Below are 57,671 nucleotides of genomic sequence, written 5' to 3' on the forward strand. Positions count from 1 at the left end.
AATCCTTATTGCCCCCGCCACCGCAACCCCGCGGGTGTTTCACCACATGTTCTTCGTTGCTTCCTGCCACTTCGTGTTTTTCTTGGTGTTGGGGGGGGGCCGCGGGGGGGGGGGGGCCCCGCGACTTCGGACCTAGTGCGCGTTCGGCTCCGCGGCGATCGCCGCCTCCAGGGTGGCGTAGACGGCGAGCAGCTTGTCCAGCCCGGTCAATTCGATCGGTCGAGCCACCTCATGGGAGGCGACCACGCGCAGCTGATAGGGCGCGGCCTTGGACACGACCAGCAACGCGCTGAGACCGGCCGAGCCGAGGAAGCCGACCTGGGTCATATCGACCACCAGTGTCCTGCCGCCCTGCTGTGCCTTCTCCAGCGCCGCTTGCAACTGGGGCGCCGAGGCCATGTCAACTTCACCGCGTACGGAAAGGATTTCGAAGTCGTCTTGTGCTCGTGTCTGCACGTCGAGGTCTCGGAAGCCGCCTTCTACACTCACCGAAGGTCTCCTCGGTTGCGATTCGCCACTTTTCTACCTCTTGCCTCTAGCTTCGCCGGGTCGGCGAATGTGCGAGCGATTCTTGCCCAAGCAACCTACCCCATCAGCTCGGGCCGCAAACCGTTGCGCCGCATCGGGGTACCCTGGCTCGGACGTATCCGCAGGGCTGCGGCGAGAGGGTTTTGTCACGCCCGGACGCGGCATATCCGGATACCGCAGGGGTACTGCCAATGGCGCGGGTGTTCTCGCGGATTCGTTGGACGTCGAGATGGAGAGGGAGGCATCAGGTGACGACGCACCCATCTCGGCAGCACAGCGCCGTGAAACCGTTCGAGATCGATTTCTCGGCAGAGGCCGCGCGGTTGGCTGAAGTACGCCACGCGCTGCAGGCCTGGCTGACCGAGGTGCCGGTCGACCCGGACCAGGCATACGACATAGTGCTCGCCGTCGGCGAGGCGTGTACCAACGCCGTCGAGCACGGTCACCGTGGCGGCGGCGGCACGATACGCGTCACTGCGGCGCTGACCGAGACCCACGTCCACACCGTCGTGATCGACGAGGGACGCTGGTCGACCCCTGACCCCGACGCCGATCAGTCACGTGGGCGTGGGATGGGCATCATGCGCGCTCTCAGCAGTGAATTCGAGGTCAGCACATCGTCGGCGGGCACCGTGGTGGACATGCGGTTCGCTCGGGCGTGAGACGGCCCCGACCTCCTCGGTCGCGCTGAGCTCGCACTGCGTTCGTGACGTAATGCAGCAGCGCTCATTCGCGCAGGGTCTGGCTCGGTGGCTGACCGTAGCGTTGGCGGTAGGCCGTGGCGAAGCGGCCCGGATTGGTGAAGCCCCATCGGTAGGCGATGGTCGAGACCGTCTGACCGTCACCGGGCAGCGCGGCGCCGAGTTGCTCGTGCGCCGCGGCAAGGCGCAGTCGCTGCAGGTACTCGAGCGGTGTCGTGTTCAGGTGACGGCGAAAGGCGAGCTGCAGGGCGCGCGGCGTGACAAAGGTCGCCGCTGCGACGTCGCTGATCGCGATCCTGTCACCCAGATGCGACTCCAGATACGCGATGGCGCGGCGCACGGTGTGGGGGTGAGCGTCATGACGATCGGTGGCGCTGGGCTCGTGCTCGGCGGTCGTCGGCATGGTGGCCAGCACGGTCGCGGCGAGATAATCCGAGGCGGTCGTGACGGTGAGCGGGCTGCTCGCCGCGTCGGGGTCCGCGGCGATCTGCTGCAGATGAATGATCACCCGCCGCAGCCGCTGTCCGGCGGCGACAGTGACAGGTCGGTGCCCGTCCACGCGCACTCGGTTCCCGCCCGCGGCAGTGGCCATACGGTTCAAGATCGCGGGGTCGAACATGGTGATGTCGTAGCGGCTGGTTCGGATGACCCCCGAGTAGGGCAGGTCGTGGGGGGTGAGCAGACCTGTCTGCCCGGGGGTGAAGGTGTCGGTGCCGCTGTCGTGATAGTTCTCCTCGATCCGGCCACTGTGCACGGTGACCAGGCAGACCCGGCCGAGCGGGTCGGCGTCGTAGGTCATGTCGAAACCCATCTCGAGCTGGTCGAAGTTGATCGAACCGAGCATCTCGCGACGGATCCGGGCGCGTACCTGGTGCGGGCCGTGGTTGCCGATCTGCACCCGGGTGTAGGCGTTGTTGAGGAACTCCTCGGTCGCGGCGAGGTCGTCGCTCTCGAAATTCAGACCTTGCACGACGCTCCCTCCGTGGACACGCGATGAAGGGCACGGCGGCGAAGGCGGGGCGCCGGACGACCGCGCCCGTATGGATACCGGCTCCATTTTACCGGCTCGGCGACAGGCGACGCACCCGCTGTCTCGCCCTCGGCGCACCGCGTGTCGTCTCTGCGGCGCCCGGGCGCGGAGACGAAATGCGAAGGCCGATCACCGTGAATCAGGACCGATAGCGAACAACTGGATGCCAGGGCGGCGACGGGGCAAGGCAGTTGCCGGGGCGCGTGCTGGAATGGGGTTGTCAGCCCGATCTTGAGCACACAGGACAGTTGGCAGCGCACTGCTCTCCGGTGCTGAAGAATTGAGTCCGTTGAACAATCGTCCCGACGAAACCCGCTCGCCCGCGGCCGGCGACCCGGCTGCCGATCCCTGCCGCCGCTTGGGTGCCGAAGCGGAATCCGCAGGACAGGTCATCGTGCTGCATGCTCGTGGGGAGATCGACGCCTACACCCTGCCGCGCTGGCGAGGCCTGCTCGAGTCGGCTGTCCCAGCGTCCGCCGGCGACGGTCATCTCGTCGTCGATCTGGCCGAGGTCACGTTCCTGTCGGTACGTGCCATCATGGTCCTCGCCGACCTGGCGCAGCATTTGGACCGCCGCGGCATCGGGACGCATCTCGCCGGCGGGCGGGCCGCCACGACCATCGCGCGCGTGATCGACCTCGCCGGGATGACCGAGTGGATTTCGATCCACCGGGACCTCGCCACGGCTCTGACCGCTACGACCGGTCCGCGCTCCGACGCCTGACGTAGGCGGGGTGCTGGCCGTTGGAGCTATCGAATGCATCAAATGGAATTGATGGGTTCGGTGTATCCTTGGCTTATGACGTCGGCTCGTCACACTGTTCCATCGTTTGTTCTCCTAGCCGCTCATCCGCTGCGGTGGCGACTGCTGACCGAGCTGTCCGACGGCGACTATCGCGTGCGCGAACTGGTCGCCCGTGTGGGCGAGCCACAGAATCTGGTCTCCTATCACCTGCGACTGTTGCGTGATGGTGGCCTCGTCACTACCACGCGCAGCAGCCACGATGGTCGCGACACCTACTACCACCTGGATCTCGACAGCGCCGCGCAACTGCTCACCACCGCAGGCGCGGCACTGCATCCAGCGCTTCACATGGCAGCCACACCACTACGATTCGCGCCCTCGGTGCGGCCGACGGTGCTGTTCGTGTGTACCGGGAACAGCGCCCGCTCCGTGATCGCCGAGTCCCTGTTGCGACTCCGTGCCGGTGGCGGAATCGATGTGTTCAGCGCCGGTACCCGTCCGAAGTCGGCCATGCATGCCAATACGGTTCGGGTACTGCGTGCGGAATTCGGCATCGACCTCATCGACCGACGTCCTCGCCGTCTCGACACACTCACCGGCCGTCGCTTCGACGCGGTGATCACCTTGTGCGACAAGGCTCGTGAGAGCTGCCCCGACTTCGGCGACGACCCCCGGTGGACCCACTGGAGCATTCCCGATCCGGCGGCCTCGAGCGGTAGCGACGACGACAGCTACCCGAATTTCCTGGCCACCGCTGCCGAGATCGACACCCGCATCCGCTATTTGCTGCCGACCCTCACCGACCTCGGTCCCACGAAAAGGAGCGCATGATGCCAACATCCACCGAATACGCCAGCGTCCGTTACCTCGTCGCGGACGTGCAGGCAGCCGTCGACTTCTACACCGATCGTCTCGGCTTCACCCTGCACACCAGCGCTGCCCCCGCCTTTGCCGACGTGGTCCGCGGCCCGCTGCGACTGTTGCTGTCCGGTCCAGCAAGCTCCGGCGCTCGCGCCACCCCCGTCGAATGCGCTGGGCCGGGCGCGAACCGCATCCACTTGATCGTCGCCGACCTCGACGCCGAGATCGGACGCCTTCGCGCGTCAGAGACCGAATTCCGCAGCGGTGTCGTCAGCGGTCCGGGCGGCCGCCAGATCCTGCTCGCCGACCCGAGCGGCAATCTGATCGAACTGTTCCAGCCCGCTGCTTGATTCGGCGATGTCGACCCGCCGATCGGCGAGCTGTCGGAGGCGCGTGAGAAACGGCGACGCCGGCTACCTGGGCTGTTTCCGCAGCACCTCGGTCATTTGCTCGCCGATCGCCGGTGTCAACCTGCCCGTCAGCTCGAACCCGAGCTGGTTGGCGACGTCTCGGGCGTACAGGTCGATCGAGGCTTCCACGAGGTCCGCGTAGACACCCACCGCACGGCGGATCCGACGGCGTGACACCAGCAATGCCCACACTCCCGGCACGAGCGCCGGCCACCAGTACACACCGACTGCCAGGTAGGCCAAGCCCCACACCGGGGTGCGGGCGGCGGAGCCACATCGTTCCTGGACCGCTGTCACCTCGGTGCGCGCCGCGTCGGGCAGCACCAGCCACAATCGCGGCCACGTCGTGGTCAGGTCGAGACCGGTGCCGCGGCTGACGCGCTCGTCAACGCTCCGCAGCCGATCGCCTGCCCACGTGGGGCAGGCCGGTTCGATCTCGGAGATCGCGTTGCGTCGCAGTACAGCTCGCTGCGCGGTGCTCTTCGCCCGGCGGTCCGATCGGTCGGCCAGCACCGCCTTGACCGCGGCGTCCGCCTTGACCGTGGCACGCCGCCAACGGCGGTGACGCAGTGCGGCGAACGGTCTGCCGGCACCGGTGCCCGTGGCAGCCCACGCGGCGATCACGATGCCGCCGAGCGCGGTGACCACCAACCCCACCACCGCGGTCGCGGCGAGGAACGCCGCGGCGGCCCACACCAGCGCGGGACCGGTCGACACCGTCGTCACCCGGGTCCACAACAGCTTGAAGTCGAGTGCGTGCGAGGGCCCGAGCGCGACCGCCACGACCACAACGGCCACGAACACCGCGGCAGGCAGCGCGAGCGCGGCAGCCCAGCGAGTAGCGAGGTTCTTGCCGAGCTCGGTGAGGAACGCGTTCACAGCTCGATCCTGCGCAACGGCTGCCCGGTGAGTTCGCACCGCGGGCCTTCGTCGATCCCCGCCCTGGTGCACGCACTCGTCGGGCACACCCATGCCGTGACCGCGATGTCGCGCGGTCCCTTCCACGGCTCGAAGCCGCGGTGCGCCCGCGTCAGGTTGTCGATGCCGTGCTGGGCGAAGGCACTGTCGAGCAGGTCGAGGTCTGCTTCTGACACCTCGCCCTGCCGGGCCGCCGTGACGATTCTGGCCAGTACGTCCGCGACGCCGTAGCGGGAAGCGCGTTCGGCCAGCGCCGCTCCGGCCTGCTCGCAGAGAACCTCGACTCGGGGACCGCTCGTTGGTGTCATGCCGAATTCGAACCTCCTGCTTGGTGATTCGGATCACGCTACCGTGGACCGAACGGGATCGGGGGCCGCGCGTGTACGACGACATTCGGTCGGTGGTCGAGAACTTCGCCGACACCGGTGACATCGGTGCGCTGCTGGCCGCGGGCCTACCGCCACCGCAGCAGTGCCCCGCGAATCTGTTGCCGCACCTGGCCCGAGCGCATTGGCACCGGTTCCAGGCGCAGAGCGGGTTCGCCGGTCTGGTCGACCGGGAGATCGCGGCCGCCATCGCGGGTACGTCAGGGGATCTCGCCGTCGCGAGCGTCATCGCCATGCCGCAATACCGGGCGCTGAACGAGGCACGCGAGCACTTCCAGGTCTACCAGGACCGTGACTCGCTGGTGCTGTTCGCGAACGCCTGCACGACGGTGATGAACGCACTGGACGACGAGCGGATGAAGGCCGCGCTCACCGCCGATCACGCCACATTGCTGCTCCTGCTCGACGAGCACGACGGTACCGACACCTACCGCGAGACCGTCGTCAGAGGGCTGAACTGGACGATCGCGCACACACCTCGCGACGATCCGCAACGCGCCCGCAGGCTGGTCGATCGCGCCCGAGCACAGGACAATGCGGGCCTGTCGCCGGGCAAGATCGTCGCCGACTACCGGGCCGCGGCCCAACTGGCGTTGCGGGAACATCCGGTGTGGCGCGACGTCGTGCTCGAGCTCGCCCAGTACGAGTTCGATCTCTACACCGACGGTGGAGCGCCCATCCACCTGGCCGGTGCGCTGGTCGCATGTCGTGATCTCGCCGACGCGTTGGAGCGCGACTACGGCGACACAGCGAGGGTGCCCGCGCTCGAGCAGCTCGAGCAAGAAACGAGCAGGGAGATCGGTTCCGACATCGCGCGATTTCTGATGACCTGCCATCGCGATCCGCGCGCTCTGCGGGCGCAGTACGACCTGGTCGAGAGCCTGCGGCGGCAGCCGGTCTCCGGTGATGTGCTGGTGCGGCGACGTGACCAGGCGTGGGTGCTGGCCGTCGGGCTGCCGCTGGATCACGCCGAGCGGCCGGCCGCGCTGCTGGATCTCTACTACGCGCACAACGACCTCTGGGATATCGGCGGCGACACCGAGGCGATCACGCTCGCCTACGACGCGGTGACCGAAGCGCTGCTCACCACCGCACCGGACCACGCACTGCGAGCGCGGCTGCTGAGGGCACTCGCCCACTGCGCGAGCACCGTCGCGATGGCGACCGGCTCGCGCGACGAAGCGAAGCTGGCGGTCGACGCCGCCCGCGCCGCGCTGAACTTGCCGGCCGCCGACGACGATCAGCGAGCCCTTCGGCTCTCCGCACTGGCGTCCGCGCTGATCACGCAATGCCGAGTCGGCTCCAGCCCCGCGGCGGGTCGCGAGGCTGTCACCGTCGCGGAGCAGGCCCTCGCGCTGACCCCACCGGGCGACCCGAACCTCTCCCTGCGCTGGTCGACCCTGTCCAGGGCGGCCGAGGAGGTCGCCGAGGCCGGTGATCACGCCATGTTCACCACAGCTGTCGACGCGGCGGCGTCGGCGGTGTCCACCATGGCGACAGACGATGTGCGCCGGGTCGGCATGCTCTACAACTACGCCGGTGCCGTACAGGCCCGGGCGGTCAGCACCGATGCCACGCATGCGGAACCGTTCCACGAGGCCGAACGCGCCTACCGGGCCGCGCTCGCGCTCGTGGGTCCCGATCACCCTGACGTGCCGCGCATCGAAAGCACCATCGCCGACGTGTTGTATCACCGGTACCGGCAGTGCGGTGATCTCGGCGCGCTGGAGGACTCGCTCGCGCTCGCGGAGAAAGCCGTCGGTCAGACCCCTGGAGACCACCATTGGTGGCCGTTGCGTGCGTTCGCACTCGCGCGCTCGGCCCGTGCGCTCGCCAGCTTCGGCGGGCCGGGGGCCGACCGGTTGCGCGAGCTCGCGATCACCTACTACCGGGCAGTTTCCGGCCACCCCGCCACCAGCACGCAGCATCGGATGATCTGCGAACAGGCCCACGCCGCGATGTTCGCCGAGGCGAACCCGGCAACATGGCTGGACGCGCAGGAACGGGTGATCACCGCCATCCCCGCCACGGTCAGCCGAGCGTTGTCCTGGGTTCACCGGGTGGAGGCGGCCCGGCAGCTGCACGGCCTCGCCGACCGGGTGGTCGACGCCGGTGTGCGGTCGGGTCAGCTCGACCGAGCCCTGGAACTGGTCGAACGGTGCCGCGGCGTGCTGTTCGGCGACGCGTGGGGTATCCGCCGCGGCTGGGCACGTCTCGGCGAGACGCAACCCTCGCTGGCCGAGGAGCTCAGCGAGGTCGAGCGCGAACTGGCTGAGGCCGACGGATACGCCGACCTGACGTTTCATATCGAAGTGGAGTTCAACGGCCGGATCTCCTCCCGGGACTGGGACCCGCGACCACAGGCCGTCGAACAGATCCGGCAGCTCGCGATGCGGCGGGACCGGCTGCTCGCGCAAGCGCGGACGGTGCCGGGGTTCGAGGATCTGCTGGTGCCGCCGAATCTCGAAGTCCTGCGCACGCGCACGGCCGGGCACACCGTGGTGATCGTCAGCGCCCAGGGCAGCGCGCTCGTGGTTCCCGCCGACTATCGGGAGCCTGTCGAGGCTGTGTCGCTGCGGCAGATCACCGAGACCACCGCCCGCGCCCAGGTCCGGCGGTTGCGAGCAGCGCTCGCCGAGGTGAAGGACCCGGCGTCCTCGTTCGACCGGCGTGAGCAGGCCCAGCTGGAGGTGCACGCTGTGCTGGAATGGCTGTGGACCACCACGGCGCGGCCGGTACTGGACCGGGTCACGGCGCAGCGGCTGTGGTGGTGCCCGATCGGAATCATGGCCCAGTTGCCATTGCACGCGGCGGGCAGACATCGCGAGGATGCGGGGCAGACTGTGTTCGACCGGGCCGTCTGCTCCTACACACCGTCGCTGACCGCGCTCGCCGACACGTTGAGCACACCCCGGCCGCGCCATGCCCGCCATACCGCGCTCATCGTCGGTGTCGGCGAGCGCAACGGCGTATCGGTGCTGCCGAGCGCCCGCGCCGAGGCCGAGGCGGTGGCCGGACTGCTGCCCGGGTCCACTGTGCTGATCGACGCCGCCGCCGACTTCGATGCCATCAAGCGGGGGCTGCACGAGCACGCGATCGCCCATTTCGCCTGCCACGGCCGGGCGGTCAGCTCGGCGAAGCATCCCGACCAGGGGGGACTGGTGCTCAGCGACGGGATGTTCGTGCCCTCGTTCGTGCACGACCTGCGCACCACGCGGGCACAGCTGGCGTTCCTGTCCGCCTGCGACACCGCGGGCCCCGACTCGGCTCTGCTCGACGAGCCGCTGAACTTGGCGTCGGCGTTCCACCTCGCGGGCTTCCGCGGGGTCATCGGCACGCTGTGGCACACCGCCGACAGCTCCCAAACCGCCGAGGCGGTCTACACGGCGCTCACCGCGCACGGCACCCGGGCGCCCGACACGGCCGGGGCCGCGACCGCGCTCACCGAAACGTTGCGCAGCATGCGCAACGCCTATCCGGCCGTGCCGACCAGGTGGGCCGCACACGTCCACGTCGGTGACTGACCTACCCGCAGTTGGTGCAACACCTCGATTTCGGCTCGTGTCCCGGCTACGCGCATCCTCGTCGTTGACTCCTGGCCGCGGCCGGTGCGGCCCGAGTTGGGTAAGTCACTGTGGCACAACACTATTCGATCAAGTATCCGAAGGCACGCACGGGCGTGGGACGTCGAAGGTGCCTCTGGAACGGGGCCCCGGTCCGGTCATGGCCGGGAAACTGGGCAGAAACCCACAAGATCGGAGATCGACGCCGTGGAGTCTCACGAAGCGCCGAATGTCCTGTGCGGCAACGTGATCGACGCCGTAGAATCGTCGGCAGAGCGACGTCGCTCCCTTCGACGACCGATCGCCGGACAATGGCGTTTTCGTGAACGGTCCGAGTGCAGGTGTTTGCCGACCGTACCCACATCGTCCCGGTCCCGTCGACGTGACCATTCACGGATCGTGACGTCCGAATCTCACTGTTTCAGCGCAATATCAGATCTACGGGCCACGACGCTACGTCTCTGGCGTTGCGGCAGACAGTAGCTGTGGCAGGACGCCGACGACTCCGCCTGAATCGTGCCAGCCCCCAGCGAACCATCAGCGGCACTCACCGCCCTATGGCCGCACCAAAGGAGTTCAGCGTTATGGACAATCCCGCGCTACCCCAAGTCCGCCGTCACGACGCTCGTCCGGCAGGTAACCCGCAGCACCAGGGCGAACCGGTCGCGCTGATGCTCAGACATCCGAGTGTGACTCAGCCGGTTGCCGAGTACCAGGGCTCCGCAACGCACGAACTCCTTACGCTGGTCAACGCGCGCCTGTACGAAATCCTCATCAGCGGTAAAGGTTTCGACGACATCGGCAGGCACGTCCTCGCCACTCCTGGCAAGCGTGTGCGCGCACGTCTGGTTCTCGCGAGCGCAGGCCTGCTTGCCCCCGTCGGGTCCGAACCCAGTCGCGCCGCCCTCGATCTGGCCTGCGCGATGGAGATGCTGCACGAGTCCTCGCTGGTGCACGACGATATCTGTGACGGATCGTTGCTACGCCGCGGCGCGACGTCGGTACCCGCCGCGTTCGGCGTGCGCATCGCGGCCAGAGCGGGGTTCCACATGGCAGGTGCCGCGGTGCAGGTGATCGCTGAGGTGCTTGCCGATAACCCGAGAATGTCCGCGTGCCTGGGGGAGGTGCCCGGTGTGACGTATTCCGACGGGCTGTCGGATCTGTCCTTCGGTCAGCTCATCGAAATGCTGCCGCCCGCGGTCGATGCGACCGCGCTGCGCCGTCATTACCGACTCGTCGCCGGCGCCAAGACCGGCACCTTGTTCCGATTGTCGTGCTCCTACGGCGGCACCGCCGGCGGTGCCGATCACGATCGCCTACGGGCGCTGATGACATACGCCGATGAGCTCGCACTCGCGTTCCAGATCATGGACGACGTCCGTGATGTCGAAGGCGGTCCCGAGCTGGGCAAGGACGCAGGGGGTGACCTGGAACGACGGGTTCCGACCTGGCCGGTGATCGAATGGCTCGACATGCGCGCCGGCGCGCGGGAGATGTGGCTATCCGCGGACACTCCGAGCACGATCCTGCAAAGCGACCTGATCGACAGCGGGGCCACCGCAGCCGCGCGGGCGGTTGCCCTCGACGCCACACAGAAGGCGAGCGCAGCACTGAACATCTTCCCGCCATCGCCTGCTCGCGACGACCTCCGTGCACTGCTACAGGAAGTGATCACCCGATGAGGCAGAACAGAATCGGATCGCTCGCCCATGGATTTCGACACCTGCGACGCGCACCGGACATGGCCGCGCTACGGGCCGCCTCCTCACCTGAGGAGCTGGCCCGGCTGGCACTGATCCCAGCCGGTCGTAACCTCGGTATCGCGGTGAGCTTTTTGCCCACCCGCCTGCAGGCAGAGGCCACCGCCGCCCTGCTGGCCTGCCGAGTTCTGGACGCCTTCGAGGATCTCAGCGATCGCGCGATCGCGAGCTGTTCCGTCCTTGACGCCGCGGACTACCTCACCGGCAACATCGACACCAAGCCCGCCGCACTGCCTTCGGTCAGCACAGAAGCCCGCGACAGCGAAGCGGTCGACCGGCTCCTGGCCGAGCGTATCGGCGACATCCGCGCTCTGCTCGTCGCGCTCTCGCCGGCCGGGCGCAAGCGTGTGGGCGCGGTGGTCATCGATGTCGCAGCGGTGATGGCCCGCAATATCGACTCACCGCTGTCGCGGGTCGCCTACAGCGAAGGTGTGCTCGGCCGGGTCACCTACTACGCGTGTGAACTCGCCTCCGAAGCCGTTGTGCCCGAGGCGGATCTGCGCGAACTGGCCGGCTGTCTCGCCATCATCGCTCAGTCCGCCAACGACCTGCGCGACAACGAGCTGGAGATCTACGGCGTCGCCGACCGCGACGAACTGAAGCGGAAGGTCATGCTCCAGCTCCTCGTGCCGGCACTGGGCGGCTTCGCCCTCCTGGCCAGGCTCGGTCCCGCCACCCCGAGTTTCGGTGCGCGGGTGGCGATGGCGCACATAACCATCACCACGACGGCTTTCCTGTGCGGGGCCGTCGACGCGCCCCCGCCCTTTCGGCGCAAGGTCGGCGCCGCGCTCCTTGCGGCGTCCTCGTCGAGGCACTGGACCACGATGCTGGATCGGGTGCGGCGAAGTGTCGACGTGGCGGTCCACCGAATGCTGGACGTCTCACCGGAGTTCGCCGACGCGACGAACAAGGCGACCGAGGCGCTCGTTGTGGGCGACCCGCTGTCGATGCCGACCTCGCTGGTGCCGCTGATCGTCGACACCACCTTCGCCATGGTGCAGACCCTGCCCGAAGGTGCGCTGACCGGCGAGCTCACCGACGCCGAGGTGCGCACCATGTTGATCGCCGACCACCTGGCTTTCAGCGCGATGGAACGGGTGCCACCACACGACCCCGAAGCGCTACAGGCCCTCGCTACACAACTCCAACTCGGCGCGCTCGATACCAGCGTGGGCGGGCACAACAGGTAGACCAGCGCACCCGCCACGCGCGCGCCGGATCGGGTAGGACCGCACGGAGGGAGTGATTCACCGGCGTCGCTGGATCACTCTCTACGGCAGTGCTTTTCGCTATACAGCCAGGGTATCGGGCAGGTACTCGAGCAGCGCGACACGGCGGGGGAGCGGCTCCGGTCGGAAACGACTGACGTTGCCGGCCGCGCGGCGCGGTCGAACTACTGATCAGACGCTGACGGGCACCTGGCCAGGATATCGTCGCGCCACTGTGTCGAATCGCGTACGTACCACGCGGCGCTGTCATCGTCGAAGCTCACGCGGACCAGCGGGCGACCGATCGACTTGCCGGCGTGGGACTGCACGAGATCCACGGCGGTGATCGATGCGAGCGCAACCTCGAGTGCGTCCTCCGATCCCGCTCGGCGAAACCACAGTCGCGTTTCGGTCAGCACGAGCGCGCCGTTGCCGCGCACCTGCCTGCCGCCCTTCGAGGCGCTGCCGAAGTAGTTGGCGACGGGGTCACTGCGCACGATTTCCCCAGGCGCAAAGTTCGCCGCGATGGCCGCCTCGGCTGTCCGGCGGATTGCGCGCAGGATGAATCCGGTGATGAGTGCGATGGCCGCGAGCGCTACGACCACGATGACGATGATCGCGAAGACGATCGAGCCGACAGCCATGGGCGCAGTGTAATACTCGACGGCACTCGTGTCGGGAAGAGCGATATTCGGCAATCAGCTTGCCGTAGCCGCACGTTAGTACATTCCTGTCGGTGCGGGGTCGGGCTCCGACTTCAACGTCTTCGCGAAGGCTCGGTTGAAATCAGGTCGACCTGGCACATAGGGCGGGATCGGTGTGTATCCGGCCGAGGCGTAGAGGCGCATAGCGGCCCGGTTGTACGAGCCGGTCTCCAGGATGATCCGGGCGACGCCGTGCTCGAACGCGAACTGTTCTAGACCAGAGAGGACGAGTCGGGCCACCCCGCGTGCGCGATGGTTCGGCACCACGAACATCTTCCGGATCTCGGCTGCCCGCTCGACAAGCGATGACGTGCGGAGTCCGCCGCAGGCGACCGGCTCGCCTGCGATATAGGCGACGATGAACAACCCTCGATGGGGTTCGTACTGCGCTGGTCGATCGAGATTCGGGGGATCGTCGAAGCCGACTATCGACCGACGTTCTTTGGCGTACTCCGTCATCAGCTGGACGGAATCCGGATGGTCGAACCGACTTGGGATGAGCGTTGTAGTTCCAGCGGTCTCGGAGACTTGCCGAGCGCGCTTCACGGGTGCAGTAAAGGAATTGGGCGGCGATGCCCCGGTACCGGGCTCAGGGTGCGACGGCATATCGATGTTTATCCCACATTCGAAGTCGTCGCCCGAAGTGATTGGACTTGGTCGGTCTGCCGAACGCAGGTCGTGGCTACGGCACGTCCCAGCTGGCACGGTCCTCGACCGGGCTTCCGAGGCCGACGAGCACCAACCTGGACAAGACGCTCGTGGCGACCCCGCGTTCTGCCGTGCGGCCAGACCTATCTGTCATCCGCTGACGTGGTTGCCTCATCAGGACGAATGCATCACTCGCGTTCGCAGCCGATTCCGTCCCCGTCGCGGTCGAGGTCGTAGACGTCGGGCCCGACCACCCGCACACGCCCCGTGTATTCAGGTCCGTTGCCGCTGCCGCTCGCGCAATCGACGTCGCTGGCCATGGGCACGCAGGGTTCGTAGGAAGCGTGACAATTGGCTGCGGATTCTGGCGCCCAGTTCGGGATTGGACTCGATGATGTCCGGGAAGGAACCGTGGGCAGCGGAGGAGGAAGCGGCAAGGGTGCCGGGGAGCGCGGAGCCGAGGAGGCGGGGGAGCTGCTCGTCACCGGGCTGGTGGTGCTGAAGCTGGGTGGCACGCCGCGCTCGGCAGGATCGGTGCTGCTTCCGCATCCGACGAGAACGATCGCACTCAGCAGCGATACCGCGGTCGCGGTGGGGCTGGTGAGGTGATCCATGGCGAATCCTACGGTGAAGAAGTCTGTACCCGGGATATCGGTCGCTGACCAAGCGCTGCTACATCTGGAGCGGATCTGAGGTTCGCCGACCGAAATGGCATTCCTCGGGGTTCCTGCCTTGTTCGTCTCGCCGGACGTGGAGCTGTTCGACCGCGCCGACTGTCAGGGCGCTCGGTTCACCACGGCTAGTGCGAGTTCGGTGCAGAGGGCGGCTACTTCGGTGGTCGGCCGACCGGGGTCGACCAGCCAGGTCGCCACCAGCTGGTTGATCCCGCCGACGACGAAAAGTGCTTCCTGGCGCCGGATCTCCGGATTCGCGGGGGTATCGAGGAATTCCGCGCTGTACTGCATCACGAGGTCGGTAACGATCCCGACGGCACGGGAGCGCAACTCTTCGAGCCCTGCGACGCTGCTGGTATCGCTGGTCATGATGCGGTGGATGCTGGGGTCGGCGGCGATCGTGTCGAGGTAGGTCGTCAGTGCCCGCAGGAGTTTGCGTTTCAAGGTGCCCGGCTCGGCCTGGCTCGCGTCGACGAGGGTGGTGAACAGCTCCTCCTGGACCTGCTCGGCGACGGCGAGGACCAGCGCGTCTCGGGTGGCGAAATGTTCGTAGAAGTAGCGCGGGGTCAACCCCGACGCGGCGCACACGCGGCGCACGGTGACTTCGCTCGAGCCGGCCTCGCCCCAGATCTGGCGACCTGCGGCGAGGAGTTTTTCGCGGCGTTCGTCACGTCGATTCGCCGCGCTGATTCCCCGGTAGGACCGGACCACCTCTGCACGCGCCATTGACAGGACTTTAGCAGTCGACCTATTTTGGAAATCAGTCGTTATCCAAAATAGCGCGCTCAACGAGGAGTGTCGATGACCACCGTTCCCACCCGTCACCCGGATCGTCCCCACCGCGTCCCGCCCCTCGTCGGCGGCTTCGCCGCGATGCTGGGGGTTCACAGCCCCGACTCGGCGCAATGGCAGCGTCTCGGCGAGGGCCTGCTCGTCGGTGACGACGCGATGGATCGGCTGGTGGACTGGATGGTCGCCACGGGCTCCAAGCACATACGCCCGCTGTTCGATCGAGCGCTCACCGACGGCATCGCTGCGGTGCCGGAGGCGCCGGATCCGCTGCGGGAGTTCTTCCTCGCGATCGAGACCGTTCCGGCGTGGGTCGATCACGACAAGCTCGTGCGCGGGGCCAAGGTCCTGCTCACCGGCGGTTCCGACGGCATGTACGTCGCGCGCGACGTCGCCATGCTCGGCGGCTACCAGTTCTCCGGCTTCAACAAGACCCTGTTGCGCACGGGAGCGCTGGAAAAAGGCTCCAATCAGCGGTGGGCCGAGACGATGCAGTGGGCGATGGACGTCCTGTCCGAGGACGGTTTGTCCCCGCTGGGTCTGGGATACCGATCCACGATCCGGGTGCGGCTCATCCACGCCTTCGTCCGCAGGCACGTGGCTGCCATGCGGGACTGGCGGACCGAGGACTGGGGCCTGCCCATCAACCAGACGGATATGGCGGCGACGCTGGTCGGCGCCTTCATCGCCCCGGCGATCGGTGGGATGGGCCTGGGCCTGCTGCTGACCCCTGCCGAAACTGACGCTGCCGCGCACCTGGTCCGCTACGTCGGCTGGCTGCTCGGTGTCGAGGAACAGTGGCTGCCGCACTCCTTCCGCGACGGTGTGCGCGTCCTGGTGCACACGCTGTCTGCCTTGGCCGACCCCGACGAGTCGACCCGTCAACTCGCGGTGCCGATGTCACGAGACCCGTTGTCTTGGAACTATGACCGGCTGCCCACGATCCGGCGCCGCCTTGCCTATGCCCAGCATCTGTCGGTGACGGGGACCTTCCTCGGCCGCCACACGATGCGTGCGCTCGGGCTGCCGACGGCGATCGTTCCGTGGTACCCGGCGATCCGAATCCCCGTCAACGTCGCGCGCTCGGTCACCCGGCTGTTGCCCGGCGGACTCGACCGTGCGGCGACTCGCGGTGCGCGAGAACAGGATCGGTTCATGGGGACACTGGTCAGCGCGGGGCCGACCGTCGGTGCGGCGGCCGCGCGACTCACCCACGCGGCCTAGCGCTGCAACGCGGTGGCGGCCGGTGTCAGGTTGCCTTCGGCTCGATGGAGGGGCCGGGGTGAGGCGACCAGCCGGCGTCGCGGGCGGCGGTGTACAGCGCGTCCAGACCGAACGCGTCGACCGGGCCGAGCGCGCCGGAGCCGAGGAGACCGCCGCCCAGTGCGGTGTCGGCGGCCCAGGCCAGAATCGCCGCGGTGAAATCGTAGGGATCGCCGCCCTTCAGGGTGACGCTGGCCAGCGTCTTGCCGGCCGCGTCCTGAGCTTCGGCGACCACCCAGGTGCGGGTGCGGCGGCGAGCTTCGGCGTCGGGGCCACCGGTCGACCCCTTGACGGTTCGGGCCAAAGCCTCGTCGAGTCCGCGCTTGAGTGCAGGCACCTGTGCGACGACCGAGGTCAGTCGTGAGCCGACGCGCAGCGTCTGTGCCGCGAGCGGCGGCAAGCCGAGGAATACATCGACTTCTCGCAGGTGCGGGTGCGAGCGCGTCAGCGCGAAATGCTCCGAGCCGGGAATCGATGTCCCCGTCCGGCTTTCTCCGGCGACATCGAAGGAACGCAGACGCGCGCCGGTGCGCTCGGTGACCACCTGTCCGGAGCGCAGGGCGAAGCCGGGCTCGAACAGCATCCCCGCCATGGACGCGCGGGTACCACCGCTGGTGCCGGGACTTTTCATGAAGTAGCCGACGTCGGCACGCACCGCTGTGGGAGCCTCGCGCAAGGCCAGCCCGGCCGCGAGATTGCCTGGCACGTAGTCGAACCCGAACGCGGTGAGCAGCCCCGCACCGGCGGCACGGGCCTGGTCGTCGTGTTCGAACACGGTGCGGATGAAGGGCCCTTCGCCAGTGGAGTCGATGTAGTGCGCGCCCGCGGCGATCGTTGCGGCCAGTGCGGGGCCCCCATGGCGCAGGAACGGCCCGACCGTCGTCACCAGAACATCGCCGCGACCGAGCAGGGCCCGCACCGACGCGGGGTCGGTGACGTCGGCGACGGCCGTCCGGCAGCCGCCGAGTTCGGCGCCGAGCTTCTCGAGGGCTGCCCCGTTGCGTCCCGCCAGCACGGGCGATGCGCCGCGTGCGGTGAGGGCTTCGGCTGTCAGGCGTCCGGTGTAGCCGGTTGCCCCGAACAGTACAATTTTCGGCATCGCCGCGTCTCCTCATGGTTGGCCACTTGCCAACGCTACCGGTGCGGGCCGTGCGGGGTTCGGTCCACGAGCTAGGGGAGATCGCGACCTCCACATCGCCGCGGTAACCGGCGGTGTGTACCGACCGGCCGATGGTCGCGAAGTCGATGAATCCGTCGGCCAGCACTGTGTCCCAAACGGAACAGCTGCGATATTGCGATATATGCATCAAAATATGTATCAGCCACGACCCAGATGCCGGATCGGCATAGATGGTGGGGGAAGAGAGCTGTGGAGAAGGCTCACCTCTACCGGTTGGCTGACCTGTCGAAGGTGCCGAACACGGCGGTCGCCGAGGCCGCGATCCCGTCAGGTCCCGTGAGCCCATCAGCGGCGTGCCGATGCACGGCGAGTGGATCATCGACCTGACGGGAAACAGCCGTCACATCATCGTGTATCGGCTCACGGCTTCGGGCTCGATGGTGATGCGCAGCCAGTCGGCGGCCCGCATCTCGGTGAGGTCGTCGGCTCGGCGTTCGTCATCGAGGTCCCAGTATCGAGCGGCCAGGCGGGAGAGCAGGTCATGCGCTCCATCGGGTGAGATGGTGGTGTGGCCGGCGACGGAAACCCAGCGCTCGCGCTCACCCACCGGGGCGGACACGACGATCGAGGCGCGAGGGTCGCTTCGCAATCGCGAGACCTTCACCGAATCCGGGGCCGTGAACAATTGGATCGTGCCCTCGGCGGTGACCTCGAACCACACCGGCCGGGGCTGGGGTGGTGTGGGTCCGCCGGCTACGGACAGAAACCCGTAGAGGGGGCGTCCGAGGAACTCGATATCCTTGGCGGTCAGCGACTGTGCTTCCGTGCTCATCGTGGTCCTTTCCGAAGGGTGTGGGGCAACCCGGTCTTGCCCGAATCGGCGGGGAGGGGCTGCGGTGTTGCTGCTCATAGCCCCAGTCAAGGCAGTCGGCCCCGGTAATTCCATAGGCGAGAAGCCGGGTTTCATGTGTATTTGTCCAGTCGGCACCCTGAACGGACTGCTCGATGTGCTGCAGGGCGGGACCCTGGCCGTACTAGCGGAGGAGACCGGCGGGCGCCCGTAGCCCTTCCCGCGCGATGACGAGGCTACCGATCAACTTCCGCCGTCGGCGCCCCAATTGGTGCCCTGGATCGCCCAGCCGAAGGGTAGGTTTGTACCGGGCGGATGAAACTGGCTGCGGCACTGTCGATTACGGGCGTAGACCCTGGTGGAGGAGATTTTTCATGGAACCCATCGTGCTGGATACGACCGGTGCCGACATCCAAGGTGAGTCGGCACGCATTCAGCAGCGTGGCCCGGTGGCCCTGGTCGAACTGCCCGGTGGCGTGCCCGCCTGGTCGGTCACCGATCAGGCAGTGCTGCGGAGTCTGCTCGCCGATCCTCGGGTGTCGAAGGACCCCAGACAGCACTGGATGTCGTTCATCAACGGCGAGATCACCGAGGCGTGGCCGTTGCTGCCGTGGGTAGCGGTCGACAACATGTTCACCGCCTACGGGGCCGATCACCGCAGGCTGCGCCGACTGGTCTCCCCGGCCTTCAGTCATCGCCGCAGTACCGCGCTGCGTCCGCGGATCGCCGAGATCACCGAGAACCTGCTCGACGCGCTGGCGGCCACTCCTGCCGGCGAACCGGTCGATCTGCGAGGCGGCTTCGCCTATCCGGTGCCGATCCGGGTCATCACCGAACTGGTCGGCGTGCCCGAAGGGCTGGGGCCTGCGCTCCACAAGTGCGTGGATGGCTTCTTCGACGGCTCGTTCACCGCCGAGCAGGCTCAGGCCAACTACCTCGAAATGTATGGATTGGTCGGCGACCTCGTCGCCTACCGTCGTAAGCATCCTGGTGACGACGTCACCAGCGCGCTGATCGCCACGCGCGACGAGGACGACTCCGCGCTGTCGGAGAAGGAACTCGTCGACACCTTGATGCTGATCATCAATGCCGGTCACGAGACCACGGTCAATTTGCTCGACCAAGCGATCGTCGCCCTGCTCACCCATCCTGAGCAGCGTGCCTCGGTGGCCGCAGGGCAGGTGTCGTGGGCAGACGTGGTCGAGGAGACGCTGCGCTTCCAGGCACCGGTGGCACACCTGCCCCTCCGATACGCGGTCGAGGACATCGACATCGCCGGGAAGTACCGAATCGGCAAGGGCGAGGCCATCTTGGCCTCCTACGCAGGCGCCAGCCGCGACCCGAAAGTGCACGGCGCCAACACCGCCGAGTTCGTTCCCACCCGTGCCACCCGCGATCAGCACCTCGCCTTCGGCCACGGCGCACACCACTGCATCGGCGCATCACTGGCCCGTCTCGAAGCGGCTGTCGCGTTGCCTGCGCTGTTCGATCGGTTCCCTCGGATGAGCCTGGCCACGAGCCTGACCGAACTGGCGCCCGTGCCGAGTTTCATCTCCAACGGGCACGCCACTGTTCCGGTGTATCTGCACGCGGCGTGAGCGCAGCGGGGTGATTCGGGCGGGTCAGTGGGCGAACGGCTTCAGCCGGTCGAAGTATCCGTTGGGCTTGAGCGCGTCGAGGTGCCCGAGCGCGGCGGTGATGTCGTCGCTCAACGCCCTGGCCATGTCCGCCGAGAACCCCTCCCGCACCACGACGCGCAGCACCGCGATATCGGTCGCGTTGTCCGGCATGGTGTACGCGGGCACCTGCCAGCCGTAGGAGCGCAGCGCGTGCGAGACGTCGAACTCGGTGTATTGAGGGTCGCCCGACAGCCGGAAGCTGATCACCGGGATCGCCGAGCCGTCGGTGATCACCTCGAAGTGTCCGCTTTCGCGCAGCTGGTCGCCGAGCCAGCGCGCGGTCTGGGAGAGCGATCGCATGACCAGGCTGTAGCCGAATCGCCCGAGCCTGAGGAAGTTGTAGTACTGGCCGATGACCTGATTGCCGGGGCGGGAGAAGTTGAGCGTGAAAGTGGGCATGTCGCCGCCCAGATAGTTGACCCGGAAGACCAGGTCGTCGGGCAGGTACTCGGGGCCGCGCCACACCACGAACCCGATGCCGGGATACGTCAGCGCATATTTGTGGCCACTGACGTTGATCGACACCACGCGCGGCAGCCGGAAGTCCCACACCAGATCGGGATGCAGGAAGGGCACTACGAAGCCGCCGCTGGCCGCGTCGACGTGCACGGGGATGTCCAGTCCGGTATCGGCAGCGAGCTTGTCGAGCGCCGCGCAGATGTCGCTGATCGGTTCGAGTTCGCCGGTGAATGTCGTGCCCAAGATGGCCACGACGCCGATGGTGTCCTCGTCGAGGTTGGCCAGCACCTGCTCGGGTGTTATGACGTAGCGGCCCTTCTCCATCGGCAGATACCGCGGTTCGACGTCGAAATAGCGGCAGAACTTCTCCCACACCACCTGCACGTTGGAACCCATCACCATGTTCGGTGTGCGGCCTTTCCACCCGTCGCCGATCTTCTCGCGCCACAGCCACTTCATCGCCAGCCCGGCCAGCATCACCGCCTCGCTGGATCCGATCGTCGATACCCCGGTAGCGCTGGACGGGTCGTCGTCGCGCAGACCCTCGGCATGGAACAGGTCGGCGACCATGCACACACACCGTTGCTCGATCGCCGCGGTCGCGGGGTACTCATCCTTGTCGATCATGTTCTTGTCGAACGTTTCCGCCATCAGCTTCTCGGCCTGTGGATCCATCCACGTCGACACGAAGGTGGCCAGATTCAGTCTGCTGCTCCCGTCGAGCATCAGTTCGTCGTGGATGAATCGATAGGCGACGTCAGGATCCATCGATTCCTCGGGCATCCGCAGCGCGGGTACCGGCGCCATCGACAGCCGCCCGGTGTACGCCGGGGAGACCTGAGGAACGTGAGTGCGCTTGCGCGACATGGATATCCCTTCGATTCAGTTCTGCCGACAGCAGTTCGGACATGAGTCAGGACGCGTGGTGGGAGAGGTCGGCGCCGAGCGGGATCATGTCGTCGCTCTCGGCGCCGGCCTGCTCACTGATCAAGACCTGTGAGGTGGTGGCCATGGTTCGACGGTAGAGCCGGCGTCGATGGGTCCGTATCCCCCGTAACGGGTGAATCTCACCGAAGACAGGGCCTGTCGCTGTCCGGCACCAGCGCCACGTCGATACCGGAATCGGCATGGTCGACGACGTACAGAAATGCGGCGATCCCTGATACGGATACCATGATCCGTTGCAGCGTCGGATCGAATTAGCGGCTGATAGCCCGGGCTACCGCGTCGCCGACCTGCTCGTCGGTGAGGCTGCTGCGTTTGATCAGCACATGCGAGAGCACGGTGCGGACGGCGATCTCCGCCGCCTGTGCCGGTGTGACCGCCAGCGATGCGCTGTCGTCGCGGGCCGCCAGCAGTGGTGCGATGAAGGCGCCGACGGTTTCGATCAGGTTGAGCTTCGACCCCTCGTGCTCGATCGCGACATTGAGCAACCATCCTGGTTCCTGGTCGCGCAGTCGAGCGATCACCGGGTGTCGGCGCAGGTAGGGGATGGCAAAGACCACGGCATCTTTCGCCAGCTGCCGCACCGGCGTGAAGATGTCGATCTCCAGGTAGGCGGCGCTCATCATGCGGGCTACCTCGATTTTGCTGACGGCCGCGATGAGACCGTTCTTGTCTCCGAACTCACGGTAGGCGGTCGCGCGTGAGACGCCCGCCCGGCGAGCGACCGCGGTCAGCGTCAGATCATCCAGGCCGGTCTCGGCCATCATCGCCAAGGCCGTGTCCACGAGCACGGAGGACGACTGCGTCGCGTTGGTCATGCCGGTCATTCTTCCTGTTCCCGATCCGGGAAGACACGACTGGTTGTGGCCACATCAGCACTGAGACTATATTGGAATTCAGTCTCAGTGATGGATCCTTGACTCGATCCATGAACAGGACTCGGAACAACGACGTTCGGAGGTATGGCATGCGGAGAATCGGCGATCACGCGGTCGTGTTGGGCGCGGGCATCGGCGGGCTACTGGCCGCTCGGGTGCTCAGTGAGGCCTACTCGACCGTGACGGTGATCGAGCGGGATGCCCTGCTCCCGGATTCCGAGGCGCGAAAAGGTGTCCCGCAGGGGCGTCATGTACACGGGCTGCTGCCGCGGGGCAAGGACATCCTCGAGGAATTGTTCCCAGGGTTCGGGCAGGACATGCGAACAAGCGGTGTGGTCGAATGCGACGCGCTGCGCGAAGTCCGCTTCACCATGGCCGGCCGGACCCTCAAGCGGGTATCGACCGGACACAGAGCCTTTCAGGCGAGTCGCCCGCACCTCGAGCAGCACCTTCGCACGCGGGTCGCGGCGCTGCCCAACGTCACCATTCGCGACAGGTGCGATGCCGCGTCGCTCGTTGTCAGCGCCGATGGAACGCGGATATGCGGGGTCGCGATCGTGGACCGTTCGGACGGTGCGCGTGAAACCGTCGACGCGGACCTGGTCGTGGCATCGATGGGTCGAGCAGGTGTCGTCCCCTCATGGCTGGACAAGCTCGGCTACGACCGCCCAGCCGAAGAAGGCACCGCGATCGACATCATCTACCGCAGCGCCTTCATCCAGCTGCCGCCGAACGCACTGCCCCACGACAAACTGGTCACGATCGGTGTACGCGATCTACCCCCGCGTGCCCTCGCCCTGTTCGCCGTGGAGGGCAACCGGCACATCCTGACGCTGATCGGCCACGACGGCGAGGAGCCGCCGAGGGACCAGGAAGGATTTCTCGACTTCGCCGCAGCCATCGCCCCGCCCGACGTGCTCGATGCCATCAAGAACGGTGAACTGCTCGGCGACATCTCGACCTTCCGCTACAAGGCCAACCTGCGCCGCCGCTACGAGCGCCTCGATCGTTTTCCCGAGGGACTGCTCGCGGTCGGTGACAGCCTGTGCAGCTTCAGCCCCGTCTACGGGCAGGGGATGACCGTCGCCGCGATCCAGATGGCCGTGCTGCGCGAGTGCCTCGCACGGGGTGGAGAGAATCTCGCCACCAGGTTTTACACGGCGGTCACGCCGGAGATCGACAACGCCTGGCAACTCACCGTGATCGCCGACGGCGCCATGCCACACGTCAGCGCCAGTGTCTCGTTGCCGGTCCGAGCCGCCGTAGCGGCGCTCGAGCCGGTGCTGATCGCCGCCGAGCGTGACACCGCGGTCGCGACAACCCTGTACCGGGTGATGGGACTCGTCGACAAGCCCCGCGCACTGCTCTCGCCCGTCATCGCCGCCCGCATCGCCCTCGCCAACGCCCGTGCGGCACTGGAAACCCTTGCCGGCACAGCACTTTCGTCGCACAGTCACCCCTGAGCGAGGGCGCCGAGGATCAATTCGTCCACCAGGGCACGGTCGGCAGTCGAATCCAACGGCTCGGGCCTCGCGACACGGCTGAGCATCGTGACACGATCGAGCGCTTGACCCTGACACAGTGACAACGTCTTCACTGGAGGCAGGAGGTGGTTCCCATGAACTCGACACCAGCACACTCGGTAGACCCGCGGCTGCTTGCCGCATTGAGCGCGGAGACCGCGTCGATCAGGCTGCGGGCCGCCCTGGCCGCGGGCACACATTCTGACCCGGCGCTGCTCGGAGTCCTGATCGACCGCTGCGCCGTGGAGCCGGACTTCTTCGTCCGCGACATGCTCACCTGGGCACTGACCAGGCTCCCCGGCGAGCTGACCGTGCCGCGGCTGCGCGCTGAGCTGGAATCGGGGGGTGCCCAGGCCCGCAGCCAAGCGCTGCACACCCTGTCCAAGATCGGCGATCCGGCACTCTGGCCGGCGATCACCCCCGCGCTGCTGCGCGATCCCGACGACGACGTGGCCCGCAGTGCGTGGCGAGCCGCGGTTGTTCTCGTGCCCGATACCGAGCGCGCGGCGCTGGCCACCGAACTGGCCACCCAATTCGGGCGCGGTGATCGAGACGTCCGGCGCAGCCTGAGCCGGGCGCTGGCCACACTGGGTGAGGTGATCACCACCGTGCTCCACCGGGCGGCCGTCAGTACCGACCCGCACGTGCGAGGCCACGCACAGGCCACCGAGCAGCTGCTGCGCGACCCAGAGGCGGCCTTCGATCCCGACATCGACGCGGCGAAAAGAGTCGCGGCGCTCGACGGCGCACCGTGCTGATCGGCGAGGTGGCGCGGCGCTCGGGAGTCAGCACCCGAATGCTGCGCCACTACGACTCGCTCGGACTGGTGCGGCCCACCGGGCGCACCGTCGGCGGCTACCGCCAGTACTCCGACGCCGACATCCGCGGCATCTTCCACGTGGAAAGCCTGCGCTCCCTGGGCCTTTCGCTGCGCGAGATCGCCCGGGTACTGGCAGATCGATCGTTCACGCCGCAGACCTTGGTGAGCGATCTGATCGCACGCACCGAGGAACGGTTGGTGCGCGAGCGCGAACTACTCGAACGTCTGCGCGCTGTCGAGAACGCCGAGCCCGGCGACTGGCACGACGCGCTACGCATCGTCGAACTCGTGCGCACACTCGGCTCGACCGACCCGCACCGCCGCCTGCAGGCAGTGCTGAACCCGGCCGACAACGCGCCGGTGCCGGCCGAGATGCTGGCCGCGGCCGTGCTCACCGAGTCCGAACCCAACATGGCAGGCGCCCTGCGCTGGGCGCTGTCGCGGGCGGGCGAGGACGGACTGACCGGGCTCGCGCCCGGGCTGGCCGCCGCCGATGTCGAGGTCCGGCGACGGGCTGTGCTGGCAGTGGCGGAAATTCCGGGCGAGGCCGCGACCGCGCTGCTCACCGCCGCACTCGACGACCCGAACCCGACTGTCCGCGGGCCCGCCGCCCTGGCCGCCGGAAGCCGCGGGATGAGAGCGGCCGAGCCGATCCTGGTGGCCATGGTGATCGCGGGCACCAACGATGTCGACGCAGGCGAAGTGCTCGGCGCGCTGTCGCAGGACCCGGAATCCGCAGATCGAATTCTGGGCGCGCTGACCGCCGCGCTGACCGCACACGAAGACGACGCCGCCATCCGTATCCGGCTCGTTCAAGCACTGGTGGAGCTGCCCGGCACCCGCGCACTGGCGACCTTGCGGGCACTGAGCGCGGACACCGATCACTCCGTCGCGCTCGTCGCCACCGCCTTCACCGAACTGGTGGCTGCTCGGGCGACGAACCCGGATCGCTGATCACAACCGATGGTCTTCGGTGGTCCACCGGCCACCGTTGTCACCGAACCCGCGGGCCGGCCTGCGGAACAGACTCAGCGCAGGACGCGGGCGAACAAGCCGGTCAGCTCGGTCCAGTGCCGGGCATCGGCCCCGGCGTCATAGACATCGGTGTCGGATTGGGTGAAGCCGTGGTCGGCACCGGGATACACCTCGGTGCGGAAGACGGTGCCTGCGGCGGTGAAGGCGGCGTCGAGCTGTTCGATCTGTTCGGGCGGGAGGCCGAGGTCGGCGTCGGCGTGCGCGAGGTACACCTCGGCGGTGATTCGGTCGACTACGGCGTGCGGACTGGTGGAGTCTTCGGTGGCCAGTCGGCCGCCGTGAAAGCCGGCCACCGCGGCCACGCGGTCGGGGTAGGCGGCGGCGGTGTGTAGTGCGTGGCGCACGCCCATGCAATATCCGGACAGGCCCACCGGATTGCCCGTGGTCAGCGGGGACTCCGCCAGCCACGACAGATACGCGGCGGCGTCGGCGACGACGAGCTCGGGTGTCAACGCGGTCAGCAGCGGGCGCAGGACACCGAAGATCTCACCGCGCCGATCGGCCCCGATGAAATCGGGAAGGTCGACCACCGGTGCGGAACCGTGGCGGTAGAACAGATTCGGAACGAGCACCGTGAAGCCGTGGGCGGCGAGGCGTTCGGCGTCACGGCGCACCACCGGCCGCAGACCGAAGGCGTCGGAGAACACCAGAACCGCGGGGTGGGGCGCGTTGTCGTCGGGGTAGGCGAGGAAGGAATCGGCCTTGCCGTCGGCAGTAGCCACGGAGAGGGTGTGCGTGTGTACCGCCACGGCGGAACCTCCTGAGGGCGTCGAGTTGCCCACAATCTACTGATCGCGCAGCGGTGATCCGGCGCTCGAACCGGCCGGGATCGGCATTTGTGCACGCACTGAATTCGACGCAGCGCAAGCTGATCCGGGTACCGGCACCACCTGGATACCAGGATCGGCATGGACGACGATGATGGGATGAGTGAAGTGGTCGACATGCGCTCGGTGAGCACCGAGCGTCGCGCCCAACTCGGTGCGTTCCTGAAGTCCCGTCGCGCCAAGATCACCCCGGGGGATGTGGGTCTGCCATCAGGGTCGCGGCGGCGAACGCCGGGTCTGCGCCGGGAAGAAGTCGCGCAGCTGTCCGGCATCGGCGTCACCTGGTACACGTGGCTGGAGCAGGGCAGACCGATCAACGCCAGTGTGCAGGTGCTCGACGCGGTGGCGCGCACCCTCGGCCTGGATCACGCGGAGAAGGTGCATCTCTATCGCCTCGCGGATGTGCCGTCGGTGCCCGCTGCCGCGGTGGAGCCGGCGATGCCGCCGGGTCTGCCGATGATCCTGGACCAGCTCGCACCCTTGCCCGCGGTGCTTCTCGATTCCCGATACAACGTCCTGGCCTATAACGACGCCTATCGCGCATTGTTTCCCGGCCTCGCCCGCCCCGACGCCAATGTGCTGCGCACCGTGTTCGTGACACCGGAGTGCTGCAATCCCTATCGGCACAACGTCGACGATCTGCGCCGCATGGTCGCCTACCTGCGCGGTGCGTCGGTCCGTCACCTCGATGACCCGGCGTGGCAGGAACTGATCGACGAGTTGTGTGCGGCCAGCGCCGAATTCGCCGGGATGTGGGCCCGCAACGACGTGGCGGTGCCGGTGAACCTGGTCAAGGTGATCCAGCATCTCGCGGTGGGTGACCTCGCGATGAACCTGACGATCATGAGTCTGCCCGCCACCGACGGCGAGTGGATCCAGATCTTCACCCCTGTCGACGATGTCGAGGCCGCGAAGTTCGCCGTGCTGCTGGCGATGTCGGACGGCGAGCGGCGGCGCCCGGCCGACGATCATCGACGGCGGTTCCATGTACCGGGATGACCTGGGGTAACGCCGTCTCGCCCCGGGGTTCGGATACCCGTAATCGATAGCGCGACGAGACAACTCGCAAATCGAATTCCTCGGGTACTATCGCCGACGGGGGAGCACGAGATGAACGATGGTCTTCGGCTGCCCTATACCGATATACGACCATCTCCAGGGGATGAAACTTGATCCACATGACACCGAACCCCACCTCGCGTCGGCGCTTCGCGCGACGTTCCGGCATCACTTCGGTCGTCGCGGCGGCGGCGGTCTGCGCGGCCCTCGTATCCGGCTGCACCAAAGACGATTCGGCCACCACGGCGGGCCCGGCGCCCACCGGCCAGCTGCCCGAGGGCGCACAGATCGTGAAGGAGTCGGCGAAGACCACGCAGACCCTGCACAACGTGCACCTGAAGATCAACGTCAAGAACCTGCCCGACCTGCCGGTGGAAACCGTGTCGGCCGATGTCACCAACGAGACCCAGGGCTCGGGCGCGGCGATGGGCGAGGCGAAGGTCAAGCTCACCCCCGAAGCCGCGTTCACCGAGGCGAAGTTCCTTGTGGTGGACAAGGTCCTCTACACCCAGGCTGGTGGCCGCTACGTGCCGTCGGGTCCGGCGGAGAAGGTCTACGATCCGGGCGTCATCCTGGACAAGGACAAGGGCATCGCGAATGTGATCGCCAATATCCAGAACGCGAAGACCGAGGGCCGTGAGGTGATCGACGGCATCAACACCGTCAAGGTCTCCGGCACCATCGACTCCGCGGTGATCGACCCGATCGTGCCGCGCATCGGTCAGAACGCGGGCACCATGCCGATCACCGTGTGGATCCAGGACACCGCCCCGCCCGCCTCCGATTCGACCAAGCCCTCGGACGCCGCGTCCACCGGCGACGGCCCGAATCTTGTTCGCGCCGTGGTGAAGAAGGATCAGGGCGAGGTCACCGTCGGTCTGTCGAACTGGGCCAAGCCGGTCAACATCATCAAGCCCGCCGGCTGATAATCGCCGGTAATACCGGATCAACCCACACCGGTCCGGGGTCAGCGGAGCCTGGCACGCAGTGCCCTCCGCAGCCCCGGGCCGGTGTGTCGTCTGGGTGTCGCCCGCGGTAAACGAATCACGAACGCACGAGTGCGCATCCAATAAGAGAATGTTCAGCGAGATGCAAGGCGCCACAAGGACTATACGTGTCGGGACGCTGGTCGGCAGGCAACACGCATCGGACGCCGATCGGACACGGAGGAAGAACTAATGACGATCGATGATCGACCTGATGAAGCGGAGCGCGAGCTCCCGCCACCGCCCGGCCCGGGGGGTCGGCCTCCCGTCAACAACGTATGGGTTTATAACGGCAGAGCCTACGACCTGAGTGACTGGATCTCCAAGCATCCAGGCGGTGAATTCTTCATCGGCCGCACGAAAAATCGCGACATCACCTCGATCATCGGTTCCTACCACCGTGATCCGGAAAAAATCGCGCGGATGATCGAGCGTTACAGTCTCGGTCGCGATGCCACGCCCGAGGACATCCATCCGAAGAACAACGCCCCCGACTTCCTGTTCAAGGACGGCTTCAACAGCTGGGACGACACCCCGAAGTACAAGTTCGACAACAAGGCCGATCTGCTGCACCAGGTGAAGGCCCGGCTCAAGGAACCCGAGCTGGCGGCCCGGCTGAAGCGGATGGACCGCGCGTTCAACATCGTCGTCGGCGTGCTGATCTTCGCCTACATCGCCGTGCAGGCGCTGCGTCTCTACGACACGAGCTGGATGCCGTTGCCCGCCTTCGTGATCGCGATGGTGCTGCTGCGCAGCTCGCTGGCCGGGTTCGGTCACTACGCGATCCACCGCGCGCAGAAGGGCTTGAACAAGTACGCGGTCAACGCCTTCGACATGAACTATGTCGCGCTGTCTTTCGTCACCGCTGACGGGCACGCACTTCTGCACCACCCGCACACCCAGAGTGAAGTCGACATCAAGAAGAACGTCTTCACGATGATGATGCAGATCCCGCGCCTGTACCGGGTGCCGGTGCACACCGTACACAAGTTCGGACATCTGCTGACGGGCATGATCATTCGCCTCCTCGATGTCTGCAGGCTCACCCGCAAGGTGGGCATCAAGGACATGTACGGCAGCTGGCGTGGCGCGCTGCCACACTTCATCGGCTCGTTCGGGATGCGGTTCCTGCTGGTGGCCGAGTTCGTGGCCTTCGCCATCGCGGGTGACCTGCTCGCCTGGGGCCTGCAATTCGTGATCACGCTGTGGATCAGCACCTTCATGGTGGTGGCCAGCCACGACTTCGAGATCCCGACCGAGGAACTGCACACCGAGACCGAGGACTGGGCGGTGAACCAGCTCGAGCAGGCCTACGACCTGACCGTGGTCGGCAACAAGTACGTCGACTGCTTCCTCTCGGCGGGCCTGAGCTCGCACCGTGCCCATCACGTACTTCCGTTCCAGCGCAGCGGGTTTGCCAATATCGCCTCGGAGAACGTGGTGCGTGAGGAAGCCGCGAAGTTCGGCGTGGAGTGGCTGCCCGCCAAGAGCTTCTTCGGAGATCGTTTCCCCAAGCTGTGCCGGACCTATCTGCTCGCGCCCTCCCGTGAGGCCGAGGAGAGCCGGTGGGGTTTCGTGCGCGAACACTGCGCACCATCAGCGCTGAAGACCTGTGTCGTCTACACCGCGCAGGGCTTCTCCGGCATCGGAACCGTCTGACCCGGCCGTTGCCACCTCTGATCTGTCTCGAAAGGATTTGTGCCCGTGTCTGTTTCCTTTGACCTGCTCCGCACGCCCGACATCGAGCGCGGGCACGACCTGCTACCACCCACGCCGCCGACGACCGTCGGCGTGATCGAAGCGGTCGCCACCGGTTCGCCCTCGCTGGTCGTCGAGCAGTCCGTGAACGCGGGCCGGGTCGCCGAACTGTTCTCCGATCCCGTTCAGCGCCAGCGCATTCCGCGGATCTACGCCAAGACCAGGATCGACACCCGGCACCTGGCCATCGACCCACTCGACCCCGAGTTCCTCGAGTTCAGCCGCAAGCCCGGCACCATCCGGGAGCGGATGAACCTGTTCTTCGAACACGCCGTGCCGCTCGCCGTCGACGTCGCCCAGCGCGCCGTCGCGGGGCTGGCGAACCCGGCCGAGGACATCGGCCAGCTGATCTTCGTGACCAGCACCGGCTTCATCGCCCCCGGCGTCGACGTCGCGGTGGTCAAGCAGCTGGGTCTGTCGCCGAAGGTCGGCCGGATGGTCATCAATTTCATGGGTTGCGCCGCGGCCATGAACGGCATCCGCGCCGCCGTCGACTACGTCCGGGCCCACCCGGACAAGAAGGCGATGGTGCTGTGCATCGAATTGAGTTCGGTCAACGCCGTTTTCGACGATGACGTCAACGACGTGATCACCCACAGCCTGTTCGGTGACGGCTGCGGGGCGGTGGTGATCGGCGCCAACCAGGTACACAAGCCGCTCGCGGCCGGCAGCGTCGTGATCCGCGACAGCTTCAGCCACCTGTTCGACGACGCCGAGGACGGCATCGTGCTCGGTGTGAAGGACGCGGGCATCACCTGCGAACTGGCGACCAGCCTGCCCGACTACATCTACCGCGGTGTCGACCCGGTGGTGTCGGAAGTGCTGGCGCGCAACGGACTCGGCAAGTCCGATATCGAGTTGTGGGCGATCCACCCCGGTGGTCCCCGCATCATCGAGGAGTCGGCGCATTCGCTCGGCATTCCCGCCGAGCTGGCGGCGCCGAGCTGGGCGGTGCTCGCCGAGCACGGCAACATGCTCAGTGTCTCGCTGATCTTCGTGCTGGAGCGGATGATCCGCGACGCACAGACAGCGGCACCGATCTCTACCGGTGTGGCGTTCTCGTTCGCGCCCGGTGTCACCCTCGAGGGCATCGTGTTCGATGTCATCCGAAGCTGAGAGCCGAAGGTTATGCATCTGCTCCGTTTTCTCGCCGCGCTGTCGCCGGCCAGGATCGCGGCCGTCGTCGCCGCGGGCCTGATCTGCGGCGCCGCCAACACCTATCTGGTGACGCTGATCAACGCGGTCGTCTCGCCGCGCCCGCAGCCGGACAACCTGCTGCTGCGCTTCGGCGGCACGGGTCTGGTGATCCTCGTCAGCGGTGTGCTGTCGCAGGTTCTGCTGATCCGGCTGTCGCAGGACGCGATCTACCGGTTGCGCAGCGACTTGAGCTCCGGAATCGTCTCCGCCCCACTGGAACACCTCGAACGGCTCGGCATGCACCGCCTGATGGCGACGCTCACCGAGGACGTGCGTTCGCTGTCGCAGGCCGTCACCGCCATTCCCTCGATCTGCGTGGATGTGGCGACCATCGTCGGCTGCTTCGTGTTCCTCGCCGTGGTGTCGGGACCGATTTTCGCGGTCACGGTCGGCGGCACATTGGTCGGCATCGCGTGTGTCGAACTGGTTCTCAAGCGCGTCCGCGGTATCTACCGGGAAGCTCGGGAGAACGAGGACGCGTTGCTGCGATCGTTCCAGGCCGTCACCCTCGGCATCAAGGAACTGAAGCTGCACCGTGGTCGTCGCCGTGACTTCATGGACCGGCACCTGCTCGGTTCGGCGGGTACGCTGCGCGACCAGAACACCGACGCGGGCTCGAAGTTCTCCTACGCCCAGGGCTTCGGCCAGGCGCTGCAGCTGGCCACGATGGCGCTGATCCTGTTCGTCATCGCGGCCGCACTGGATCTGCCGCGCGAGACGATGGTCGGCTACGTGCTGGTCACCACGTTCCTGGCGATGCCGATGCAGAACTTCATGCACCGCATCCCCGATCTGCTGCGTGGTGATGTGGCGCTGGCCAAGATCCGGGCGATGAACCTGTCGATGACGACGTTGCACGACGAGGAGTCGCTGCCGTATTCGGAGCGTCCAGCGGCAGGGGAGGCCAAGCTGGAACTGACCAACGTCAGCTACATCTATCGCTCGGAGGCGCCCTCGCAGGTGCCACCTCCGCCGGGATCGCACGGGCCGGGTGGGCATCCGCCGCGTCCCGGGATGCCGCCGCGGGAGGGCGACGGCAGGCCGCGGCATCCGCATCCCGCCCACCCCGGCGCACATCCGGGTGGCGGTCCGGTGGATGTCAACGGCAAGAACTGGGTCGACCACGGTGGCGTCGATGTGCGCCCGCTGGCTCCGCCGCCCGGGCTCGACGAGTCCGAGGATGCCGGTTTCCGCCTCGGCCCGATCGACCTGGTTTTCGAACCGGGCCAGATCACGTTCATCGTCGGTGGCAACGGCAGCGGGAAGTCGACGCTGGCCAAGCTCATCACCGGTCTGTATGTGCCACGCTCGGGGTCGTTGTCGCTCAACGGGGAGAGGATCGACCACGACAACATCGAGTGGTACCGGCAGAATTCGTCGGCGGTGTTCACCGATTTCCATCTGTTCGAGGACTACCTGGGTTTCGACCGCCCCGGTATCGACGCCGAAGTCCAGCGTTATCTCGACGAGTTGCAGATCGCGCACAAGGTGACGGTGCGGGACGGGCGGTTGTCGACCGTCGACCTGTCGCAGGGGCAGCGCAAGCGGTTGGCCCTGCTCACCGCCTTGCTCGAAGACCGCCAGATCTATGTCTTCGACGAATGGGCCGCCGATCAGGAGCCTCGGTTCCGCGACGTGTTCTACCACGAGATCCTCACCGATCTGAAGCGCCGCGGTAAGACGGTCATCGTGATCACCCATGACGACCGGTACTTCGATTGCGCCGACCAATTGGTGAAGCTCGACTTCGGTCTCGTCGCTGTGTGACGCGTGAACGCCGGTCCCTCGCGGGGCCGGCGTTCTCGTGTGTCAGGCGATGTCGCGGTACTCGGCGATGCGGCGCGACATCGGTGGCCGGTCGGCCAGGCTGACCTCGGAAGGTGTTCGCCGCCAACCGGTTTCCCCGGGCAGGAACTGCACCAGGCCGATCCCGGAATCCCGGATGCCGAGCCGGTCGAGCAGAGTCGCCACGACCTGGCGGCTCATCACCGCGAGTTCGTGCGTCGGCCGGTTGCGATGCACGCGGATCCCGAGGTCGACCTGGGCGATGGCCGACAAACCGCGCCGCTGCCAACAATCGAGCAGGATCCCGATCTCCGCGCCGTACCCGCCGGCGATGGAGATCTGCTCGAGAAACGCACGCGTGGCGCCACATTCGCCGCCGAGCGGCTGGATGATCTCGGCCAGCGCGGGTGCGAGCGCGGTGAGCAGCGGGCGCGCCACGAGCTGTGTGACCCGGCCACCGTCGTCGGCGTCATCGGTCATCGGCCTGCGATAGAAGCCCTTCACCAGGGCGATGTGGGGGTCGGCGAGCAGCGGTGCGAGCAAGGTGGGCACGAACATCGGATCGGGTTCGACGAGATCCGCGTCCAGGAAAACGATCAGATCACCGGTACACACCGCCATCGACCGCCACAGCACCTCGCCCTTGCCCGGCCGCACCGCCACCCCCGGCAACGCCTCCTCCCGGGTGAAGACCTCGGCCCCGGCGGCGCGCGCCCGCGCGATGGTGCGATCAGCGGACCCGGCGTCGAGCACGACCAACTCGTCGACCAGCCCATCGGGCAGCGACTTCACCGAAGCAACCACCCCGGCGACGGTGTCCTCGTCATCCAGCGCGGGCACCACCACCGAGACCCGACGACCCGCCTTGCGGTCGATCAGTTCACGGACGTCCATCCAGCCAGTCAACGACACACTCGTCACTCCCGCTACCGCTGCGTCTCGATCTGTGACCGAACCCAACGGTTTTCCGCCGATGCTTGGACATACCTACAGGTCCGTGCCGGTCATCGAACGCAGACCCGATGGCAGGCTCGGCGGGTACCGTGGGGCTCAGCCGACCGGTGGAGGGGCAGAAATCATGAGTGGGAGCGCGGCAACGATGGTCGAGGTGTCCAAGGGGTCCAAGACCGATCTCGTCGACGGGCGATACACGGTGCGTCTGGATCTGGACGGCCCGGCCGGAGCGGTGGACATCGCGGCGGTGCTGTTGACCGCCGACGGCAAGGTGCGTTCCGACGCCGACTTCGTGTTCTTCAACAATCCGGTCGCGTCGGGTGTTCGGTTGGAGTCCGATGCTGTTGTCGCGGTCGATCTTTCGGCATTGCCCGCTGAGATTCATCGGGTGGTGATCACCGGGAGTACGGAGGCGCAGGGGATCGAGTTCGGGGCGGTCGCCGGGTTGCGGGTCTCCGCTGTCGGTTCCAGTCAATCGGTGAGTTTCGTGCCGCCGGGCCTGGATTCGGAAACGGTGCTGCAAGCTGTGGCGCTGTATCGGCGGGGGAGTGGGTGGCGGCTCGATGCGATCGGTCAGGGATACAGCGCCGGGCTGGCGGCGTTCGCGACCGATCACGGCATCGTCGTCGACGCGGACGAAGAACCGGCCGACGTGTCCGCGCACGTGGCCGAAGTGCCTGCGCCCCAGAGTGTTACACCCCCGGCGCCCTCGGTCGATCTGCGCAAAGTCGATGTCGTGCTGACCAAGGATTCGCCGGATCGCCGCGCCACGATCGACCTGCGCAAGGGCGATCCGGGCTACGTCCTGACCGTCGGCCTCGAGTGGGACGGCCGCGGTGCGAAATACGACGCGAACGGTCGTGTCACCGAGTTCGGTACGGGCGACCTGGACGTGTACTTCTTCTGCCGCAACGAGATCACCGGCGACTACGTTGTCCTCAGCGGCGAGAATGGCCACCAGGGTGACATCACGCGGTGGCCGTTCATCCATCACCAGGGCGACACCCGCGGCCCCGGGGCCGACAACCTCCCCGCCACCGAACAGGTCACCGTCCGCCCCACCGAGAACGGCGATCTGCTCCTCAATGTCTACCAATCCGTGGACAACGGTGCGGGCGCCATCGACAAGTTCGGCAACCCCCGCGTCCGCGTCCGCTACGGCCGTCCCGGCCCCGACGGCCTCCCCGACAAGGATGCCGACCAGATCACCGTCGTCATCGGCAACGGCAAGAGCTCCTTCTGGGCCACCGTCGCCCATATCGATGTGCGTGACGGCATCCTCACTGTCGACGGCACCATCCACTACAGCCGAGCCTTCAGCGAACGCATGCCCGTCCTCGACACCGACGGCACCTGGGTCCGCTCCGCCAAGAACGGCCCCGTAGGCCGCAGCAAGAAGGCCAACGGTCTCGGCTTGAGCCGCTACGAAGGCCAGTGCCCTACCCCTCGCTGAGGCGAAAACCACCGGATAGACAGCGCTGTGCGGGGTTACGCTCGCCGTGACGTTTCGAACGACGAGGGGCACGAAACACGATGAGCGGCACAGTGATCGCGGTGAACAGCAACGGTGAGTACTCGTTCACCAAGCCGACCAGGCCGAGCATTCGGCTCTTGACAGGACTCGGTGTGGAGGGCGATGTCCACGCGGGAACAACGGTCAAACACCGCTCTCGTGTCGCCCAGGACCCGACCCAGCCGAACCTGCGGCAGGTTCATCTCATGCACGAGGAGCTCTTCACCGAGGTCGCCGAACACGGATTCGCCGTATTCCCCGGCGATCTCGGCGAGAACATCACCACCGGCGGCCTGGATCTACTCGCACTGCCGGTGGGGGCGCTGCTGCGGATCGGTTCCGCCGCGGTCGTGGAAATAACCGGCCTGCGCAACCCGTGCGTCCAGATCGACAGGTTCCAAGACGGGCTGTTGAAGCAGCTCGTCCACCACGACGCGGCAGGCACTCTTGTGCGTAAGGCCGGAATCATGGGCGTGGTCGTCACCGGTGGCGAGGTCCGACCCGGCGACAGCATCGTCGCCGAACTTCCGCCGCAGCCGTGGAAGGCGCTGGATCGGGTCTAGCGATGTCGTGACCTCTGGATTCGGCGGGCGTATTCGGGCTTGCACCTGACGTAACGTCAGGTTCTACCGTCGGTGACACCGGCGCACAGGGCGCCGGTGGAAGTGGGATGAAGCGGATGGACCAGCGCGGAACCGAGCGTGTGTGGAAAGTCGGTGAGCTCGCGGCCGAGGCCGGATTGACGGTGCGGACGTTGCATCATTACGACCGGATCGGGCTGGTACACCCGGCGCAACGCTCCGGCACCGGCCACCGGCTCTACACCGCGAGCGATGTGGAGCGGCTGTATCAAGTGCTGGCCCTGCGTCAACTGGGCCTGGGGCTCGACCAGATCGCCGATCTGCTCGAGGGCTCCGTGGCGATGACGAAGGTACTGGCCGCTCACCGCGACTATCTTGCGGCGCAACTGGCCGCGACCCGGGATCTGCATGCCTTGGTCGCGGCACTGACCGCCACCGCGCAAAGCCGGTCGGACGCATCCACGGATCACTTCCTGGAATTGATCAGGAGGACCGTCATGGTCGACGACACCATCAAGCAATACTTCACCGAAGAGCAGTTGACCCAGCTCGCACTGCGCCGGGAACAACTCGGTGAACAGCGCATTCAGCAAGCCGAAGCGGACTGGGCCGTGCTGATCCCCCAGGTCGACGCGGCGATCGTGGCGGGCATGGACCCGACCTCACCCGAGGCGCAGGAGATGGCGGCTCGGTGGATGGGACTGCTGGAAGCGTTCCACGGTGGCGACGACGGTCTGCGCGACAGCATGTACCGGATGCAGGCCGAGGAGTCCGACCGGATCGAGAGCGAGTTCTGCGGACCCTCACCCGCGCAGATCGAGTTCATCACGACCGCGAACGCCGCACGCGGGTAGCGGATTCGGCAGGAGTCGCCGCTTCGAAATCGGGGCGCGAGCAACGGCAACCAGTGGGGCGCGGGAATGCTTCCCGCGCCCCGCGACAATGTCGGTGGCCGAGGCCAAGGCAACGCAGCGCCGTTGCTCGGCATTCACGGTAGTAGCAGGGCTTTGACGGCTCGGCGTTCGTTCATCGCGCGGTAGCCCTCGGCGATCCGGTCCAAGGGGAGCGTGAGGTCGAAGACTCGGCCGGGGTCGATACGGTCGGTGCGGACGCGATCGATGAGATCGGGAAGGAACCGGCGCACGGGGGCCGCGCCGCCGCGCACCCCCACCGCGGATGCGAGGATCTCGGCACTGTCGAGTTCGACATCATGGGGAATGCCGACGACGCCCAGATTCCCGCCCGCGCGGGTCGATCGGAGAGCCTGGGTCACCGATTCGCCGGTGCCGACGCATTCCATCACCGAGTCCGCGCCGATGCCGCCGGTGAGCTCCAGGACTACCGCGACGCCCTCCGTGCCACGCTCGGTGACGATATCGGTGGCACCGAACGCCAGTGCGAGCTTCTGTCGCGCGGGATGTCTGCTCATCGCGATGATCCGTTCGGCGCCCAGTTCCCGGGCGGCGAGCACCGCGCACAGCCCGACCGCGCCGTCGCCGACCACAACGGCGGTCGCACCTGGGCGTACCTCGGCGGCGATGGCGGCGTACCAGCCGGTGCCCATCACATCGGAGAGGGCGAGCAGGCTGGGCAGGTGGCGGCGATCGGGGGTCTCGTCGAGCGCGACGAGGGTGCCCGCGGCGTTCGGGATACGGATGTATTCGGCCTGGCAGGTGCTCAGGAATGCGCGGTGCACACAGCGGGATTGGTAGCCGTGGCGACAGTTCGGGCAGGTGTTGTCGGAGGTGGCGAACGAGCCGACGACGAACTGGCCGGGCCGGAGCGTGCGCGCCTCGGTACCGACCTCTTCGATGACACCGATGTACTCGTGGCCCATCGGTTGCGGTTCGTGCACGGCCTCGATGCCGCGGTAGACCCACAGGTCCGTGCCGCACACGCAGGTCGCGACGGTGCGGATGATCGCATCGGTCGATGCCTCGATCCGGGGGTCGGGCAGCTGTTCGACGCGGACGTCGCCGGGAGCGTGGATGACGGTGCCGCGCATGAGATCGCTCCTGCCGTTGATCGACCAATTACCCACCTGTGCGTAATGCGATTGATTCGATCCAAACACAGTGTGGCGCAGAGCAAGACGGGAACGACAGCTGCGTCGCTTATGTCCCGTTCGGCGCGCCCGCACCCGGTGATCCCCTGATTCCGCAGCGCATCTGCTGGCCGGGTGCCTCGCCGCCTGCACCCCCTCGACTGTGTCCGATACTCGACCCGGCGTCACATCACGACTCGGCCTGCGAACGCAATGTTGAAACCGGTTGAGTTGCAACATTATTGGATAACAGCGTGTTACGGTGACTGGACCGTCGGGTTCGGCAGATGTTCCGAAATAGCGTGTAGGACAACATCGTTCACAACTCGAGCCATCCACTCGTGATGGTTCTCGACCACTTCTTCTCAGGGGGCCTGAGTGATGCGTGCGTTGGTGACCGGAGGAGCCGGATTTGTCGGTTCGCATGTGACGGATGCGCTCGTGGCACGCGGCGCCGAAGTGCTCGTGATGGACGACCTCAGCCACGGCAATGTTCGAAATCTCGAGTCGGCGTTGCATCGCGGCGCGGACTTGGTCAGTGCGGACGTCCGATCAGCGGACACCGTTCGCGAGATCATGCAGCGGTTTCATCCGGATGTGGTGTTCCATCTCGCCGCGCAGGTCAGCGTCCATTATTCGATCGCGGATCCGGTGACAGACGCCGAGCAGAACGTGGTCGGTGTGGTCAGTGTGCTGGCCGCCGCAGTGGCTGCCGGGGTGCGGCGCGTGGTGTTGAGTTCGACCGGCGGCGCGATCTACGGCGAGTCCGCGCACTACCCGACACCCGAGGCGACCGCGCCCGATCCACCGTCGGCCTACGGTTTGGCGAAATGGGCGGGCGAACGATACGGGCGCTGGTTCGCCGACACCACGAATATCGATGTCGTGGCCCTGCGATACAGCAATGTCTACGGTCCGCGGCAATCACTCGACGGTGATGCCGGTGTCGTGCTGCGTTTCTGCGCGGCCGCGCTGGAACGTCGTCCGCCGATCATCTACGGCGACGGAATGCAGACCCGGGATTTCGTCTACGTCGACGATGTGGTGGAAGCCAATATTGCTGCCGCGCAATGTGGTCAGCACAGTTTCGGTGAATACAACGTGGGTACCGGGGTCGAGATCACCGTCAACGGACTGGTCGACGCGATTCGCACCGCCGCGGGCCTGCAACCGACCGCGTGGCTGCCGCATTATGCCGCCGCTCGCGACGGTGAAGTGCGCCGCAGCTGCCTCGATGTCGCCCGCGCCCGCGCCGAGCGAATCCTCGAGGCGACCACCGCCCTGCCGAATGGCATCGAACGCACCCTGAATTGGCTGCGGGACGCGCAAGCGTCCCTGGTTCCCACCGTGTAATCGCTTGTTGTCGAAGGGAGGGGCGGGCTGATGCGGCCTGTTCTCGATGATGATCACACCGGAATTCTCGCGGCGAGACAATTCGCCGAATCGGGCTATCTGATCGTGCCGGGATTGATTCCGGACGAGCTGCGCGCACGGCTGTTACCGGAAGTGGACCACTGGGTGGACCAGGGATTACGTGCCCGGTCGATCGACAGTTGCCGCGATCCCGCGACCTATGGGATACCGCCGGTGATGGAACTGGAATTGCCCGCGCACGGGGAAATACTGACGTATCGGCCGCTGATGGCGATCCTGTCCCAGCTGCTCGGACCCGATTTCGTCTACCACCATCTGCACAGTGACCGCCATGACGCGACGATCGCGTCGAAATCGTGGCATCACGACTATGAACCCAACGATCTGGCGGATTTTTCCCTGGCGATGGTGCATACGCTGCATTACCTCACCGGACTCGATGACACCATGGCCGCGCTGGTGATTCTGCCGGGGTCGCATCATCAGTCGCGCGAAAAGTCGGCGATGGCGCATGTCGGCACCGACCATCTCGATGGTGAGGTGGTGATCGATTCGCTACCACCGGGTTCGACGGTGCTCTTGCATTCGGCGTTACTGCATGCGCGACGCCTGTCGACGATGACATCGGAGCGGCATCGCTACTTCGTCGACGCGTCCTATTGCCAGACCGGCGCGGCGCGCTGGCGACCGGTGAAACCGTATTGGCGCCATATGTTGGCACGTGCGCGTGAGCTGGGCCTCGACACCGGGCTTTCGCCGGAGTTGTTCGCCGACAAGCATTTCCGAGACGATATCGCACAAGGATAGGGGCGCCCGATCATGAGAATCGTCGGAGACAGCGATCTCGCCGAGGTATTGGCGATCTACCGGGATGAGCATTGCGCGCACGGGGCGGAAGAGGGTGTGCGGTTTCGCGAAGGGGAGGACAACCTTCGCCGGGGTGACGAATTGTCGGGCACCTGGACCCGGGTGCTGTTGTCGCGGGCTGATCTGGCCGCGGTGACCCTGCCCTGGCATCTGAGCGAGGGCGGCGACCGGGAACTGGTGCCGCGCACCGGGCTGACAGTCGAACAGGCGGCCGCACGGCTGCGCACCGAACGGGCCGATCTGGCTGCCGCCAACCCGGTGTGCACGGGGCTGATCACCGCCCTCACCGGAGCGCCGTTCACCACGGTGTTTCTCAGCGCCGCTCCGGCCGGGCACAGCGACTATGCCGATCTGCGGGCAGAGGAAGGACTGTTCCACCTCGACGGGCTGCACCGCATGATCGCGTGGGAACTCGCGGGCAGGCTTCCCGAGGGGGATCTGATCGACGGTGTCGTGGCCGGTGAGCTGCGCGGCGAAGGTGTGCGGCGATGAAGGCGGACACGCTGATCGACCTGTTGCGGCGTAACGCGCGCGAACACCCACAGCGACCCGCACTGGCCGATGCCGACCGTGTGTTCACCTATCGCGAGGTCGAGCGAATAGCCGAGGCGACCGCGGACCGACTGCGTGCGTCGGGGGTCGGCCGGGGCGATCGTGTCGCTGTTCTCGGCGAACGAGACGCCCGGCAATGCGCGCTGATGTTCGGGGTGTGGTGCCGGGGCGCGGTCGCGGTTCCGGTCGAATCCTCGTGGAGTGCGGGTCAATTGCGTCGCCGGCTCGGCGCTGTCGGGGCACGCTGTGCGGTGTCGGCGACGGTCTCCGACTACGGGTCGATCGTCATCGATCCGGTCGAGGCGATCGAGAGCGACGCACGGGACGGTGCGTGCCCTGTCGATGCCGGTGACCTCGCCTATCTCTCGTTCACGTCCGGGTCCTCGGGCGAGCCGAAGGCGGTCGCGGTCACGCACGGTAACGCGACCCACTATGCGCGGTCACTGTGCGAACGACTGGGTTTCGATGCGGGCAACGCGCCCTGCGTCGGGCATGTCACGACCTTGGCGGCCGATCTCGGCCACACGGCGTGGTTGCTCGCACTGGCCAGCGCCGGGTCGGTGCACGTTGTCGCCGATCGCGACACCCGCGACCCAGCGGCCTTCTGGCCCGCGGTGCGCCGGGCGGGCATCTCGGTCCTGAAGACGACGCCATCTCACCTGGGCGCGCTCGAACAGGACACGGACCGTGGGCCTTTGGACGCAGTGCTGCTCGGTGGCGAACCGCTCTCCCGTGCCTTCGCCGCGAGCTTGCTCACCCGCGGTATCGCGCACCGGGTGGTCAATCACTACGGTCCCACCGAGACGACCGTCGGCGCGACGTGCTTCGTGGCGACCACCGCGGACGAACTGCCCGAGGAGGAGATCGTTCCCATCGGAACGGCCATCGGCGCGACAACGACGCTGTGCTTGCTCGACGACGGGGGCGATCCGGTCCCCGACGGATCGGAGGGCGAGCTGTACATCGGCGGAAAGGGGGTCACCGCAGGATACTTCGGGTCGCCGGGTGACACCGCGAGAAAATTCGTGCCGCGCGACGGTGACCGGGTCTACCGCACCGGTGACATCTGCCGGCGGCGCGCGGACGGAGCGCTCGTGTTCGTGCGCCGCGTCGACCGTCAGGTGAAGGTCCGTGGTTTCCGGGTCGATCCCGCCGAGGTCGAACGAGCCGCCGAGTGCGTGCCCGGCGTCGAGCGGGCAGCCGTGGTCGTCCAGCCGACGGCGACGGGCCATCGGCTTCGTGCGGCTGTTCGGCTGACACCGCGTACCGACGATGCGGCGACAGTGGCGGCACTGCGTGCCTACTTGCACGAGGTGCTGCCGGATTACGCGGTGCCACAGCCGATCTTCGTGCTGCCGGAGCTGCCGCTGGGGTCCACGGGCAAGCTGGATCGCCCCCGCGTCGGCGCGATGGTGACGGCATTGCTCGATTCCCGTGCGGGCGGTGCCGCCGGCCCGACTCGTCGAGGCGACGATCCGGCAGGCGGCCTGGCGCACAGTATCGCCGCATTGTGGGCAGGTGCGCTGGGAGTGCCGTCGGTTGATCCCGAGGCCGACATCATCGACCTCGGTGGCGATTCGATTCTGGCCATGCGCACGATCGCCTACCTCTACCGGCGTGGTCAGCGCGTGACGTTCGACGACTTCTACCAGCATCCGACCCCGCGGCGGCTGGCGGCGGCCGCACGACCGATCGATGCCGTCGCGACGAGAGCCGCGGGGGGACAGCAGCCCGGGCGCCGGCCCGGGCCTGCCCAGCGGTGGATGTTCGCACAGCCGGTCGGTGATCACCGCCAGTGGAATCAGTCGGTGGTGCTGCGCTGCGGTCACGCTGTCGACGCCGGTGTCCTGTCGCGCGCGGTGACCGATCTCGCCGAGCGACATGCTGTGCTGCGTACCGAGATCGGGCCGACCGGACCGGGTGCCTGTCGCGACGTCGACGAAATGGCGGCGGTCTCGTTCTCCCGGTTGCCGCGATCGGCCGCGCGGATCGCGGAGTTCGTCGAGGGCACCTGCACCGACCTGCACCTCGGCCTGGATCCGGCGGCGGGGCGGCTGCTGCGCGTGCACCTGTTCAGCGGCGGCGGCGATCACGACGACCGCCTCGCCATCATCGTCCACCACCTGGCCGTCGACGGGTTCTCCTGGCACATCCTGCTCGACGATCTCGCCTACGCGTATCGAACGGCCTTGCACGGCAAGCGGTTCGACCTTCCGGGTACCGGTGACTACTACCGCTGGGCGGCTGATCGTGGCGGCTCCGTGGCCGCGCCGGTGCGGCGCCCGGCTCGCACGATCGGGCCCGCGCCACGACCGGCGAGCCTGGTGTGGACGTTGGACCGGACCGCGACGGCCGCGCTCGTTCGCGAGTACGGCGGTGCGCAAGGCCTCGAGGCCCTGCTGCTGTCGGCATTCGCCGCGGCGGTGCGGCGCGGTGAGGAGCAGTCGCGGATCGCGGTCGAGGTGGAGACCCACGGTCGTGACGTCGGTGACGGCGGCGGCGAGTACCTCGATACGGTCGGCTGGTTCACCGCCGCCAAATGGATACTGCTGGAACGACGTTCACCGTCGGAGCCCACCCACTCGGCCGCGGAGATCGAGCATCTCCTCGCGGGCACGCCCGAGCAGCCGATGGACACCGTGGGCGCGCGCCCCGACATCGGGTTCAATTTTCTCGGCACGTTCGAATTGCCGGACAAGCAGACCCTGGATTGGTCGGTCGCGCCGGAACAGGCGGGTACCGCGCGCAATCCCCACTGCGACCTGCTCTATCGGCTCAAGCTCACCGCTCGCATCGTCGAGGGCCGCCTCGTCACCGACCTCGTGCACCCGGGGTCCCCGGACTCCGACGACCGGGCGCGCCAGATCATGACCCGTTTCGCCGCTGCCGTCGCCGAGTACGCGGGCACGGCGGCCGCCCCTGCCACGACATCGGCGCTGTCGACATCGGGGCAGGTCCTGCTCGCGGGCGCGCGCGCACCGCGGGCCGGGGTTCGGGTGGTCGAGGAAGCGCCGCGCGTGCTGGTGACCGGCGCGACGGGTTATCTGGGCGGGCACCTGCTCTCGGCGCTGCTCGCACGCAACGCGCACGTGACGTGTCTGGTGCGCGGGGACCGCGACATCGAGGCCCGCCAGCGGCTGCGCCACGTGCGGGGTATCCGGGTGCTCGCCGGCGACATCACCCGGACCGACCTCGGGATGTCGGCCGATGCGACGCGCGCGGCGGGACGGGCGCAGGTGATCATCCACGCCGCCGCCGACACCCGACTGGTCGCCGCACCCGCCGAACTCGAACGAACCAACCACACCGCGGTGTCCGGACTCCTCGCCTGGATCGACGCGCACGCACCCGACGCCCGGTTCCACCACCTGTCGACCCTCGGCGTCGCCGGCGGTGTCGAGGGCAACGCGCGACGATTCAGCGAAGCCGACCTGCCGATCGGTCAGTACTTCCGAACGCCGTACGAACGGGCCAAATTCGGGGCAGAGCTGACAGTGCGACGGTGGGCGGCTCAGGGTCGGCAGTGCTATATCCATCGCAGCGGGCACATCGCGGCCGACAGCCGGACCGGCGCGTTCCAACGCAATATCGGGGACAACCGCGTGTACCAGATGATCCGCGGCTACCTGCTCGCCGGCGCGGCGCCACGTCGGCCCGCGGTGAGTTTCGGGTTCTCCCACGTCGACACCGTCGCCGCGGCGATCGCCACACTGGCAGGCCGACCCGCCTGCGCGCCCGGGGTCTATCACATCGAAACCCCGCACCTGGTGGCCCACGACGAGCTCGTGGCCTGGAGCGCCGCGGCGGGCTATCCGGTCGCGCTCACCGACGACACGGCGTTCACGGCAGCACTCGCCCGGGTCGAGGGGTCGCATTCGGCGGCGGTGCGGCAGGCCATGGCGTGGTCGCACCACGACGCGGACCGCAACGTGCGGATCGACAGTTCCTGGACGGTCGCCGCGCTCGACCGGCTCGGCATCCATTTCGCCGCGCCGACCCCGAGATGGTGGTCGACCGCGCTGGCGTGGGGGGCCGAGACCGGATACTTCCCGGCCGTCGCGACCGCCGACCGCACCGCCTGACCCACATCCCATCGATAGGAGGTCGAATGTCCGAGCTTTCCCCGGTTCTCGCCCAGGCCACTCCCGTCACCGCATGCCGCGGTGAGGGAATGTATCTGTTCGACGCGGCAGGCGAGCAGTATCTCGATTTCACCGCCGGTGTCGGGGTGACCAGCACCGGCCACTGCCATCCCCGCGTGGTGGAGGCCGCGCAACAGCAGGTCGCTCGCTTGATCCACGGCCAGTACACGACGGTCCTGCACGAGCCGCTGCTCGAACTGACCGCGCAGCTCGGCTCGGTGCTGCCGCCCGGTCTGGATTCGCTGTTCTACAGCAATTCCGGCAGTGAGGCGATCGAGGCCGCGGTACGCCTGGCCCGGCACGCCACGGGCAGACCCAACGTGGTCGTCTTCGACGGGTCCTTCCACGGCCGCACGATGGGGGCGGCCGCCCTGACCACCGCCTCGACCCGCTACCGGGCCGGTATCGGGCCGCTGATGCCCGGTGTGGCGGTGGCGCCGTTCCCGGCGGCGTTCCGGCTCGGCCTGAGCGAGGAGGCCGCCGTCGACCACGCGCTGCGCGGTCTCGATCATGTCCTGGCCACCGTGACCGCACCCGCCGAGACCGCCGCGTTGCTCGTCGAACCCGTGCTCGGTGAGGGTGGTTATGTGCCCGCACCGCCGGGATTCCTTGCCGGACTGCGTGCACGGGCCGATCGCCACGGCATGCTGCTGATCCTCGACGAGGTGCAGACCGGGTTCGGCCGGACCGGGAAATTCTGGGCGCATCAGCACGAACCGGATGCGCGCGCCGACATCCTGGTCACCGCCAAGGGGTTGGCGAGCGGGTTCCCGCTCTCGGCCATCGCCGCGTCCACCGAGCTGATGCGCCGGGCCTGGCCGTCCTCGCAGGGCGGAACCTATGGCGGCAATGCGGTGGCCTGCGCGGCCGCCCTGGCGACCTTGGCGGTGATCCGGGACGAGAAGCTGGTCGAGAACGCCGCGGTCCAGGGCGTACGACTACTCGCCGCGATTCGTGCCGACGCGCTGGCCGTCCCCGGTATCGCCGACGTCCGCGGGCTCGGTCTGATGATCGGCATCGAGTTCTGCACGCCCGAGGGCGCGCCGGATCCCGACACCGCCAAGCGCGCGCAGCAGGCCGCCGCGGCGCTGGGACTGTTGCTGCTGACCTGTGGACCCTACGGAAATGTCGTCCGGATGATTCCGGCGCTGGTGGTGACGGGCGACCAGATCGACACCGCGGTCGCGCTGTGGTCGAAGGCCGTCGGCCTCGCGACCGGTGACGGCGCAGAAAGGAACGGGACCAACGATGTCGAACTCCGTTGAGATCAGCTGGGACGCAGCCGAGATCGCCCGCGACCCCGCGGTGTGGTCGCTGCGACTGCCCGGCGACGACCGCGACACCCTCGCCGCGACCGACGACGACGCGGGCAAGGTGCGGACCGCCGTGCACGCCTTCGTCGACGGCGCTATCGAACGGGTGGGGTTCGCCCACATCGCCGATTTCGTCGATCCCGCCGCCTCGGAAGACGACATCACCCGCACGCTGCTGTTCGTGCTCGACGGGATCGGCATGGTCGTTCCGCAGAACGGCGCAGGCGACCTGCGCCAGGTCCTGCGGGATCGCGACGGAGACGGCGCCACCGCACTCGGATTCCATTGCGACACCTGCGATCTGCTGGTCCTGGTGTGTCTGCAACCGGCTGCGGACGGGCAGGGATTCACTCGGCTCGCCGGCGCCCGGCGGGTCAACGACATCCTGGAAGCCGAAGACCGCGAGACTCTTTCGCTGCTGCGTGGCGACTGGACCTACGACCGCACCGGCCGTGCCGGACCGCAGATCGTGGTGTCGCCCATTCTGTTCACCCAGCCCGACGGCACCATCGGCTGCTACTACCAGACCCGAACCGTGCGTGCCTCGCTGAATGCGGACGACCCCGCCGACGCGCCCCGGCTCGCCGCGCTCGACGTACTCGACGAGGTGCTGCACCGCCCCGGCATCGGCTTCGATCTGATGCTGGCTGCGGGCGATCTGCTGATCATCCGCAACAGCCGGGCACTGCACGGTCGATCGCCCTACATCGACCAACCGGGACCGAAAGCGCGCCGCGTGCTGCGGCTGTGGGTGGACAAGGAGAACCGATGAGCACCGAAGATCGCATCGCCCTGGTCACCGGTGGGGGTAGTGGGCTGGGCCGCGCGGCGGCCCTCGCGCTGCTCGCGCAGGGCTGGTCGGTGGCGCTGACCGGCCGTCGCGAAACGGTGCTGAAGGAGACCGCCGACCTCGCGAACGTTCCCGCGAGCCGAGTCCTGGTGGCACCCGCCGACATCACCGATCCCGCCGCGGTCGCCGACCTGTTCACCGGAGTTCAGCGGCATTTCGGCCGCCTGGATCTGCTGTTCAACAACGCCGGGGCGGCGGTACCGCGCTGTCCCATCGAGGACATCCGCGTCGAGGACTGGAATCGCGCACTCGACACCCTCGTCACCGGGGCGTTCCTGTGCGCGCAGCAGGCCTTCCGTGTGATGCGCGCCCAGTCGCCCGGTGGTGGCCGGATCATCAATATGGGCGCGCCGTCCGCGCATGCGCCCAGACCCAATGCCATCGCCTACACGACGGCCAAACACGCGCTGCTCGGCTTGACCAGGGCGCTGTCACTGGACGGGCGCGCGCACGGAATCGCTTGCGGGCAAATAGATGTCGGCAATGTGACGCCGCCCGACGGCAGTGGGCAACCGGCGGCGCGGCAGGCCGACGGCACACTGGCGGTCGAACAGACCATCCCGGCCGAGCGGTTCACCGAGGCGCTGGTGCTGATGGCCTCGATGCCGCTGGACACGAATATCCAATTCCTCGGCGTCTTCCCGACGACGATGCCGTTCGTGGGCAGGGGCTGAGACCATGGGCAGTGCGGGCATTCCGCTGGAACGCCGGATCGAGATCCTGTGCGAGCGCGACGCGCAGGCCAGGGCCGCGCTGCGCGACCCAGAACTCTCGGCGAAGGTTCGACAACCCGCACTGCCGCTGGCTCATCTCGCCGAGACGGTGATGACCGGCTACGGTGATCGTCCCGCCGTCGGGCGGCGGGTCACCGAACTCGCTGTCGACCGTGAGACCGGCTGCCGGACCACACGATTGCTGCCACGATTCGGCACCGTCACCTATCGCGAGCTGTGGGATCGCGTCGGCGCGGTCGCGGCATCCTGGTGGGGCGGGGACTTCGGGCTGCGCCCCGGTGACTTCGTGGCGATCGTCGGGGTCACCGGTGGTGATTACGCGACCCTCGACCTCGCGTGTGTGCATCTGGGCGCGGTGGCAGTTCCGTTGCAGGCCAACGCATCCGGTGGCGAGCTGGCCGCGGTTCTGGCCGAGACCGTGCCGCGCGTCCTCGCGGTGGGAGTGGAGTTCCTCGACCGGGTAGTGGGAAGCGTTCCGGCACAGCGGGTTCCGCGGGCGCTGATCGTCTTCGATGTGAACCCCGGAGACGACGAGCATGCCCGCATTCTCGCCGACGCCCGACGCCGACTGCCCACCGTCGCCGTGCGCACACTCGACGAGATCGTCAGCGCGGGGCGGGCCGAGCCGCCCGCCCCGTTGTTCGGCGGCGACGCCGAATCGATGAGCCTGCTCATCTACACCTCGGGCAGCACCGGAACGCCCAAAGGCGCGATCTACACCCAGCGGCTGGTCGCCAGGATGTGGCTCAACGCCAGTCCGGTGCCCGCCCTCACCCTCGCGTATATGCCGATGAGCCATGTGGCGGCGCGGCTCTCGCTCTACGGCACACTCGGTCGTGGCGGCACCACCTATTGCACGGGGCGTCCCGATCGTTCGACTCTGCTCGACGACCTCGCGCTGGTGCGTCCGACGGAGATCGCTTTCGCGCCGAGGGTCTGTGAACTGCTGCTGCACCGATTCCGCGACGACGTGGACCGGCGCCGAGCAGCGGGCGCGGACCCGGAGCTCGCGCGCGAGACCGCCCTCGACACCCTGCGTCGCGAGGTGCTCGGCGGACGCGCGGTGTACGCTATCTTCGGCAGCGCCCCGATGGCCGCCGAGGCGAAACTGTTCGCCCAGGCCCTGCTCGGCTTCGACCTGCACGACGGGTACGGCGCCACCGAAGCCCTCGACATCCTGCTCGACCACCGCATCCAGCGTCCGCCGGTCTCCGGCTACAAGCTGCTCGACGTGCCCGAGCTCGGCTACTTCACCACCGACCGGCCGCATCCGCGCGGTGAACTGCTGGTGCGCACGTCCACCGCGATCCCGGGCTACTACCGTCAGCCCGAGCTGTCCGCGGCGATCTTCGACGCCGAGGGCTACTACCGCACCGGCGATGTCATGACCGAGATCGCACCCGACCACCTGGTGTATCTCGACCGGCGCAACAACGTGCTCAAGCTGTCCAACGGCGAGTTCGTGACAGTGGCCCGGCTGGAGGCCGTCTACGGGACGAGCCCGCTGATCCGGCAGATCTTCGTCTACGGCTCCAGCGAACGCGCCTACCTTCTCGCGGTGATCGTGCCGACCGACGAAGCCCTGGCCGCCGGGTCGCTGGACTCGGCGCTCGCGGCGGCCCTGCGCGAGGTGGCGTCGGCGACGGGGCTCGCCGCCCACGAGATCCCGCGCGACTTCCTCGTCGAAACACAACCTTTCACCGCCGACAACGGTCTGCTGTCGGGTCTGGGCAAGCTCCTTCGCCCGAAGGTCCGGGAGCGCTACGAGGCGAGGTTGGAGCGGATCTATCGGGACCATGCCGACGACCGGGCGGCCGAACTGCGTGAACTGCGTGCGCGCGCGGCCCAGCTCCCGCTGCTCGAGGTCGTCGTGCGGGCTGCCAAGGCGGTCGTCGGCAGCGCCGAGAAGGATCTGCCCGTCGGGGCGAGTTTCACCGATCTGGGCGGTGATTCGCTGGCTGTCGTGACGTACTCGAGCCTGCTGAGCGAACTGCTCGACGTGGAGTTGCCCGCCGGGCTGCTCACCGGCCCGGGCACGGACTTCGCCGCGATCGCGGAATACGTTCGGCGACAACGACAGCCGGAGTTCGCGCGCCCGAGCTTCGCTGCCGTTCACGGGGACGGCACTGTCCAGGTGCGTGCCGAGGATGTGACGCTGGAGGCGTTTCTCGACCCCGCGACGGTCGCGCGGGCCTGCGCGCTCCCTTCGGTCGCCGACGTCGCCCACACCGTCCTGCTGACCGGTGCGACCGGCTACATCGGGCGTTTCCTGTGTCTGGAATGGCTGCGCCGGCTGGCCGATATCGGTGGCACGCTGATCTGCCTGGTGCGTGGTGCGGACCCGGCGGCGGCGCGATGCCGGCTCGACGATGCCTTCGACAGCGATGCCGATCTACGTGCGGAGTTCCGGGCGCTGGCGTCCCGGCATCTCGAGATCGTTGTCGGCGATATCGCGCAACCCGCTCTCGGCGTGCGCCGTTCGGCCTGGGAGCAGCTCGCTGCGCGGGTCGACCATGTCGTGCATGCCGCAGCCCACGTCAATCATGTTCTCCCGTACCGGCATCTGTTCGACGCGAATGTGGTGGGGACCGCCGAGATCATCCGGCTGGCGTTGACCACCCGCGTCAAGTCGGTCGACTTCCTGTCCACGATCGCGGTCGCCGACTCCTCGGCGCTCGACGAGGACGCCGACATCCGGGTCGCCGCACCCGGTCGCCGCATCGACGACAGCTACGCCAACGGCTACGAGGCAGGAAAGTGGGCGGGGGAGATACTGCTGCGCACGGCCCACGACCGCTGCGGACTCCCGGTGACGGTGTTCCGCTCGAACATGGCCCTGGCACACCGCCAGTACGCCGGTCAGCTCAATGTCGCGGACACCTTCACCCGGCTGCTGGTGAGCCTGGGCGCCACCGGGGTCGCGCCGCGGTCGTTCGTGCGCGGCGGACCCGCACACGATCATTACGACGGGCTTCCGGTCGACTTCACCGCGGTGGCGATCACGGCGCTCGGGGGTGATCCCCGGCCGGATCACCGGATCTTCCATGTCGCCAATCCCCACGACGACGGCGTTTCACTGGACCGGCTGGTGGACTGGCTGATCGAGGCAGGGCTGCCCGTACGGCGGATCGACAGCTACCCGGAGTGGTTCGCCCGGTTCGAAGCGGCACTGACCCGCCTACCCGAACCGCAACGCCGCCGCTCGGTGCTCCCGCTGTTGCAGGCCTATCGGCAACCCGCCGAGCCGCGAAGCGTACTGCCCACCAAGCGGTTTCAGGACGCGCTCCGCGCCGTCGACCTGGCCGTCCCGCACCTCGATCGCGCCCTCATCGGCAAGTATCTCGCCGACTTCCGGACGCTGAACCTGCTGGGGGAGAGCGACAGCGTCCGAGCTACGTCGTGATGTCGCCGAACGGTGGGACATGGTGTCCCCACCGCGTACAGGTCCAGCCGAGGAACTGCGCTGCCGGACTGTAGCGCGGCGTCAGCTCGATCGTCTGGGTGAAGTCGAGGCGTGTGCTCGCCGCGAACGCTGTGGGCACACCGCCGATCGCGCCGGCCGCCAGCCGCATCGCCATACCGTGGCTGACCAGCACCACGTCGGTGCCCGCACTCGGCGTCAGGTACCGCGCGCGCAGGTCCTCGAGCACGGGCAGGAACCGGTCGAGCACGTCGTTGCCCGCTTCGCCGCCAGGAACCGCCAGGTCGAGTTCCCCACCGTGCCACCGTTGATAGGTCTGGTGGAATGCCTGGTGCGCGACATCGGTGTCGACCCACTCGAAGTCGCCGGCCTGCACTTCGTGCACACCGTCCAGCACGGTCACCGGACCTCCGGTGAGCGACTCGATCTGCTCGGCGGTCTGGCGGGCCCGCAACGCCGCCGAGCAGAACAGTCGTGGCGAACCGGCGACGGCAGCTCCGAACCGTGCAGCCTGCGCCGTGCCGCGTTCGGTGAGAGGCGGTCCGGGAACACGAGTTTCGAGCCGCTTGCCGACATTGCCGTGCGACTCGCCATGGCGCACCATGACCAGCTTCCCCGTTAAACCCTGTCCACCGTTGTCCATGCCTCTATGTTCGGGCACGCGCGGTCTCGACCGGAGCTGTTGGATCAACCAGGCTGCTCGCCGACGACCAGAGGCAGCGTGGGGTCGGCGGTCCACGCGGTCAGGGATCCGTCGTAGACGGAGACATCCTCGCGCCCGACGAGGGCCAACGCGTGGGCGACCCCCGTTGCCGCGACGCCTCCGCCGCAGTAGGTGACGGGCGTGATCGCTGGATCGAGCAGACCGGTGGCAGCGAACAAGGCCCGCAGTTGCTCGAGCGGGCGCAGTGCGCCGGTCGCCGGGTCGCGGATCTGGTCGACCGGGAGGTTGATGCTTCCAGGGATGTGGCCGGGTCGAGCGAAAACGTCTGTCTCGCCGCGATAGGTCGCGGCGTCGAGGACGCCCACGAGCAGGAACTTGTCATCGGCTATCGCCGCCTCGACCTCGCCGGTGGACCGGATGAGGCCGGGCCGGCGGCGGGCGGTGAAGGTGGCCGGTACGGGTGTCACCGGGGAGTTCGAAACCTCGGCGCCCGCCGCCCGCCATGCGGGAAGGCCGCCGTCGAGGACCGCGACGTCGTCGAAACCCTCCAGGCGCAAGTGCCACCACAATCGGGTGGCCCAGATTCCGTCGTGCTGGTCGTAGACCACGACGCGCACACCGTCGCCGATGCCGATCGCGCCGGCGGCCGCGGCGAAACGCTCCGATTCCGGTGCGGTGCACGGCTGATCGGACGCGGGATCGGCGAAGTCGGTGAGCAGGTCGGCGAACACGGCGCCCGGGACATGGGCTGCCGCGTACGCGGTGCGCCCCGACTCGAGGGTGAATGTTCCGTCGTCGAGCACGGTGAAATCGGTGCTCGCGTCCACGACCAGCAGGTCGGGCTCGCCCTGCTGGTCGCGAAGCCACGAGACGGACACCGTGTGGGGGACGGTCTGCCCCATGTAGACCTCCGATTGCACTGGTGGGCACTGGATTCCGAATCTAGCGAGCACCGCCGGGCTCGCACCAGACCACCGATCTGCGTGAGTGAAACCAGTGTCCTCCCGGGCCACCGAGTTGAACTCGTGGATACAGTTTCCTGGCCTTCCGAGATGACATCGTTGAACTATCCCGTTACCGTTGAACATCGAGACTGTTCGATGAGACGAGGAGGCTACTCGCCCGGCTCCAGTCGCGCCGGGCTGTGGGCGAGCCCCGGTTCGAGGTCTGCGCCAAGGCCTCTCGGTGGCATCCATCCCACTGCGCGTACGATTACCATCACATTCCGTGTTATGGCAATGCTCGATCGTGTTCGGGTAATAGCCTGTGCGAGTCGGTAATTCACGATGTGATCTGCAAGAGATAAGATCATCGCATTCATATGTTGAACATCACTCTGAATTGCGCTGTGTCGCTGGTACTTTGACAACCGGGGGGATTTTCGCGGCCTTCGACGGCGTGGTCGTGGAAGCTCGGCTCGCTGCACCAGGGAGACTTCATGACCGATCATCCTGTGTCCCGCTCGGAAGGCCTATCGGCCCCGAGCGTAATGAATGTTATGTCGGAACGTCAGAAAGTGTTGTCGATCAGAACACCCCGAAACTCGGGGTGCGCCGAGCCGGTGAGATGTGGTCACGCGGAATCGACGTGGTGTGAACGCCGAGACTCCCGGCTCACCGACAAGGTCGACTATCTGTCCGGCGTCGGCCGGGCCGAGGCCCGCCGCCGTTTCGGCGATGCCGACACCCTGTGCGGCGGCGTACAGAACATGCTTTTCGTGCACTGCGGAGTTCTGGACCGGGAGACCATCGTCCGGCGATCGGAACTCGTGCTCGACGCCGAATCCGACGAGCCCGACCCGGGGTGTCTGTGGCTGGCTCTGCTGGCCCTGGTCTACGCGGACCGATGCGCCGAGGCCGCGGCGTACTGCACTCGGCTGCTGTCCGGCGGACGCGGCGAGATCTCGTTTCGCCTCTTCGAAGCGCTGACGCTCGTTCGCGCCAGGATCGATGCGCAGTGCGGTCGCCCCGCCGCGGCGATCGCGGCGATGGAGCCGCTGCTGCGTCGCGGTGTGTCACCCGCGCTGCGCGGCATCGCGCTGGCCTGGCTCGTCGAGGCGCTGGTTCAGGTCGGCGACCTGAGCAGTGCCCGGTGTCTGTTCGAGGACCGGATGAGCGCGGTGGACGCGATGCCCGACCACGCGCACGTCCTCGCCGCCCGCGGTGCGCTGCATCGCGCCGAAGGCGAGCTCGAGCGCAGCCTGGCGGACTACCTGGCCTGCGGAAAGGTGTTGACCGCGCTGAATGTGGCCAATCCGGCGATCGTTCCGTGGCGTTCCCGCGCCGCGCTGGTGGCGGCCGCGCTCGGCCGCTGCGACCTCGCGGCGGCACTGGCCGACGACGAGCTCGCCGCAGCCCGGCGCTGGGGCTCACCGGGGGCGGTGGGACGGGCCCTGCACGCGGTCGGCATGGCGCGGCGCGACAGTCGGTCGGTGGGCGCGCTCGAACGTGCCGTAGAGCTGCTCGAACTCGCTGAAGCACGCTATGAGCTGATGGGCGCACTCTGTGATCTGGGACAGTTGCACGCGGTCGAGGGTGATGTGGAGCGATCGCGCAGGGCTGTCACGGCGGCCACCGAGCTCGCGGCCGCCGCCGGAAGCGGCCCCGTACTGCAGCGCGCGGGCTCGGTCCTCGGCGCATTGGACACCCAGCATCGAGAGACCGGCTTGACCAGGCAGGAGCGCAAGATCGCCGGCCTCGCGGTGCGTGGACTCAGCAACAAGGAAATCGCCGAGCAGTTGTTCCTGACGGTGCGTACCGTCGAGTTCCACCTGTCCAATGTGTACCGGAAACTCGGTATCGCGGGTCGGCGTCAACTGGCCGGGGTAATGAATGCGCAGGAGTGCGCGTGAGGTAGTTTCCGGTAGTCGAATTACTCGGACGGCAGTCGTGTTCCGCACGACTGCCGTCTTTTGTGCGTGTGCCATCGGTCCCGAACCCGTTGCCCTGGTGATGATCCTGTGGTTTCCCCGGGGAGAACCTACGGGTCGACCGTAGAGTCGTTCCGCAGCTCTTGAATCGTCGCCGAATTATGTGCGAGATTTTCGGTGATCGGTGAGCAGCGTTGTCGCCGAATAATTCTCGAACTTCTCCGATACCGCTTCGGTATTCACGATATTCGGCGAGAGGAATCGACCATGTCTACCAACCCGTCCCGTGAGGAACTCGTCGAGCGTGCCACGAAGCTGGCGCCGCTATTGCGTTCGCGGGCTCGCTGGATCGACGAGAACCGTCGCCTGCCCGACGATGTCATCGACGCGATCGAGGAATCCGAGCTGCTGAACATGCAGGTTCCCGCGCAGTACGGCGGCTACGAATCCAGCACCCGGGATTTCGTGGACGTGCTCGCCGAGGTCGCCCGCGGCAACACCTCGGTGGCGTTCTGCCTGTCGATCTACGCCTCGCTCACCTGGATGACGGCGCTGTGGCCCGATGCCGCGCTCGACGAGGTCTTCGCGACACCGAACGTGCGGATCTCGGGCACGACCGCACCCACCGGTACCGCGACGAAGGTCGACGGCGGGTGGGTACTGAACGGCACATGGCGCTTCAACAGCGGTGTGCTGCACGCACACTGGAAAGTCACCGTAGCGCTGCCGACCGAGCCCGGCGCCGCGCCGGTACCGATCTTCGCCCTGGTGCCGACCGCTGATCTGCGGATCGTCGACGACTGGTACACCTCCGGGCTGGAAGGCTCCGGCAGCGTCTCGACGGTGGCCGAGAACGTGTTCGTGCCCGAGCACCGGGTGATCACCGGCGAGGACTTCTACCAGAACCGGTCCAAGTCGGCAGTCAACGTGCTCAAGCCGCAGTACGCGGCGCCGGTGCTGGTGCCCGTCACCGCGATCCAGACCGGTCAGCTGGTCGGCGCGGCACGGGCGGCGCTGGCGGCGTTCGTCGAACGGCTGCCCGGTCGGCCCATCACCTACACCGACTACCCCAGCCAGCTCGACGCTCCGGTCACCCATCTGCAGGTCGGTGAGGCAGCCCTGCTGATCGAGGACGCCGAGACACGGGCGCGCGCGTTCGCCGACGTGATCGACGCGAAAGCCGCGGCGAACGAGGCATGGACCGAACAGGAACGGGTCTGGTCACGCGTGCAGATCGGCTGGGTGGCCCACCAGGCCAAGGCCGCGGTGGAGATCCTGGCACAGGCCAGTGGCGGCTCCTCGATCCAGCGCGACGTGCCGATCGCGCGCCTACAGCGCGATGTCCACGCGACCTCGCTGCACGCGATGATCACACCCAGCGTGAACATCGAGCTCTACGGCCGTTCGCTGGTCGGCCTGCCGCCCAACACCGTCTACCTGTGACCGTGACGAAGCGACAGGGAGCAGCGACCATGCGCAAGGTACTCATCGCCAATCGGGGCGAGATCGCGGTCCGCGTCGTGCGCGCGTGCCGCGACGAAGGATTGGCCGCGGTCGCGGTCTACGCCGAACCCGACCGGGACGCACCGCATGTGCGGCTCGCCGACGAGGCCTACGCGCTGGGCGGGGACACCCCGGCGACCAGCTACCTCGACGCCGCGAAACTGCTGCGCGCCGCGGCCGCCGCCGGAGCGGACGCGGTGCACCCCGGCTACGGATTCCTCTCCGAGGACGCCGATTTCGCGCAGGCCGTGCTCGATGCCGGTCTCATCTGGATCGGCCCGCCGCCCGCGGCGATCCGTGCGCTCGGTGACAAAGTGTCGGCCCGGCGGATCGCCGAGGCGGTCGGCGCGCCACTCGTGCCGGGCACGCGGGACCCGATCGCCGGCGCGGCCGAAGCGGTCGACTTCGCCGACCGGCACGGACTGCCGATCGCGATCAAAGCCGCTCACGGTGGCGGTGGTCGCGGGTTGCGGGTCGTGCGCGACCGCGCGGAGATCGCCGAACTGTTCGACGCCGCGGTGCGCGAGGCCACCGCCGCCTTCGGGCGTGGGGAGTGCTTCGTGGAGCGCTACCTCGAGCAGCCGCGCCATGTGGAAACTCAGTGTCTCGCTGATGCTTTCGGGCACGTCGTGGTGGTGTCGACCAGGGACTGCTCGTTGCAGCGCCGCCACCAGAAGCTGGTAGAGGAGGCGCCCGCGCCGTTCCTCACCGATACCCAACGCGACGAGCTGTACCGGGCCTCGAAGGCGATCCTGTCGCAGGCGGGGTACGTAGGCGCGGGCACCTGCGAATTCCTGATCGGGCGCGACGGGACGCTGTCGTTCCTCGAGGTGAACACCCGGCTACAGGTCGAACATCCCGTGAGCGAGGAAGTGACCGGCATCGACCTGGTGCGGGAGATGTTCCGGATCGCCCGGGGCGAACCTCTGGGCTACGACGACCCACCGGCGCGTGGACACTCCATGGAGTTCCGTATCAACGCCGAGGACCCGGGGCGCGGCTTCCTGCCCGCGCCGGGCACGGTGACGACGTTCGCCGCACCCTCGGGTCCGGGGGTGCGGGTCGACACCGGCGTGGAGCAGGGATCGGTGATCGGCCCGGCCTGGGACTCGTTGCTGGCCAAGGTGATCGTCACCGGCGCCGACCGTGATCAAGCGCTGGCACGGTCGCGCCGGGTGCTC

General features: G+C 67.4%; 49 protein-coding genes (1 of these 49 running past the window's edge). 32 read left to right on the forward strand and 17 right to left on the reverse strand.

Annotation, left to right across the window (positions count from 1 at the left end):
• Positions 1-132 precede the first annotated feature (132 nt).
• Positions 133-489 carry an STAS domain-containing protein gene (locus tag ACFULV_RS20490; RefSeq protein ID WP_378629621.1) on the reverse strand — a complete coding sequence of 119 codons (357 nt, stop codon included), beginning with the start codon at positions 487-489 and terminating at the stop codon, positions 133-135.
• Between the two features lie 287 nt (positions 490-776).
• On the opposite strand from ACFULV_RS20490, the gene ACFULV_RS20495 reads away from it, so the two are divergent.
• Positions 777-1,190, forward strand: a complete 414-nt coding sequence (locus ACFULV_RS20495) for an ATP-binding protein (protein ID WP_378629620.1) — start codon at positions 777-779, stop codon at positions 1,188-1,190.
• Between the two features lie 64 nt (positions 1,191-1,254).
• Here the strand turns inward: ACFULV_RS20495 and ACFULV_RS20500 are convergent, their stop codons facing one another.
• Positions 1,255-2,199 (reverse strand): helix-turn-helix transcriptional regulator, encoded by a 945-nt coding sequence (locus ACFULV_RS20500; protein WP_378658798.1) that lies wholly within the window; start codon positions 2,197-2,199, stop codon positions 1,255-1,257.
• Positions 2,200-2,548: 349 nt separating this feature from the next.
• On the opposite strand from ACFULV_RS20500, the gene ACFULV_RS20505 reads away from it, so the two are divergent.
• The 3 genes from ACFULV_RS20505 to ACFULV_RS20515 all read left to right on the forward strand — a co-directional run bounded on the left by ACFULV_RS20505 (position 2,549) and on the right by ACFULV_RS20515 (position 4,215).
• Positions 2,549-2,983, forward strand: coding sequence for an STAS domain-containing protein (locus tag ACFULV_RS20505; protein WP_378658801.1), 435 nt, complete (start codon positions 2,549-2,551; stop codon positions 2,981-2,983).
• 75 nt (positions 2,984-3,058) lie between these two features.
• The gene (locus ACFULV_RS20510; RefSeq protein ID WP_378658804.1) at positions 3,059-3,835 is read left to right on the forward strand and encodes an ArsR family transcriptional regulator; all 777 of its coding nucleotides are present in this window, start codon (positions 3,059-3,061) and stop codon (positions 3,833-3,835) included.
• Positions 3,835-4,215 carry a VOC family protein gene (locus ACFULV_RS20515; protein ID WP_378658807.1) on the forward strand — a complete coding sequence of 127 codons (381 nt, stop codon included), beginning with the start codon at positions 3,835-3,837 and terminating at the stop codon, positions 4,213-4,215. Before ACFULV_RS20510 ends, ACFULV_RS20515 begins: the two co-directional genes overlap by 1 nt.
• A 63-nt stretch (positions 4,216-4,278) precedes the next feature.
• On the opposite strand, the gene ACFULV_RS20520 is transcribed toward ACFULV_RS20515, so the two are convergent.
• Both ACFULV_RS20520 and ACFULV_RS20525 read right to left on the reverse strand, forming a co-directional pair.
• Complete coding sequence (locus ACFULV_RS20520) at positions 4,279-5,154, reverse strand: hypothetical protein (protein ID WP_378658810.1); 876 nt, start codon at positions 5,152-5,154, stop codon at positions 4,279-4,281.
• Positions 5,151-5,501: a hypothetical protein gene (locus ACFULV_RS20525; protein ID WP_378658813.1), complete on the reverse strand. Its 351-nt coding sequence runs from the start codon at positions 5,499-5,501 to the stop codon at positions 5,151-5,153. Before ACFULV_RS20525 ends, ACFULV_RS20520 begins: the two co-directional genes overlap by 4 nt.
• A 71-nt stretch (positions 5,502-5,572) precedes the next feature.
• Between ACFULV_RS20525 and ACFULV_RS20530 the strand changes: the two genes are divergently transcribed.
• The 3 genes from ACFULV_RS20530 (at position 5,573) to ACFULV_RS20540 (ending at position 12,092) form a co-directional block, all read left to right on the forward strand.
• Complete coding sequence (locus ACFULV_RS20530; protein ID WP_378658816.1) at positions 5,573-9,103, forward strand: CHAT domain-containing protein; 3,531 nt, start codon at positions 5,573-5,575, stop codon at positions 9,101-9,103.
• 728 nt (positions 9,104-9,831) lie between these two features.
• Positions 9,832-10,824: a polyprenyl synthetase family protein gene (locus tag ACFULV_RS20535; protein ID WP_378658819.1), complete on the forward strand. Its 993-nt coding sequence runs from the start codon at positions 9,832-9,834 to the stop codon at positions 10,822-10,824.
• Positions 10,821-12,092: a hypothetical protein gene (locus ACFULV_RS20540; RefSeq protein WP_378658822.1), complete on the forward strand. Its 1,272-nt coding sequence runs from the start codon at positions 10,821-10,823 to the stop codon at positions 12,090-12,092. The genes ACFULV_RS20535 and ACFULV_RS20540 overlap by 4 nt, the downstream gene beginning before the upstream one ends.
• Positions 12,093-12,295: 203 nt before the next feature.
• On the opposite strand, the gene ACFULV_RS20545 is transcribed toward ACFULV_RS20540, so the two are convergent.
• The 3 genes from ACFULV_RS20545 to ACFULV_RS20555 all read right to left on the reverse strand — a co-directional run bounded on the left by ACFULV_RS20545 (position 12,296) and on the right by ACFULV_RS20555 (position 13,782).
• The gene (locus ACFULV_RS20545; protein ID WP_378658824.1) at positions 12,296-12,754 is read right to left on the reverse strand and encodes a hypothetical protein; all 459 of its coding nucleotides are present in this window, start codon (positions 12,752-12,754) and stop codon (positions 12,296-12,298) included.
• 75 nt (positions 12,755-12,829) lie between these two features.
• The gene (locus ACFULV_RS20550; protein ID WP_378658827.1) at positions 12,830-13,273 is read right to left on the reverse strand and encodes a GNAT family N-acetyltransferase; all 444 of its coding nucleotides are present in this window, start codon (positions 13,271-13,273) and stop codon (positions 12,830-12,832) included.
• 377 nt (positions 13,274-13,650) lie between these two features.
• Positions 13,651-13,782 carry a hypothetical protein gene (locus ACFULV_RS20555; protein ID WP_378658830.1) on the reverse strand — a complete coding sequence of 44 codons (132 nt, stop codon included), beginning with the start codon at positions 13,780-13,782 and terminating at the stop codon, positions 13,651-13,653.
• Between the two features lie 91 nt (positions 13,783-13,873).
• Between ACFULV_RS20555 and ACFULV_RS20560 the strand changes: the two genes are divergently transcribed.
• Positions 13,874-14,071 (forward strand): hypothetical protein, encoded by a 198-nt coding sequence (locus ACFULV_RS20560; RefSeq protein WP_378658832.1) that lies wholly within the window; start codon positions 13,874-13,876, stop codon positions 14,069-14,071.
• 167 nt (positions 14,072-14,238) lie between these two features.
• On the opposite strand, the gene ACFULV_RS20565 is transcribed toward ACFULV_RS20560, so the two are convergent.
• Complete coding sequence (locus ACFULV_RS20565; RefSeq protein WP_378658835.1) at positions 14,239-14,862, reverse strand: TetR/AcrR family transcriptional regulator; 624 nt, start codon at positions 14,860-14,862, stop codon at positions 14,239-14,241.
• Between the two features lie 75 nt (positions 14,863-14,937).
• Between ACFULV_RS20565 and ACFULV_RS20570 the strand changes: the two genes are divergently transcribed.
• Positions 14,938-16,149: an oxygenase MpaB family protein gene (locus ACFULV_RS20570; RefSeq protein WP_378658838.1), complete on the forward strand. Its 1,212-nt coding sequence runs from the start codon at positions 14,938-14,940 to the stop codon at positions 16,147-16,149.
• 25 nt (positions 16,150-16,174) lie between these two features.
• On the opposite strand, the gene ACFULV_RS20575 is transcribed toward ACFULV_RS20570, so the two are convergent.
• A complete protein-coding gene (locus ACFULV_RS20575) occupies positions 16,175-17,287 on the reverse strand; it encodes a saccharopine dehydrogenase family protein (RefSeq protein WP_378658841.1) in 1,113 nt (370 codons plus the stop codon).
• 421 nt (positions 17,288-17,708) lie between these two features.
• Positions 17,709-18,140 (reverse strand): pyridoxamine 5'-phosphate oxidase family protein, encoded by a 432-nt coding sequence (locus ACFULV_RS20580; protein WP_378658843.1) that lies wholly within the window; start codon positions 18,138-18,140, stop codon positions 17,709-17,711.
• Positions 18,141-18,532: 392 nt separating this feature from the next.
• Here ACFULV_RS20580 and ACFULV_RS20585 point away from each other — a divergent pair, with 392 nt between their 5' ends.
• Positions 18,533-19,756 (forward strand): cytochrome P450, encoded by a 1,224-nt coding sequence (locus ACFULV_RS20585; RefSeq protein WP_378658846.1) that lies wholly within the window; start codon positions 18,533-18,535, stop codon positions 19,754-19,756.
• A 24-nt stretch (positions 19,757-19,780) separates the two neighbouring features.
• Here the strand turns inward: ACFULV_RS20585 and ACFULV_RS20590 are convergent, their stop codons facing one another.
• Entirely contained in the window at positions 19,781-21,163 is a 1,383-nt protein-coding gene (locus tag ACFULV_RS20590; protein WP_378658849.1) for a glutamate decarboxylase, read from the reverse strand.
• A gap of 332 nt (positions 21,164-21,495) precedes the next feature.
• The gene (locus ACFULV_RS20595) at positions 21,496-22,059 is read right to left on the reverse strand and encodes a TetR/AcrR family transcriptional regulator (protein WP_378629576.1); all 564 of its coding nucleotides are present in this window, start codon (positions 22,057-22,059) and stop codon (positions 21,496-21,498) included.
• 149 nt (positions 22,060-22,208) lie between these two features.
• Between ACFULV_RS20595 and ACFULV_RS20600 the strand changes: the two genes are divergently transcribed.
• The 3 genes from ACFULV_RS20600 to ACFULV_RS20610 all read left to right on the forward strand — a co-directional run bounded on the left by ACFULV_RS20600 (position 22,209) and on the right by ACFULV_RS20610 (position 25,416).
• A complete protein-coding gene (locus ACFULV_RS20600; protein ID WP_378658852.1) occupies positions 22,209-23,582 on the forward strand; it encodes an FAD-dependent oxidoreductase in 1,374 nt (457 codons plus the stop codon).
• A 155-nt stretch (positions 23,583-23,737) separates the two neighbouring features.
• On the forward strand, positions 23,738-24,400 hold the full coding sequence (locus ACFULV_RS20605) for a HEAT repeat domain-containing protein (RefSeq protein WP_378658854.1): 663 nt from the start codon (positions 23,738-23,740) through the stop codon (positions 24,398-24,400).
• Complete coding sequence (locus ACFULV_RS20610; protein ID WP_378658856.1) at positions 24,394-25,416, forward strand: MerR family transcriptional regulator; 1,023 nt, start codon at positions 24,394-24,396, stop codon at positions 25,414-25,416. Before ACFULV_RS20605 ends, ACFULV_RS20610 begins: the two co-directional genes overlap by 7 nt.
• 74 nt (positions 25,417-25,490) lie before the next feature.
• Here ACFULV_RS20610 and ACFULV_RS20615 read toward each other — a convergent pair whose 3' ends face one another.
• The gene (locus ACFULV_RS20615; RefSeq protein ID WP_378658859.1) at positions 25,491-26,246 is read right to left on the reverse strand and encodes a dienelactone hydrolase family protein; all 756 of its coding nucleotides are present in this window, start codon (positions 26,244-26,246) and stop codon (positions 25,491-25,493) included.
• A 177-nt stretch (positions 26,247-26,423) separates the two neighbouring features.
• Between ACFULV_RS20615 and ACFULV_RS20620 the strand changes: the two genes are divergently transcribed.
• The 5 genes from ACFULV_RS20620 to ACFULV_RS20640 all read left to right on the forward strand — a co-directional run bounded on the left by ACFULV_RS20620 (position 26,424) and on the right by ACFULV_RS20640 (position 33,091).
• Positions 26,424-27,323: a helix-turn-helix transcriptional regulator gene (locus ACFULV_RS20620; RefSeq protein ID WP_378658861.1), complete on the forward strand. Its 900-nt coding sequence runs from the start codon at positions 26,424-26,426 to the stop codon at positions 27,321-27,323.
• A gap of 179 nt (positions 27,324-27,502) precedes the next feature.
• Complete coding sequence (locus tag ACFULV_RS20625; protein WP_378629559.1) at positions 27,503-28,309, forward strand: LppX_LprAFG lipoprotein; 807 nt, start codon at positions 27,503-27,505, stop codon at positions 28,307-28,309.
• A gap of 252 nt (positions 28,310-28,561) precedes the next feature.
• Positions 28,562-30,028: a fatty acid desaturase gene (locus ACFULV_RS20630; RefSeq protein ID WP_378658863.1), complete on the forward strand. Its 1,467-nt coding sequence runs from the start codon at positions 28,562-28,564 to the stop codon at positions 30,026-30,028.
• Between the two features lie 45 nt (positions 30,029-30,073).
• Entirely contained in the window at positions 30,074-31,243 is a 1,170-nt protein-coding gene (locus ACFULV_RS20635) for a type III polyketide synthase (protein WP_378658866.1), read from the forward strand.
• 12 nt (positions 31,244-31,255) lie between these two features.
• Positions 31,256-33,091: an ATP-binding cassette domain-containing protein gene (locus ACFULV_RS20640; RefSeq protein ID WP_378658869.1), complete on the forward strand. Its 1,836-nt coding sequence runs from the start codon at positions 31,256-31,258 to the stop codon at positions 33,089-33,091.
• A gap of 42 nt (positions 33,092-33,133) precedes the next feature.
• On the opposite strand, the gene ACFULV_RS20645 is transcribed toward ACFULV_RS20640, so the two are convergent.
• Positions 33,134-34,030 (reverse strand): glucosyl-3-phosphoglycerate synthase, encoded by an 897-nt coding sequence (locus ACFULV_RS20645; RefSeq protein WP_378658872.1) that lies wholly within the window; start codon positions 34,028-34,030, stop codon positions 33,134-33,136.
• Positions 34,031-34,187: 157 nt separating this feature from the next.
• Here ACFULV_RS20645 and ACFULV_RS20650 point away from each other — a divergent pair, with 157 nt between their 5' ends.
• From ACFULV_RS20650 to ACFULV_RS20660, 3 genes are all read left to right on the forward strand, one after another.
• Entirely contained in the window at positions 34,188-35,516 is a 1,329-nt protein-coding gene (locus ACFULV_RS20650; RefSeq protein WP_378658874.1) for a TerD family protein, read from the forward strand.
• 80 nt (positions 35,517-35,596) lie between these two features.
• On the forward strand, positions 35,597-36,139 hold the full coding sequence (locus tag ACFULV_RS20655) for an MOSC domain-containing protein (protein WP_378658877.1): 543 nt from the start codon (positions 35,597-35,599) through the stop codon (positions 36,137-36,139).
• A 116-nt stretch (positions 36,140-36,255) separates the two neighbouring features.
• A complete protein-coding gene (locus ACFULV_RS20660) occupies positions 36,256-37,011 on the forward strand; it encodes a MerR family transcriptional regulator (RefSeq protein WP_378658880.1) in 756 nt (251 codons plus the stop codon).
• A gap of 134 nt (positions 37,012-37,145) precedes the next feature.
• Here the strand turns inward: ACFULV_RS20660 and ACFULV_RS20665 are convergent, their stop codons facing one another.
• On the reverse strand, positions 37,146-38,162 hold the full coding sequence (locus ACFULV_RS20665; protein WP_378658882.1) for a zinc-dependent alcohol dehydrogenase family protein: 1,017 nt from the start codon (positions 38,160-38,162) through the stop codon (positions 37,146-37,148).
• Between the two features lie 420 nt (positions 38,163-38,582).
• On the opposite strand from ACFULV_RS20665, the gene ACFULV_RS20670 reads away from it, so the two are divergent.
• Genes ACFULV_RS20670 through car form a run of 8 tightly spaced genes read left to right on the forward strand, consistent with a single transcriptional unit; the run spans position 38,583 to position 51,436 of the window.
• Positions 38,583-39,554, forward strand: coding sequence for an NAD-dependent epimerase/dehydratase family protein (locus ACFULV_RS20670; protein WP_378658885.1), 972 nt, complete (start codon positions 38,583-38,585; stop codon positions 39,552-39,554).
• Between the two features lie 30 nt (positions 39,555-39,584).
• On the forward strand, positions 39,585-40,382 hold the full coding sequence (locus ACFULV_RS20675; RefSeq protein WP_378658887.1) for a phytanoyl-CoA dioxygenase family protein: 798 nt from the start codon (positions 39,585-39,587) through the stop codon (positions 40,380-40,382).
• A 12-nt stretch (positions 40,383-40,394) separates the two neighbouring features.
• On the forward strand, positions 40,395-40,934 hold the full coding sequence (locus tag ACFULV_RS20680; RefSeq protein WP_378629534.1) for a DUF6309 family protein: 540 nt from the start codon (positions 40,395-40,397) through the stop codon (positions 40,932-40,934).
• On the forward strand, positions 40,931-45,076 hold the full coding sequence (locus tag ACFULV_RS20685; protein WP_378658889.1) for an AMP-binding protein: 4,146 nt from the start codon (positions 40,931-40,933) through the stop codon (positions 45,074-45,076). The genes ACFULV_RS20680 and ACFULV_RS20685 overlap by 4 nt, the downstream gene beginning before the upstream one ends.
• A gap of 26 nt (positions 45,077-45,102) precedes the next feature.
• A complete protein-coding gene (locus tag ACFULV_RS20690; protein ID WP_378658892.1) occupies positions 45,103-46,401 on the forward strand; it encodes an aspartate aminotransferase family protein in 1,299 nt (432 codons plus the stop codon).
• Complete coding sequence (locus ACFULV_RS20695) at positions 46,385-47,221, forward strand: TauD/TfdA family dioxygenase (protein WP_378658895.1); 837 nt, start codon at positions 46,385-46,387, stop codon at positions 47,219-47,221. Before ACFULV_RS20690 ends, ACFULV_RS20695 begins: the two co-directional genes overlap by 17 nt.
• Positions 47,218-47,973 (forward strand): SDR family oxidoreductase, encoded by a 756-nt coding sequence (locus ACFULV_RS20700; protein WP_378658897.1) that lies wholly within the window; start codon positions 47,218-47,220, stop codon positions 47,971-47,973. Before ACFULV_RS20695 ends, ACFULV_RS20700 begins: the two co-directional genes overlap by 4 nt.
• Before the next feature lie 4 nt (positions 47,974-47,977).
• Positions 47,978-51,436, forward strand: a complete 3,459-nt coding sequence (gene car / locus ACFULV_RS20705) for a carboxylic acid reductase (RefSeq protein ID WP_378658900.1) — start codon at positions 47,978-47,980, stop codon at positions 51,434-51,436.
• Here the strand turns inward: car and ACFULV_RS20710 are convergent.
• Both ACFULV_RS20710 and ACFULV_RS20715 read right to left on the reverse strand, forming a co-directional pair.
• On the reverse strand, positions 51,426-52,097 hold the full coding sequence (locus tag ACFULV_RS20710; protein WP_378658902.1) for a histidine phosphatase family protein: 672 nt from the start codon (positions 52,095-52,097) through the stop codon (positions 51,426-51,428). The two genes, car and ACFULV_RS20710, sit on opposite strands and share 11 nt — an antisense overlap.
• A gap of 44 nt (positions 52,098-52,141) precedes the next feature.
• A complete protein-coding gene (locus ACFULV_RS20715) occupies positions 52,142-53,020 on the reverse strand; it encodes a sulfurtransferase (protein ID WP_378629519.1) in 879 nt (292 codons plus the stop codon).
• 659 nt (positions 53,021-53,679) lie between these two features.
• Here ACFULV_RS20715 and ACFULV_RS20720 point away from each other — a divergent pair.
• The 3 genes from ACFULV_RS20720 to ACFULV_RS20730 all read left to right on the forward strand — a co-directional run.
• Positions 53,680-54,969 (forward strand): LuxR C-terminal-related transcriptional regulator, encoded by a 1,290-nt coding sequence (locus tag ACFULV_RS20720; protein ID WP_378658904.1) that lies wholly within the window; start codon positions 53,680-53,682, stop codon positions 54,967-54,969.
• 285 nt (positions 54,970-55,254) lie between these two features.
• Positions 55,255-56,430 (forward strand): acyl-CoA dehydrogenase family protein, encoded by a 1,176-nt coding sequence (locus ACFULV_RS20725; protein WP_378658907.1) that lies wholly within the window; start codon positions 55,255-55,257, stop codon positions 56,428-56,430.
• 29 nt (positions 56,431-56,459) lie between these two features.
• On the forward strand, positions 56,460-57,671 hold the 5' portion of the coding sequence (locus ACFULV_RS20730) for an acetyl/propionyl/methylcrotonyl-CoA carboxylase subunit alpha (RefSeq protein WP_378658909.1). The gene runs 543 nt beyond the window's last position; only the first 1,212 of its 1,755 coding nucleotides appear in the window; the start codon lies at positions 56,460-56,462; the stop codon falls past the right edge of the window.

This window comes from Nocardia sp. NPDC057272 (genome assembly GCF_042668615.1).
In the GTDB taxonomy this organism is placed as follows: domain Bacteria; phylum Actinomycetota; class Actinomycetes; order Mycobacteriales; family Mycobacteriaceae; genus Nocardia.

Coding starts and splice junctions, on each gene's coding strand:
- ACFULV_RS20515 (WP_378658807.1), top strand. CDS start 3,835: ATGCCAACATCCACCGAATACGCCAGCGTCCGTTACCTCGTCGCGGAC.
- ACFULV_RS20710 (WP_378658902.1), bottom strand. CDS start 52,097: ATGGACAACGGTGGACAGGGTTTAACGGGGAAGCTGGTCATGGTGCGC.
- ACFULV_RS20570 (WP_378658838.1), top strand. CDS start 14,938: ATGACCACCGTTCCCACCCGTCACCCGGATCGTCCCCACCGCGTCCCG.
- ACFULV_RS20650 (WP_378658874.1), top strand. CDS start 34,188: ATGAGTGGGAGCGCGGCAACGATGGTCGAGGTGTCCAAGGGGTCCAAG.
- ACFULV_RS20630 (WP_378658863.1), top strand. CDS start 28,562: ATGACGATCGATGATCGACCTGATGAAGCGGAGCGCGAGCTCCCGCCA.
- ACFULV_RS20585 (WP_378658846.1), top strand. CDS start 18,533: ATGGAACCCATCGTGCTGGATACGACCGGTGCCGACATCCAAGGTGAG.
- ACFULV_RS20685 (WP_378658889.1), top strand. CDS start 40,931: ATGAAGGCGGACACGCTGATCGACCTGTTGCGGCGTAACGCGCGCGAA.
- ACFULV_RS20675 (WP_378658887.1), top strand. CDS start 39,585: ATGCGGCCTGTTCTCGATGATGATCACACCGGAATTCTCGCGGCGAGA.
- ACFULV_RS20665 (WP_378658882.1), bottom strand. CDS start 38,162: ATGCGCGGCACCGTCATCCACGCTCCCGGCGACGTCCGCGTCGAACAG.
- ACFULV_RS20695 (WP_378658895.1), top strand. CDS start 46,385: ATGTCGAACTCCGTTGAGATCAGCTGGGACGCAGCCGAGATCGCCCGC.
- ACFULV_RS20540 (WP_378658822.1), top strand. CDS start 10,821: ATGAGGCAGAACAGAATCGGATCGCTCGCCCATGGATTTCGACACCTG.
- ACFULV_RS20590 (WP_378658849.1), bottom strand. CDS start 21,163: ATGTCGCGCAAGCGCACTCACGTTCCTCAGGTCTCCCCGGCGTACACC.
- ACFULV_RS20620 (WP_378658861.1), top strand. CDS start 26,424: ATGAGTGAAGTGGTCGACATGCGCTCGGTGAGCACCGAGCGTCGCGCC.
- ACFULV_RS20575 (WP_378658841.1), bottom strand. CDS start 17,287: ATGCCGAAAATTGTACTGTTCGGGGCAACCGGCTACACCGGACGCCTG.
- ACFULV_RS20670 (WP_378658885.1), top strand. CDS start 38,583: ATGCGTGCGTTGGTGACCGGAGGAGCCGGATTTGTCGGTTCGCATGTG.
- ACFULV_RS20565 (WP_378658835.1), bottom strand. CDS start 14,862: ATGGCGCGTGCAGAGGTGGTCCGGTCCTACCGGGGAATCAGCGCGGCG.
- car (WP_378658900.1), top strand. CDS start 47,978: ATGGGCAGTGCGGGCATTCCGCTGGAACGCCGGATCGAGATCCTGTGC.
- ACFULV_RS20690 (WP_378658892.1), top strand. CDS start 45,103: ATGTCCGAGCTTTCCCCGGTTCTCGCCCAGGCCACTCCCGTCACCGCA.
- ACFULV_RS20640 (WP_378658869.1), top strand. CDS start 31,256: ATGCATCTGCTCCGTTTTCTCGCCGCGCTGTCGCCGGCCAGGATCGCG.
- ACFULV_RS20550 (WP_378658827.1), bottom strand. CDS start 13,273: ATGACGGAGTACGCCAAAGAACGTCGGTCGATAGTCGGCTTCGACGAT.
- ACFULV_RS20580 (WP_378658843.1), bottom strand. CDS start 18,140: ATGAGCACGGAAGCACAGTCGCTGACCGCCAAGGATATCGAGTTCCTC.
- ACFULV_RS20555 (WP_378658830.1), bottom strand. CDS start 13,782: ATGGCCAGCGACGTCGATTGCGCGAGCGGCAGCGGCAACGGACCTGAA.
- ACFULV_RS20600 (WP_378658852.1), top strand. CDS start 22,209: ATGCGGAGAATCGGCGATCACGCGGTCGTGTTGGGCGCGGGCATCGGC.
- ACFULV_RS20525 (WP_378658813.1), bottom strand. CDS start 5,501: ATGACACCAACGAGCGGTCCCCGAGTCGAGGTTCTCTGCGAGCAGGCC.
- ACFULV_RS20680 (WP_378629534.1), top strand. CDS start 40,395: ATGAGAATCGTCGGAGACAGCGATCTCGCCGAGGTATTGGCGATCTAC.
- ACFULV_RS20715 (WP_378629519.1), bottom strand. CDS start 53,020: ATGGGGCAGACCGTCCCCCACACGGTGTCCGTCTCGTGGCTTCGCGAC.
- ACFULV_RS20655 (WP_378658877.1), top strand. CDS start 35,597: ATGAGCGGCACAGTGATCGCGGTGAACAGCAACGGTGAGTACTCGTTC.
- ACFULV_RS20595 (WP_378629576.1), bottom strand. CDS start 22,059: ATGACCAACGCGACGCAGTCGTCCTCCGTGCTCGTGGACACGGCCTTG.
- ACFULV_RS20545 (WP_378658824.1), bottom strand. CDS start 12,754: ATGGCTGTCGGCTCGATCGTCTTCGCGATCATCGTCATCGTGGTCGTA.
- ACFULV_RS20725 (WP_378658907.1), top strand. CDS start 55,255: ATGTCTACCAACCCGTCCCGTGAGGAACTCGTCGAGCGTGCCACGAAG.
- ACFULV_RS20660 (WP_378658880.1), top strand. CDS start 36,256: ATGGACCAGCGCGGAACCGAGCGTGTGTGGAAAGTCGGTGAGCTCGCG.
- ACFULV_RS20625 (WP_378629559.1), top strand. CDS start 27,503: ATGACACCGAACCCCACCTCGCGTCGGCGCTTCGCGCGACGTTCCGGC.
- ACFULV_RS20605 (WP_378658854.1), top strand. CDS start 23,738: ATGAACTCGACACCAGCACACTCGGTAGACCCGCGGCTGCTTGCCGCA.
- ACFULV_RS20700 (WP_378658897.1), top strand. CDS start 47,218: ATGAGCACCGAAGATCGCATCGCCCTGGTCACCGGTGGGGGTAGTGGG.
- ACFULV_RS20510 (WP_378658804.1), top strand. CDS start 3,059: ATGACGTCGGCTCGTCACACTGTTCCATCGTTTGTTCTCCTAGCCGCT.